Annotated in this window: 31 protein-coding genes and 6 pseudogenes; 21 read left to right on the top strand and 16 right to left on the bottom strand. The window is 42.1% G+C overall.

The genetic code is table 11. The features are described 5' to 3' along the window. Window positions 1-124: 124 nt before the first annotated feature. Window positions 125-1,282, bottom strand: a complete 1,158-nt coding sequence (locus DVY93_RS08765; protein WP_230710345.1) for a hypothetical protein — start codon at window positions 1,280-1,282, stop codon at window positions 125-127. Window positions 1,283-1,694: 412 nt separating this feature from the next. On the opposite strand from DVY93_RS08765, the gene DVY93_RS08760 reads away from it, so the two are divergent. From DVY93_RS08760 to DVY93_RS08735, 6 genes are all read left to right on the top strand, one after another. Next, window positions 1,695-2,606 (top strand): YagK/YfjJ domain-containing protein, encoded by a 912-nt coding sequence (locus DVY93_RS08760; RefSeq protein ID WP_230710343.1) that lies wholly within the window; start codon window positions 1,695-1,697, stop codon window positions 2,604-2,606. Window positions 2,607-2,766: 160 nt separating this feature from the next. Further along, the gene (locus DVY93_RS08755; protein WP_230710341.1) at window positions 2,767-3,054 is read left to right on the top strand and encodes a hypothetical protein; all 288 of its coding nucleotides are present in this window, start codon (window positions 2,767-2,769) and stop codon (window positions 3,052-3,054) included. Between the two features lie 68 nt (window positions 3,055-3,122). Next, the gene (locus DVY93_RS08750) at window positions 3,123-4,118 is read left to right on the top strand and encodes a DUF932 domain-containing protein (protein ID WP_230710339.1); all 996 of its coding nucleotides are present in this window, start codon (window positions 3,123-3,125) and stop codon (window positions 4,116-4,118) included. Window positions 4,119-4,248: 130 nt separating this feature from the next. Then, window positions 4,249-5,376, top strand: coding sequence for a YqaJ viral recombinase family nuclease (locus DVY93_RS08745; protein ID WP_230710336.1), 1,128 nt, complete (start codon window positions 4,249-4,251; stop codon window positions 5,374-5,376). A 109-nt stretch (window positions 5,377-5,485) separates the two neighbouring features. After that, the gene (locus DVY93_RS08740; protein WP_230710334.1) at window positions 5,486-6,397 is read left to right on the top strand and encodes a recombination directionality factor; all 912 of its coding nucleotides are present in this window, start codon (window positions 5,486-5,488) and stop codon (window positions 6,395-6,397) included. Window positions 6,398-6,565: 168 nt separating this feature from the next. Next, window positions 6,566-6,826: a helix-turn-helix transcriptional regulator gene (locus DVY93_RS08735; RefSeq protein ID WP_330165964.1), complete on the top strand. Its 261-nt coding sequence runs from the start codon at window positions 6,566-6,568 to the stop codon at window positions 6,824-6,826. Between the two features lie 109 nt (window positions 6,827-6,935). Here the strand turns inward: DVY93_RS08735 and DVY93_RS08730 are convergent, their stop codons facing one another. Beyond that, window positions 6,936-7,166, bottom strand: a complete 231-nt coding sequence (locus DVY93_RS08730; RefSeq protein ID WP_192993557.1) for a hypothetical protein — start codon at window positions 7,164-7,166, stop codon at window positions 6,936-6,938. A gap of 142 nt (window positions 7,167-7,308) precedes the next feature. Here DVY93_RS08730 and DVY93_RS08725 point away from each other — a divergent pair, with 142 nt between their 5' ends. The 3 genes and pseudogenes from DVY93_RS08725 to DVY93_RS08715 all read left to right on the top strand — a co-directional run bounded on the left by DVY93_RS08725 (window position 7,309) and on the right by DVY93_RS08715 (window position 12,155). Beyond that, entirely contained in the window at window positions 7,309-8,274 is a 966-nt protein-coding gene (locus DVY93_RS08725; RefSeq protein WP_192993555.1) for an AAA family ATPase, read from the top strand. 11 nt (window positions 8,275-8,285) lie between these two features. Then, complete coding sequence (locus DVY93_RS08720) at window positions 8,286-10,805, top strand: S8 family peptidase (protein ID WP_230710333.1); 2,520 nt, start codon at window positions 8,286-8,288, stop codon at window positions 10,803-10,805. A gap of 67 nt (window positions 10,806-10,872) precedes the next feature. Further along, window positions 10,873-12,155 (top strand): annotated as a pseudogene (locus tag DVY93_RS08715) (IS256 family transposase). Between the two features lie 134 nt (window positions 12,156-12,289). Here DVY93_RS08715 and DVY93_RS08710 read toward each other — a convergent pair. From DVY93_RS08710 to DVY93_RS08675, 8 genes are all read right to left on the bottom strand, one after another. Continuing rightward, window positions 12,290-13,144, bottom strand: coding sequence for a patatin-like phospholipase family protein (locus DVY93_RS08710; protein WP_198328257.1), 855 nt, complete (start codon window positions 13,142-13,144; stop codon window positions 12,290-12,292). A gap of 134 nt (window positions 13,145-13,278) precedes the next feature. Further along, a complete protein-coding gene (locus DVY93_RS08705) occupies window positions 13,279-14,088 on the bottom strand; it encodes a M48 family metallopeptidase (RefSeq protein ID WP_230710332.1) in 810 nt (269 codons plus the stop codon). 6 nt (window positions 14,089-14,094) lie between these two features. Next, window positions 14,095-17,451: a type I restriction endonuclease subunit R gene (locus tag DVY93_RS08700; protein WP_230710331.1), complete on the bottom strand. Its 3,357-nt coding sequence runs from the start codon at window positions 17,449-17,451 to the stop codon at window positions 14,095-14,097. Between the two features lie 195 nt (window positions 17,452-17,646). After that, on the bottom strand, window positions 17,647-18,060 hold the full coding sequence (locus tag DVY93_RS08695; protein ID WP_230710330.1) for a hypothetical protein: 414 nt from the start codon (window positions 18,058-18,060) through the stop codon (window positions 17,647-17,649). 71 nt (window positions 18,061-18,131) lie between these two features. Further along, entirely contained in the window at window positions 18,132-18,440 is a 309-nt protein-coding gene (locus DVY93_RS08690; RefSeq protein ID WP_201551384.1) for a hypothetical protein, read from the bottom strand. Window positions 18,441-18,520: 80 nt separating this feature from the next. Beyond that, complete coding sequence (locus DVY93_RS08685; RefSeq protein ID WP_230710328.1) at window positions 18,521-19,762, bottom strand: restriction endonuclease subunit S; 1,242 nt, start codon at window positions 19,760-19,762, stop codon at window positions 18,521-18,523. Then, complete coding sequence (locus DVY93_RS08680) at window positions 19,752-21,284, bottom strand: type I restriction-modification system subunit M (protein ID WP_230710326.1); 1,533 nt, start codon at window positions 21,282-21,284, stop codon at window positions 19,752-19,754. The genes DVY93_RS08685 and DVY93_RS08680 overlap by 11 nt, the downstream gene beginning before the upstream one ends. A 295-nt stretch (window positions 21,285-21,579) precedes the next feature. After that, complete coding sequence (locus DVY93_RS08675) at window positions 21,580-22,929, bottom strand: MBL fold metallo-hydrolase (protein WP_230710324.1); 1,350 nt, start codon at window positions 22,927-22,929, stop codon at window positions 21,580-21,582. 415 nt (window positions 22,930-23,344) lie between these two features. Here DVY93_RS08675 and DVY93_RS08670 point away from each other — a divergent pair, with 415 nt between their 5' ends. Continuing rightward, entirely contained in the window at window positions 23,345-24,409 is a 1,065-nt protein-coding gene (locus DVY93_RS08670; protein ID WP_230710322.1) for a disulfide isomerase DsbC N-terminal domain-containing protein, read from the top strand. A gap of 38 nt (window positions 24,410-24,447) precedes the next feature. Here DVY93_RS08670 and DVY93_RS08665 read toward each other — a convergent pair. The 4 genes and pseudogenes from DVY93_RS08665 to DVY93_RS08650 all read right to left on the bottom strand — a co-directional run. Next, window positions 24,448-25,008, bottom strand: a pseudogene (locus DVY93_RS08665) (IS5 family transposase); the annotation flags it as partial. A gap of 71 nt (window positions 25,009-25,079) precedes the next feature. Continuing rightward, window positions 25,080-25,253: pseudogene (locus tag DVY93_RS08660) on the bottom strand (IS1595 family transposase); the annotation flags it as partial. 202 nt (window positions 25,254-25,455) lie between these two features. Beyond that, window positions 25,456-26,199, bottom strand: a complete 744-nt coding sequence (locus DVY93_RS08655) for a TorF family putative porin (RefSeq protein ID WP_071001644.1) — start codon at window positions 26,197-26,199, stop codon at window positions 25,456-25,458. 348 nt (window positions 26,200-26,547) lie between these two features. Continuing rightward, window positions 26,548-26,775, bottom strand: a pseudogene (locus DVY93_RS08650) (threonine synthase); the annotation flags it as partial. Between the two features lie 173 nt (window positions 26,776-26,948). Between DVY93_RS08650 and DVY93_RS12530 the strand changes: the two are divergent. Then, a pseudogene (locus DVY93_RS12530) lies at window positions 26,949-27,095 on the top strand (DUF3817 domain-containing protein); the annotation flags it as partial. A gap of 64 nt (window positions 27,096-27,159) precedes the next feature. On the opposite strand, the gene DVY93_RS08640 reads toward DVY93_RS12530, so the two are convergent. Continuing rightward, entirely contained in the window at window positions 27,160-27,918 is a 759-nt protein-coding gene (locus tag DVY93_RS08640; protein WP_093071332.1) for an IS5 family transposase, read from the bottom strand. A 277-nt stretch (window positions 27,919-28,195) separates the two neighbouring features. On the opposite strand from DVY93_RS08640, the gene DVY93_RS08635 reads away from it, so the two are divergent. The 10 genes and pseudogenes from DVY93_RS08635 to DVY93_RS08590 all read left to right on the top strand — a co-directional run bounded on the left by DVY93_RS08635 (window position 28,196) and on the right by DVY93_RS08590 (window position 39,311). Then, complete coding sequence (locus DVY93_RS08635) at window positions 28,196-28,735, top strand: protein-disulfide reductase DsbD domain-containing protein (protein WP_230710321.1); 540 nt, start codon at window positions 28,196-28,198, stop codon at window positions 28,733-28,735. A 50-nt stretch (window positions 28,736-28,785) separates the two neighbouring features. Next, window positions 28,786-31,005, top strand: coding sequence for a protein-disulfide reductase DsbD (dsbD, locus tag DVY93_RS08630; protein WP_230710319.1), 2,220 nt, complete (start codon window positions 28,786-28,788; stop codon window positions 31,003-31,005). A 343-nt stretch (window positions 31,006-31,348) separates the two neighbouring features. After that, a complete protein-coding gene (locus DVY93_RS08625) occupies window positions 31,349-31,789 on the top strand; it encodes a transposase family protein (RefSeq protein ID WP_133105064.1) in 441 nt (146 codons plus the stop codon). 8 nt (window positions 31,790-31,797) lie between these two features. Further along, a pseudogene (locus DVY93_RS08620) lies at window positions 31,798-32,181 on the top strand (transposase family protein); the annotation flags it as partial. Between the two features lie 315 nt (window positions 32,182-32,496). Then, window positions 32,497-33,444, top strand: a complete 948-nt coding sequence (locus DVY93_RS08615; protein ID WP_093071421.1) for a c-type cytochrome — start codon at window positions 32,497-32,499, stop codon at window positions 33,442-33,444. A gap of 1,137 nt (window positions 33,445-34,581) precedes the next feature. Then, complete coding sequence (locus tag DVY93_RS08610; protein WP_230710317.1) at window positions 34,582-35,589, top strand: DUF1852 domain-containing protein; 1,008 nt, start codon at window positions 34,582-34,584, stop codon at window positions 35,587-35,589. Window positions 35,590-35,645: 56 nt separating this feature from the next. Further along, entirely contained in the window at window positions 35,646-36,674 is a 1,029-nt protein-coding gene (locus tag DVY93_RS08605) for a methionine synthase (RefSeq protein WP_198334413.1), read from the top strand. A gap of 87 nt (window positions 36,675-36,761) precedes the next feature. Beyond that, window positions 36,762-37,262, top strand: a complete 501-nt coding sequence (locus tag DVY93_RS08600; RefSeq protein ID WP_230710315.1) for a flavin reductase — start codon at window positions 36,762-36,764, stop codon at window positions 37,260-37,262. A 77-nt stretch (window positions 37,263-37,339) separates the two neighbouring features. Further along, window positions 37,340-38,173, top strand: a complete 834-nt coding sequence (locus DVY93_RS08595; RefSeq protein WP_230710313.1) for a sulfite exporter TauE/SafE family protein — start codon at window positions 37,340-37,342, stop codon at window positions 38,171-38,173. 433 nt (window positions 38,174-38,606) lie between these two features. Next, the gene (locus tag DVY93_RS08590) at window positions 38,607-39,311 is read left to right on the top strand and encodes a hypothetical protein (RefSeq protein ID WP_230710312.1); all 705 of its coding nucleotides are present in this window, start codon (window positions 38,607-38,609) and stop codon (window positions 39,309-39,311) included. Between the two features lie 157 nt (window positions 39,312-39,468). Here the strand turns inward: DVY93_RS08590 and DVY93_RS08585 are convergent, their stop codons facing one another. Further along, window positions 39,469-40,818 carry an MBL fold metallo-hydrolase gene (locus DVY93_RS08585; protein WP_230710310.1) on the bottom strand — a complete coding sequence of 450 codons (1,350 nt, stop codon included), beginning with the start codon at window positions 40,816-40,818 and terminating at the stop codon, window positions 39,469-39,471. Between the last annotated feature and the right edge of the window lie 51 nt (window positions 40,819-40,869).

Below are 40,869 nucleotides of genomic sequence, written 5' to 3'. Positions count from 1 at the left end.
ATTGCATAGCACGATTGGATATGTGTCACCCTTTGAGTTTGAAAAGCGGTATTATGATAATTTAACCCTGTCAGGCATCGCTGCCTGACTCAAGTAAATCACTCTCCGATAAAGTCGGGGCGGTTCAGACCTTTCTCTCAGTATGTTCGCTTGGCAAGCTTGAGGGCTTCTCTAGAGTTATCTTATCGAAAGCCTTATATTGATTAGGGAAAGATGGGGCTAGCTTAATTTCTTGATTTCGTATCTGACTATGCGCGAATTCAACTAAGTCATTCAACACTTCACTCTGTGTCTTACCACAAGCCTTAGCAAGATGCTTTAGGTTTTTCTTGTTGTCATTGGTGAGATCTATACCATATTGCTTCTTAATTTTATCGCGATCACGCTTTTGTTGCGCATTCCAAGCATCATACATATTTTTTATGAATAAAGCCCTATTAGCGGCCCTGTATTCATCGATCATAAAATCATTACATGTCCAGTAATCTAATGAGGCCAATATATGATGAAGCCGAGAATCTGTATCTGTTTCTGGAAACAAAATTCTATCGCCATAAATTAAAGCCTGTCTATATCCATTCTTATTAATATTTTTTGAGCAATACTTGTTCGATTTATTACTATTCTTTCTCTGTTCTTTATTCATTAATAAGTTATCAATATCATATATATTTTGCATATATTTATACACGTAGTTTATTTTAGAGCTGTGACTATTATCACGATTAGTCAGCCATTTAATATTTTTCTCGCTAACCTTATTATGAATATAAACTTGTTTTAAATGAGTTAAAGATAGCTTTTTTGATGTAATTATCCATTCCTCATCATCACTATCACCTTCGTAAACGAGGCCCTTTCTAATAAAGATGTTTTTATTGAAAATAATATTATGAATAATAACTGAAATATCAGCTTCAGTAAGAATAGGATCGCTTATAAGATCTAATCCCTTTAAAACCATAATTAACCACAATGCAGCTCTGTCATTTTCATAGAACCACTTTACATAAGCGAAAGATATATTGTTTATAGCACTTGTTTCAAATATTGCATCTATATCTTTACGGCTAGTCGAATACCGCCTTTTTAGTATATTTGATAGCAGATCCCTACATAGTGAATCATTTTTCCGTACTTCTTCTGTACGTAGTTGCCCCCTAGAGTATAGATTTAATAAACACCAGTAAGTGTTATACACACTCAAAGCTTTCACCTTTTGTTCAATATATTTTTCATTTTTCTTCGATAGCTCTATACCATTAACAGATCCGTTTTTCATTATACATCCTTATATAATAATTAAAATTGAATTATCACCTATTGATTTATGCATCATAAAATCATCATTTTTTCGTCATTAAAACGTCGGTATAAATATAGAATACTACATGTAGTATATAGGATTGAACTATAAAATCCTTATAAATTAACGTCAATGACGATCAGCTAACTCCATCTTCACCCTCTTCCCTGAAATGTGGGTATTTGATGCATTGCGATTTTCATTTACTCAAGCACAGCTGGTATAAATCTGCTTTCCAGATACCACTAAAAGATTGGTAAGATAATATAAGTTATATTATGTACTACTTAACTAAAGCGGATGCTATCCGCACTTAGTAGTAAAAAAATATACAACCCTATGAATATATGTAGCACCCATTCAACTTTATATTCATAGGAAGACAATCATGATCTATTCAACCGTTAATCACTCACAACTCATCTCTAACGTCGACAAACTGGTTAGAGATGTACTATTTGGTACCATCAATTTTCAACAAATCAAAAGCCAATTAAATGAGTTCTATTACTCCTTCATGATTAGCCTTAATCCTGAAGACAGATACTCAAAACCACTCCAGGCATTTATAGAAAGCACCAGTATGATTATTGGTGACGCTTACGCTTATAACGTATTTTGGGATAATGAAAAGACACTGCAGTTTATTCGGTTACTGTCAGGTTATGAGAAGGCGATAAAAAAAGACTACAGCGCGTGGCGTTATCAGAGTAATAAAAACTGCAGAAACTTAGAACCTAATATCAGAACCCTTATATCAGATCATTCAAGATTGTTGTTTGTGAGAGTGGATTTAAAATACATACCAGAGATCAGTCATCACATTACCATTCGTGATTTTGACTTTCATATGAGAAAATTAAGAGACGCCATTCATAATGGCGATACTTGTTTTAAGCATTTACTTAGCCATGCTTGGTCATTAGAACAAGGTGAAGACAATGGTGGCTTTCATTGTCATCTGCTGCTGATCTTTGATGGTGCAGAACATTACAAGGACAGTTATTTGGCTGATCAAGTGGGACAAAAATGGCAAGATATTACTGAGGGCGTTGGCTATTGCTTTATCTTAAATACTAGAGAGTATAAAGAAGGTCTTGCACGCCGCGGCATACTTGGTATCGGCATGATTCATCGTGATAACTTACAGGAAGTCGAGAATGCGGTTAATGCTGCCTTGTATTTAACCCGTCCTGATAAGCGTGATAAAAGTTATCAACGTCTTAAAGTGTCTGTGCCTAATATGAATACCTTTGGGCAAAGGATATCTCCTAGTAAGGTTAACGATCCATACAACTAAAACGCGTGGGAATCTCTCATAGCAAAATAATTTCAGATATATAGCATCCATATGAGATGAGCACCGATGTCATCGTTGCCGCATCAATCTACCCCAAAACGTGTCATCGAGGTCTGCTTTATAGCAGGCCTTTTTTATGCGCCATTATCACGGAGATCCTATGAAACCTATTTGTCCTAATTGTCACTCTTCTCATGTCATCGAAAACATAGACACCAGTACACAAGGAATAACAGAGCACCTGTGTTCACCAAAGCTATTAGTCAGTCTTGGGATGAGCGTCTGCAAGTATTACAAGATTAATCCGATGATCGGGATGGTTGCAGGTGGCGCTATTGCCACCGTGATCAATCTGGCACAACAAAGACTGATGCAGCCGCCATTACTCAGAGCGGCTATCCTGCCACGTTATTTATGCCGTACCTGTCAGCATACCTTTAGTATCTGACGTCCTCATTTATTTACTCAATCAATTATCAAATCGTTTAAACAATCAATCTTAAAAGGAGTATTAACATGGCACATTTAATTGAAAGCATGGCGTACGTTGGCGAAACCCCATGGCACGGTCTTGGCAACGAGCTATCTCCCAAGCAGCCTATTGAAGTCTGGGCACGTGAGGCAGGTATGGACTGGCGTATTGAATCCTCAGACGTCAGCTACATGGCAACCAATGATAAAGGTCAAAACCTGATCATGCCTTTTGACAGCAATAAAGTGTTGTACCGCTCTGATAACTTAGAGCCGTTATCGGTAGTGAGTCAGCGCTATCAAGAAGTACAACCCAGTGAGATCTTAGAGTTTTATCGGGATCTGACTGAACAAGCAGACTTTGAGCTTGAAACGGCAGGGGTTTTAAAAGGTGGCCGTAAGTTCTGGGCCCTTGCTCGTACCGGCCAATCCGCAACATTACGTGGTGGTGATGTCAGTCATGGCTATTTGCTGCTAGCAACCGCTTGTGATGGTACGCTTGCCACCACAGCGCAGTTCACCAATATCCGTGTGGTGTGTAATAACACCTTAGCAATCAGTCTGGCTGATGGTAGTGGCGGCGTGGTCAAAGTACCGCACAGTACCACCTTTGATGCCGATAAAGTCAAACAGCAATTAGGCGTATCGGTCAGCCAGTGGGATGACTTTAACTATGAGATGAAACAGCTTACCAATAGACGAGTGACGCAAGCAGAAGCGGCTAATTACTTAAACCGCGTGTTTAACGATGTCAAAGACGATGGCCTGATTCTGTTTAATACGGCTAAGAAGGAGAAAGAAGCGGTGCCTAATGCTCGCGCTATGAATCAGGTGATGACGATGTTTAACGGTCAGGGTCGCGGTGCGGACTTAGCATCTGCCAAAGATACCGCTTATGGCCTGCTGTCTGCTATGACAGAGTTTGTAGATCATGAACGCCGTGCCATGTCGAGGGATCATCGTCTTGATTCAGCTTGGTTTGGTGCAGGGGCTAAGCTTAAAGATAAGAGCTTGGATGAAGCGCTGCGCTTAATTGCCTAGTCGCCTAATCGCATAGACACTGTAGTTACCCAATGAATTAACCACGCCTTTGTGCGTGGTTTTTTTATGCCGTCACTCAAACAAAGTACCGCATTACTTATTAATAATAAATCTAACGAAGGAGATCATCATGAACATGATCGCATTAAACAATACAACGACTCAGCCAAGAGTTAAACGTGCTACCGTTAAGGGTAAAGTTCCACTAAAAGCCCAACATAATAGCGAAGAGTTGCCAAAGTCCAAGCTAGAGAGCAAACCGGTTAAGCCGTCTGCTCATCAATCAACCACGGCTAAGCGTTTGGTTAATACCAAAGACCTAAGCCGTGAAGAGTGGCTAGCTGTTCGCAAACAAGGTATCGGCAGCTCTGACGCTGCTGCCGCTTGTGGCATTCATCCTTACCTTTCTATGCTTGAGCTATGGATGATTAAGACGGGACGCATGAGCTCAAATATCAATGAGAGCTTAGAGGGCTACTCACCACTGTACTGGGGCAATACGCTAGAGCCGATGGTGGCTAAATACTATCAAGAGCATACAGGCAATAAGGTACGCCGCGTAAACGCCATCTTGCAGCATCCTGATCCTGACAAGCACTTTATGCTGGCTAATTTAGATTACTCGGTGGTTGGCAGTGATGAAGTACAAATACTTGAGTGTAAAACGGCTGGTGAGCATGGCGCTAAGCTGTGGAAGCATGGCGTACCCTTATATGTCACTTGCCAAGTACAGCATCAGCTAGCGGTCACAGGCAAAACGGCGGCGCACATCTGCGTACTACTCTGTGGACATGAGGCTAAGATTTATAAAGTTGAGCGTGACGAGCGCTTGATTGAGTCTATCATGGAGCATGAGCGTCTGTTCTGGCAATACGTGCAGACCGACACGCCACCAACCCCTGATCATAGTGAGTCGGCAGCGCGTGCACTAAAACAGCTTTATCCCAAACCTGAGCCTAACAGCAAAATTGACTTTAAAAATGATGGTGGCGCTAACAAGCTATTTGAGCAATTGCTGAGCTACCGTGATTACATGCAAGAGTTAGAGCAGCGTCATGATCAGGTCAAGCATCAGCTACAAAGCCTGATCAAAGACCATGAGGTGGCGATCTTTGATAAAGGGGCTATCTCGTGGAAACGATCCAAGGACAGCGTAAGCTTAGATACCAAGGCGGTGATCAAAGCCCATCCTGAGCTACTCATTCAGTTCAGTAAAACCCGTCAGGGTAGTCGTCGTTTTGTTGTCTTAAACGATTAACCTGCTATCTATTCTAATCAACACACACAAACCAAATCTAGCGCATAAGAGCCCATCTATCAAAGATGGGCTTTTTTATGGCTAACTAAAACATATAAGGAATATCACCATGATTAAAGGTCTCACCATAACCCCACCAGTTTTAGGTCGTATCAGCATCGGACGTATCATCGTAAAAGATGGCAAGCGTCTACCTGCTAAAGACGATCAATTCACTATCACCAGCCAAGTGCAAAATAAAGACGGATGGATCAATCATCCACTAGACGAAAAACTACGTGCAAATAATGACGGTAAACTCAGACAAATACCGGTACGCATGTTGTTTAACGATCCTGACCTAAACCTTCGTGCTGAGTACACGCTGTTTGATCGACAAACTGGACGCCCGCTATGCGTGGGTGACGGTGAACATTGTCAGCGTCGTACCAATAATGGTGTCGAGCAGCTTCCTTGTCCATCCCCTGATCGCTGCCCCTTAGCGCAAGGCGGTGCTTGTAAACCCTATGGCAGGCTATACGTCAATCTCTCTGAGGACGATGAGCTGGGCACATTCATCTTTCGCACCACTGGCTTTAATAGTATTAGAACGCTTGCCGCACGCTTAAGCTACTTTGCCGCAGTATCTGGCAATAAGCTGTCTTGCTTGCCGTTGCAACTCACCTTGCGAGGTAAAAGCACCACGCAAAGTTATCGCACACCGATTTACTTTGTGGATTTAACGCTGCGTGATGGGGTAACGCTCAAAGATGCGGTACAACATGCTGGAGTGATTGATGCAGAGCTGTGTGAACACGGCTTTGATCAAGCGGCGTTAGAGGCAGCTGCCAAACAAGGTTATGTGAACTCCTGCTTTGAGGTTGATAGTGATGGCATGCTTGATGTGGCTGAAGAGTTTTATCCCATGGAGACAGAGGATGTGAGTAGTACTCAGCAAGGGAGTTATCAGAATGGATTAGCCACTCAGAACGTGAGCAGCATTGAGCAAGGACTACGGCAAAGCGTAACAGCAGTTAGCTAACTCTGTGAAAATAAGCAGTTGATATAAGAAGGAGCGGATTCATTCTGCTTCTTTTTTTATTGGGTTAACTAAGGCGAACGGTCGGACTGTATAGGATGCCGTAAAAAAATATAGGACTCCCTAACTGTATGAGAGAGAAAGCTCTCATTCACTTACTAGGAGAAAACAATGGATAATTTAAACGCAAACACTCAACCAAACACATCAATGCCAAGCATGCCACAAATACCTCGTATGATTTCGATACAGCAAGTCGAAGACTGTATAGGACTTAGTAGTTCCACAATTTATGATATGCTTAATAAGAGATCTAAACGTTATGACCCTACTTTTCCTGTTCAAGTAAAGATGACCAAAGGACGCGTAGCATGGGTTGAAAGTGAAGTCGCTCAGTGGATCGAGAGGAAGATGGCTGCGCGGTTTCACTGATCAATGATGAAAAACAAGCCGCACTAAGCGGCTTGTTTTTTTGCTATCTTTAGCTACACTTAGCTGCTTTTAGCTAGGTTTAGCTATTCTTAGCTGTTTTTAGCTATCCTTAGCTATTTGCAAGAGTCCAAGACCAACCCTCAGAAACGACTAATCCATCACGGCGCATTTTCTGCAATAGATTACGCACCTTGTTCTTACGCTGTTTATCATCCAGTACTTGCGGTAATTTATTAGCCAGCATTTTATCAAAATCAGCTAGTCTACCTCGTTCAAACGTCTTGAGGTATTCTATAATCAAGCTTTGATAATGCATGTCATCTAAGCCGCGCATTTGCATATACTCCGCCTGCTGCTCAGTATGCTTAGCAACATCAGCGGCAATAATATAGCTATTTTTGCGCCCTTCAATCAGTGAGTTTTTTACGTACCGATTTGATATAATTATATATCAAACTAACTAGTATCATCGAGAGTCCAAAATGGCAACCGCTGAACAGATTAAGAACCTGATTAGGGCTCACTATCAAAACGATACTGGCCGATTCCAGTCAGTTTCATTGCAAATTGCTGCAAATGAAGCGCGCTCTGGTCATCATAAACTTGCTAAAGAGTTAAAATCTATCATCGATAAAGGGTCACCTACACAGAAAAACTTTGATAAAAGTAGTATGAGTGCTTCAAATGGTAATGAATTAGATGGTAGCCTTCAGCTCAAATTTGCTTCGGTTCGGAAAAATGAAATTGTTTTATCACCTTCTGTACAAGAGCACTTAGATAAAGTCATCAATGAACATAAAAATGCTGCTAGCCTTAGAGAATTCGGGCTTACTCCACGCAGGAAATTGTTATTCCACGGCCTCCCAGGAACTGGAAAAACAATATCAGCTTCAATGTTGGCTACAGAACTGAATATGCCATTTTACGCGATATTACTTGATGGACTCATGAGTAAGTATATGGGCGAAACAGCTGCTAAATTAAGAGCTATTTTTAATTTTATTTCTAACAACAAAGCTGTCTACCTTTTCGATGAGTTTGACTCCATAGGGTCTTCTAGAGGTCAGGGGAATGATGTTGGTGAGATCAAAAGAATACTAAATTCTTTTTTAGTCTTTTTCGAAGAAGAGCAGTCTAATAGTATAGTAATTGCAGCTACTAATCATGTTGAATCTTTAGACAAAGCTCTATTTCGTCGTTTTGATGATATTATTGAATTTGACTTACCTAACGAAGATGAAATAAAGCGTTTAATTCAAAATAAGTTCCTTTTGTTTAAGTTTAAAGTAAATAAGTGGTCTGCTATCTATGACGCTGCAAAAGGGTTAAGTTACGCTGAGATTGTAAAGGCTTGCGATGATGCTGCTAAACAAGCTGTCTTAAACAATAATAATATTGTTGATGAGAGCTTCTTACTCCAGTCCCTAAACAGTAAAACGAAACTCTAAAGAGTAACCTAATGAATAACAACAAGCCTCACCTGTTCTATAATAACATCGAAAAACATAATTATTTCGCTAGTTCTGGTGGAGGTTCGCCTTATCTTACTCCAAAAGACAGATCAGAGCATGGAAAGAAATTAATACTTCAATACGATGAAGCTTTGAATATATTAAATGAAAAACAAAATATTTCTAGTGATAGTCAGGATAAAGTCAACCCATTGACTAGCGAAAAAGGTATCTTCCTTAGCATTGTAAGTGATAATGGAACAGAGCTTGATGTTGAAAAATTTGATAATAAGTCATTCAAACTAAAGACATTAAAGCTAGAAGAGGATCAGCAAGTCTTAACTTTTTATACAAGCAACGAAAAAAAAGATGTATTTCGCAGTAGAATTGAGCAGTTTATTAATGATGATACTAGGGGTGGAAAACCTAAAAATCGTCCGATGTTGAATAATATATTCTTAATAAGACCTTCTACGTTAGAGGACTTATGGACAGACGATATATCGTTGCTACCAAAAGATTCAGAAAGCATTATAAAGTGTGAAGCATGGGTAACATTCGATGATGAAGAAGCGAGAAATAATTTTTTAAAGAAAATTGACGAAAAATTATATTCTTATATAAGTAAATCGTATATAACATTGCCAACAGTTACCATATTTAAAATTAGTGCTAATAGGAATCAAATTGAGGGTTTAATAGCTGAAAACCCTGATATCGTAGAACTACGGATATCATCAGAAAACCCTAGCGTATTCATTGATATGGACATACCATCTCAGCATGAATTTACTGATGACTTTAACCAACGTATACAGCTAGAACCGAGTGAAAACGATATTTTTGTCAGCATTCTAGACACTGGTGTTAACTATAATAACCCTTTACTTAATAAGGTGTGTGAAGCACGTTATAGTACTTCTTGGGATACAAACTGGGATCACTATACTGATAATGTACTTTTTCCAACAAACGTTTATCACGGTTCTTTTCAAGCTGGGGTAGCTGCGTTTGGCTCTGATATTCTAGATTATTTAGTAAATAGTCAGATGATTAAGGCGACTCATAAAATTGAATCAGGTCGAATTTTACCACCACGAGGAACGAACCCCGAAGAACTATACGGAGCAATTACATTAGGCACTATTAGTAACCTTATAATCGATCGGCCTGAAAGTCAAAGAGTATATAGCTTAGCAGTAACTAATAAAGATTATAAGTGTGAAGGCTACCCCACATCATGGTCTGCAACTATAGATAATTTTTGCTATGAAAACTCACAAACGAGTTCTGATATTTTCATAATCTCAGCTGGAAATGCTGATAACTTTCAAAAAGATTATTGGTCAAATGCAAGGTTAACTAAAGTCCAAGATCCTGCTCAAGCTTGGAATGCTATTACAGTAGGTAGCTGTACTAAGCTTTATGATGTTACCAATATTCCCAATCCAGTGATCTGCTCAAAATTTAAAGATATTAACCCAACAACATCCAGTTCTCATAATTGGGAATGGGTCGATGCTCCTTTTAAGCCAGAAATACTTTGTGAGGGAGGCAATAGATTAATTCGTGACGATGGTGTTATAGACTTTCATGAAGATTTATCAGTTCTCACTGCTTCAGGTAAAACTCAAAATAACGTTTTTAGTTCACATGCTGATACCAGTGCCGCTACCGCTGAAGCCTCCTATATGGCTGCAAAAATTATGTCAGCGTACCCCGAAGCTACCTCTGAAACTATTAGAGGGTTAATGATTCATTCAGCTGAATGGTCAGAATCTATTTTTGATGAGTTAGAACAATTAGCTAGGCAACATCCACAGAATAATATGCTCAAAGAGTATCAAAAAAATATACTGAGGGTATGTGGATATGGGATTCCTGACTTAGAAAAAGCTGTTAATAGCAAAAATAATAGACTAAGCCTGATTATTGAGTCTTCAATAAAACCTTTTGATGAAACTGATAGTTTCAAACTCAATGAGTTTAACCTTCATGAATTACCATGGCCTGAACAAGTTCTTAAAGAGCTACCCTTAGACTCGACAGTCAAAATGACTATTACCTTATCCTACTTTATTGAACCTAACCCTAGGGTTTCAAGTATTAAAAGTAAGTATGTTTACAGGTCACATGGACTCTCTTTTAATCTTTGTAAATCAGGTCAGAATAAAGAAGATTTTATAGACAGTATGAACAGAAGCAATAAACGTGGTGAAGAATATACTAGTCACGATACACAACATAAATGGTTCTTTGGTAGTAGTCTACAAAAATCTGGCTCAATACATAAAGACTATTGGGAAGGAACAGCAGCAGAGCTTTCTGAGTTATCTAGAATAATAGTCAAACCTGTTACAGGTTGGTGGAAGCTTAATAAAGATAAAGAAAGATGTTCGAGAACGGTTAACTATTCATTATTAGTTACTCTGGAGGTTGAAGATAACGAAGTAGATATTTATTCTGAGGTTAAAAACAAAATAGAACTTCTTACTAAGAATCTAGTATCAATTGATATAGAACACTAGCCCTCTTATTCGAGAGTTTCCCAAACTTTGTGTAACTGCTTATAATCCACTAACCGGAGAATAAGCAATGACTAACCAAACTGACATTAAGAAACTAGCCGAACAAATGGCTTGTAGCATGAAAAGCTTTGATGACATCAAAGACTTTCAGAAGCAGCTCATGCAATCGTTTATCGATACCGCCCTAGAAGCTGAGATGGAAGACCATCTTGGCTACCCCAAGCATGAAAAAGCAGATAAGCCTAACAAGCGCAATGGGCACACTAAAAAGACAGTCCGCAGTGACACAGGCGATCTTGAGATATCCACCCCAAGAGACCGTCATGGTGACTTTGAACCTGCGTTAGTGCGTAAGCATCAAAGTCGTATCTCAGGCCTTGATGATAAAATCATATTTCACTACAGGCATAGCCTTACGTCTTGCGCTTCGGGCAAGTGTCTCCCAGACACTTGCTGATCCTCGCTCATACGCCAAAGGTCAAACCACCACCGAGATTGTAGAGAGCATTAAAGAGCTCTACGATGTCGACATCTCAAGCTCTCTTGTCTCAAGAGTCACCGATAATATCTTAGACGACATCACCGCTTGGCAGAACCGGCCGCTGAGCAGTGTTTATCCTATTGTCTATTTGGACTGCATTGTCGTTTAAGGTACGTCAACACAAGCAGATCATCAACAAGGCTATCTATCTGGCTTTAGGCGTGGGACTTGATGGTAAAAAAGAGCTGCTTGGCATGTGGCTATCAGAGAATGAAGGCGCTAAATTCTGGCTTGGCGTTCTCACTGAGCTACAAAACCGCGGGGTGCAAGATATCCTCATTGCCTGTGTTGATGGCTTAAAGGGCTTCCCTGATGCCATCAATACCGTTTATCCCAAAGCCAAGGTTCAGCTGTGTATCGTGCATATGGTGCGCTATTCGATGAAGTTTGTACCTTGGACAGATAAGAAGGCAATAGCGGCTGATTTAAAAGCCATCTACGGCGCTGATACGCTTGAGATAGCAGAGGCCAACCTTGAGCACTTTGATGAGACTTGGGGCACAGAGTACCCACATGTCATCAAGTCTTGGCGTAATAACTGGGAGGGCTTAACGGTGTTCTTTGGTTATCCTAAAGACATCAGAAGAGTGATCTATACCACCAATGCGATAGAGTCGCTAAACAGCGTGATTCGGACAGCGGTGAATAAGCGTAAGGTGTTCCCGTCTGATCAGGCAGCATTCAAAGTGGTGTACTTAGCAACCCAGCAGGCATCCAAAAAGTGGTCGATGCCAATCCGTAACTGGACGTCTGCTCTGAATCGCTTTATGATTATGTTTGATGATCGTATAAGCAGGCATTTAATCTAAATGGCAGTTACACAGAATCTGGGATGGTCTCGCAAATATCTCAACCATAAGATACTTATCCAATAGAATTAAGCTGCACTATTTAACAGTTAATGTCTAATTTTAAGCATTCTGATTTATTAACGGAATTATCATTAAAGTTTATGCCAATCTTCAATCGCTTTGTACCCAGTTTCTAGTCCTACATCATAGCTATAACGAATTTTAGCTTTATCTTTAGATAATCGACCCGCCATATTTTTCAAGTCGGGTGGGCAAACTTCTAAAAACTTCTGTGGTGATGCAGAATGTAAAAATTGCACCGCATCATTATAACGTTGGGTTCGTGTTAATAAGCTTTGGGCAAAACCATATCGTTGCTTAGAAAAATATTTAGCCAACAGCTGATCGCCCTTGCGACCTGCTTTATAGTAATTGTGAGGACGAGTACGGATCACCATTAGCTTAGCAACACGATCTTGTTGAGCGGCCCAATGCACAGGCAAAGCATCAGCTACACCACCATCGAAATAAGGTTCGCCAAATATCTCGACCGCTTGACGAGTCAGCACTGGTATAGAACTTGATGCTCTTAATCCATCCAAAATATTGTCTTTACAGGCTTTAATATAGTTAGCTTCACCTGAAATAGCGTGTGTTAGCACCATGTAAAACTCAGCATGACTGGCAAATAATTGTGCCTGATTTAGTGGATGCTCTTGTTCCACCACGTCCCACATCCACTTTAGATCCAGTAAGTCCCCACCTTTAAGGAAACGACCATAATGGATAAATTCAGGTCGAAGTGAATGATCTAAGTAAATCTGCAGGGTGCGACCTTGTTGCGCAGCTAAATAGTTAGCAACGTTCGTTGAGCCTGAGGACACCCCCACACAAAGATCAAAAGGATTAAATTGTTGTTGTAAAAATGCGTCTAAGACACCACTGGTAAATGCGCCACGCATTCCACCACCTTCAACTACAAGTGCTTGTCGATGTTGTTTAAGCATTGAAAACCTCGAATTCTTGTAAATACTACCTTTTTAACTTAACCATTACATAGAGTAATTAAGTGAAGCGCCTCGAGTATATCGGAGGCTGATACTTTTCCAAAGAACCATCTTAAACTACCTAGCTCCAAATTTTACTCATTCAAGTAAAGCTCAGCCATTCCATCAAGCCTCGCCTTCACCTCTTTCCAATGCGGCATTACTTGCGTTAATAGGCGCCAAAAGTTCTCGCTATGATTATGCTCAGCTATATGACACAGCTCATGCAATATCACGTAATCAATGCATTCTTTTGGTGCTTTGACTAAGTGCGGATTGAGGATTAAATTACCTTTATTTGAGCAGCTTCCCCATTGTTTTTTCATTACTATTAACTTCAATGAAGGATTATTTTTTACCCATGAGGCCTTATGTATCAAGGCCTCAAGCCTCTCTCTAGAGACCGACGTAAATTTATCTTTATACCATTTATCAATCAAGCTTTTCACGAGAATCGCTCGTTTTTCAGCGTCTAATTCAGAATCATTTTGAGACAATTCTACATGTAACTTACCGCGACTGAGCTTCACCGTACTGTTTATTTTATCGTTAGTTTTTGCATCGGTTATCACTTTTAACACATAACGACGACCCAGATAAAACTGGGTCTCACCACTGATATAACGTTTAGACAATACGTGATCTTGTTGCTTTGCAAATTCTTGTAGGCTTTGCCATATCCAGCGAGCACGCTTCATCATGGCGTCATGTATTATCTCGTCACTGGCATCAACAGGCGCTGTGGCGACTACACGCTGATCAGGATGTACCTTGATGACCACTTTGCGAGGTTTGCTCTTTTCGTTAATAAGCGTATCGCTTCTAGACTTATTTTTTGTGTCTTTACGCACGACTTCATAATGGATCTTATCTTCACCATAATAAAAGTTGCCAGTCTCAGTCATTGCCTACTACCCTCTTGCTGCTCGTGGGCTACTTGTCTCTCTCGACAGTCCAAGTCGGGTAATCTTTAGCACCTCTTCAATGAGCTGTTGCGCTTTATCAATACCCCAGTCAGCAAACAGCATTGGCAATAATCGTCTATTAATCGCATTTTCAATTTCACTGGCATTGATGGAATATTCCGCCACATTGGTTTTGACTACTTCATCAATTTCAAAGGCGTAAGCAACCAGCTTGTCATTATCTAGCTCTTTATCCGCTAAGAAGTCAGCATCAAATAAATGCTTAAACAAACCAAAATAAGCCTGAGCATGTTTATTTAATTTGCCATTATCATCGATAAAGTCATTCGGCACATCAGCAACATCACGGTCTTTTACCGCTTGCTCAAAGTCAGCAAACATCATGTATTGTTTTACAGGTGCATCGAACATTGCCTTAGCTTCTTCAATGGCTTTTTTTAGGAGCTTAGAGAAGTACTCTTGCGCATATGGATCATCAGCCAAATCTTGCTCAATCATCTTAGTGACACGACCTGTAATTTTATCGGTTTGGTTGCGTGCTTCATCATCACTTAATTCTTCAGGCTTAACATCCTTACCTAAATTGCCGACCAAGTAAGCCCCTTTTGCCTCACGAACTTCAAGTCCTGCGATATGCTTATCGAGTAAGCTGCGAATATCCGCTTCATACTCATCATAATCGATGGTCTCATCAGCGTCTTCGCGCACTTGCTTACGTAGGTTAATAAAGGCTTTTAGATCGGCTTTGTAGCGATCGCGCTTGCTATCAAATGATTTGTCTTCAAAGAAAGATGCTGATTGCAGCGCAATCTTCATGGCGTTAGAAAATGCGGTCAAAGCAGCATAAAAGTCATCACGTTCTTTAAGCTTGGTATCGACTACTCTGCCATCGATATCCTGCATCTTAGGTGCTAGCACTTGCCTTAGCGCTTGCCCATCCTGTTTGTTTTTTACCGATGAGAAGATAGCCCACAGCTCGCTATGTAGTCTTGGCAGCTGCTTGTACTCAGTATCCATGGCGTTATACAGACCTTTGAGGTCTTCGATATCAAAGCCACCTTGCGTACGTTCCGCTAAGTCTTGATATTTCTCAATGGTGATATCCAGCTCTTTTAGGATGCCACGATAATCAATCAGATAACCAAAACGTTTCTTCTCATGCAAGCGGTTCACCCGTGCAATGGCTTGAATGAGGTTATGCTGCTTTAAAGGCTTATCAATATATAAAACGGTGTTCTTTGGCTCATCAAAGCCCGTTAATAGCTTATCAACGACGATCATAATGTCAGGACCATCGTCCTGACTAAAGGCTTCTATGATGGCTTTGGTATACGCTTTTTCATCACCGCCGAAGTCTGCGGCGACATTATCTTGCCACCATCTTTGTACGATGTCTTTTGATTCGCCATCGACAGTGTCATGCCCTTCACGAGTATCAGGTGGTGACATGGCAACCACTGAGGTCACTTTACCAATCTTATCCAATGCCATTTTATAGCGGATAGCCGAGGCTTTAGAGTCACAAGCCAACTGACCTTTTAGATGCTGCTGTTTAAAGTTTTGGAAGTGATCAGATATATCATGAGCGATCAGCTCGATACGTCCCTCAACCTGATAGATTTGACCTTTTTGGGAGAACTTACGCTTGAGGTCGGTTTTTTGATCATCGGTGAGCTTTTGAGTAATACGGTCAAACCAAGCATCGATGGCTTGGTCATTGGTATTCAGCTCAGGGATACGCTCTTCATATAAGAGTGGCGTGACGGTCTTATCTTTGACTGCTTGCTGCATGGTATAAGAGTGAATGATGCTACCGAATTTGTTTTCAGTCTTATCATCTTTTAGTAATGGCGTACCCGTAAAGGCAATAAAAGCAGCGTTTGGCAGGGCTTGCGTCATGCGAATATTGTTTTCACCACTTTGGCTACGGTGACCTTCATCGACCATGACGATGATGTTTGGGCTGTCGTTATAGCATTCATCATACTTAACGGCTGAGCCAAACTTATTAATAATGGAGAAGATGACGCGCTCATTACCATGGCCTATTTGCTCAGCCAGACGACGACCAGAAGTTGCCATGGCGTCACGACTATCGCGTTTACTGGTGATGACACCACCCGACTTAAAGGTATTGCTCAATTGGGTTTCAAGATCGACACGATCCGTGACGACAATAATGCGACACTTCGCGAGCTCCTCTAACCAAATCAAAGCTTTAGAGAAAAACACCATCGTAAAAGATTTACCACTGCCTGTAGTGTGCCAAATCACTCCACCTTCGCGACTGCCCTTTTCATCGAAACTGCTAATACGTTTAATCAGCGCTTTGATACCAAAGACTTGCTGATAACGAGCGACAATTTTACCGGCCTTTTTATCAAATAAGGTAAACAGGCGTGTCATCTCAAGCAAACGCTCAGGCTGTAATAAGCTGATAATTAAGCGGTCTTGATCGGTAACGACTAGATCACCAGCATTAATCAGTGACAGGTATTCTTTTTTAGCTGCGGCAGGACGATGATCAAATAGGCGACTAAGCTGCTCATCACTGAGCTTTTGGTTCTTTAGACGATTAAACTCAGCCTCTTGTATGTCTTCTTCGACCCATTTTGCCCAAAACTTCTCAGGCGTTTTACACGTACCGTATAAGCCGTCATTACCATTTACCGCTAGCAATAACTGGCTATAAGCAAATAAATGCGGGATTTGTTTTTGACCTTGGTTACGGATGTGCTGGGAGACGGCTTGCGCATTGGTCGATTGCCCTACCTTACTTGTGTCAGGACGTTTTGCTTCGATAACCACTAAAGGCAGACCGTTCACAAAGCAGACTATATCAGGAATGACGTTACCTGTACCTTCGGCATTCTGTACCACCATCTCTTCGGTAAAGTGAAAGCTGTTGTTATCTATATTGTCCCAATCTATCAGACTAATGGTTTGCGAAGTCTTTTTGCCGTCGATAAACTCAGTCACGGTCATGCCGTATAGCATATCGTTATAGAGCTTTTCATTGGCGAGCTGTAAGCCTAGATTCATGGCGGGATTTAGCTCATGCATGATCTTATCAATGGCACTGTCGGATAAATGATGCGATGTGCCTTCAAACATAAAGGTTTGCTTGGCTAAGAACGCACGCATGATGGGCAATAACACCACTTGGTTGGTGGCTTTATTAGCATTCACCTGATTAGCGAGCAGCTTATTGCTACGCATGGCATTGCATTGGTTAGGTGGAATAAACTCATAGCCGAGTGTAGTAAGTAAGGTTAAGGCAGGAATTTTTGAGCTGAATTCTTCGGCGAAGTTGAGGCTTTTATTAAAATTAGGGTTGATCATATCTGCCAACTTTATACATAGCGTTTGTTTGGTTGCTTGTTTGGTTTTATCGATTGTAGCCCAAACACCATAAAAGATGTCATAAAAAAGGCAAAGAAAAACCGCCAAGGTTGCGCGTTACCCAAAGGGCACTAAGCGTGGCGGTTATGTTGGGTATAGATTAGTTGATTACTGAAAATGTGTCAATAAACCTCTTTATAAATATTTTCGCAAATGGGTAAAGTTAATAGCTTCTATGCCATGCCCTGCTGCAAACCCATATAAATCAAGATCGGCGGTTAATAAGACACATTTATCTAAATGGCAAATATCAAATAACGCAGCATCCGATAATCCTAGCTTAATAAAGGCAGGGCTAAGTATGATTTGCTTAGCGGATAAATACTTTTCATCGACTGTAACAACAAACTGACTCAGATAACCAAATAGTACTTGCCGCTTTTTTCCTGTGAACCAATCGAGCAAATTCGCAGTTTCTGTCAAGACTTGGGCCGTAGTAATAATAGATTTAAAACCCAGTAAAGTCTTATCCAATATCTTAGCATCAGCTGTCGTGTATGCTCGTGTACGACTAAACTTTTCAACTTCCCCATCGCCAAGCTGAGCCACCAAATACATCGTTAACAGATTGGCATCAAGCAAAACTCGTTTCGACTTGTCAATATAATAATGCGTCACTGTTAACCTACATCACGTATTAACATACCTTTAAAAGCCCCATCTTCGGCACCGATACGAAACGTTTTATATTCGCGTAAGGTTTCTTTTTCTATATTACTTGGCGCAAACGCACTTATTGCTGAAAAACGATTCGGTGTGGTTTCCGTCGTTTTTACTCGATGAGAGTCATAGCCTAAAGTAATTCGCCATTCATTGTCAGACTCTTCAAATACGACTTCTTCTAGTCCTAGATTTTTGATGTTCTCGCCTTCAAACAAATCTACCGCAAATTGTCTAGCAAGTTTTACAGCTTCGGTGACTTCAATCATGTTATCCGCTCCTATTAACGTTTCATTTATTCTAAACTATTTAGATGCGCTAGGGTGGCTGAAACGTACTCTACCTAATATCAGCTTTCCCCATCAACCACCACCCGTTTCTTACCCGTCAACAACACCTGCATCAGCGCCTTTTTTTCTTGCTGCAAATCAGCCAATTGCTGCTCAAGCAACTCAATTTCTTTATCAGCATTGGTTAATACGGTGGCAATTTTTCTTTGTTCAAAGATGGTTGGTAGCTTTATTTTGCCTTTTTTAATATCTTTAGTACTCATATTAGCCTGTACACCTGAAGCTGATACTGCTACTGAGTATTTCCTCCAATCTGTACTATTCGATAAACACCTTAAAAAATGTCTATCAAGTGAAGGTTTTAACCTTATTAGACCCACCCTTTGGTTCAAATAGAACGACTTTTCTGCTGTAACTATCGTCATTCTTCCAATAAGGTTTTTATCAGGAGTTACATCAGTCATAGCTATTAATAAATCATCTTTATTAACTAAGAACTTATCTAAACTACTATCACTTTGCCAAAAATTTTGTTTGTGAGTTCGTTCATTGAATTTACCATCTAAGCCAATATTACCCATTGTAATTATTGGAATACCCTCAAGTTTATATTGAGACGCACTGAAAGCATAACCATTTGTAAAGCTTTCCATATGATGCTCTAAGCTCACCTGTTCCCACTCACCCTCAAACCTTTTCCCCGACTCATCAAGCAAACGCTTTTTACCCGTCAGCAATTGCTGCATCAACGCTTTTTTCTGCTGGGTACTATTATCAATCAAACGCTCAGTGGTGCTAATCGCTTTATCCCAAGTAGATAGGATTTTAGCGATTTTTTGTTGTTCTGGGAGAGGTGGAGTAAGAATTTTGAGTGGTCTTAAAACCTGCAAATTAATATTTTTTTGAGCATTCTGTGTTGCTTGTCCATCCAGCTCTTTCTGGCACGTCTCTAAATAGAAGTACAGCCAAACAACATCCGCATTTTCTTTAGGCTGAATAGCCACTAAACTATCAGGGCAGGCAACATCAAATGAAGTTATTGCAACATCACCAATATTTGCTGCAATAGTAATAAGAATCGTATTTTTTGGAAATAAACGACTAACTTTCAACCCTTCTTCGTTTAATGTCTGACTGTAAGATTTTAAGTATGTTTTTGCGCCTGCAATATCACCAGTCTGAACAAATGGAATTTCACCACCATAATATTTTGGGTCATTTCTTGGTCGTGCCGAGAACTTTCCTCTTTCAACAGATGCTAAATCTTCTAGGATTTTGACTTCCCAACCATTAGGCACCATAACCCAACTCCTTTAAATATCCTGACATCTCATCCTCTAACAGATTTAACTCGGCTTTAAGCGCCAAACGCTCAGCACGAACCGCATCCAAATCAATATCCGCCTCCTCTTCAAAGGTATCGACATAGCGTGGAATATTTAGGTTAAAGTCATTTTCTTTAATTTCATCAAAGCTCGCTAGATACGCATATTTATCAACGCTTTCCCGCACCTTATACGTCTCAATAATCCTAGCAATATTGTCTTCAGTCAGCTGGTTTTGGTTTTTACCTGATTTGTACTCATTACTTGCATCGATAAACAGGACTTTGTCGTCAGACTTATTCTTTTTAAAGATGAGAATTGCGGCTGGAATACCGGTTCCAAAGAATAGCTTTTCAGGTAAGCCAATCACCGTATCAAGTAAGTTCTCTTCGATAAGTTGCTGACGGATTTTGCCTTCAGACGACGCACGGAACAGCACGCCATGCGGTACGACCACACCCATTCTGCCAGTGCTTGGCTTAAGCGTTTCGATCATATGACTGATAAAGGCATAGTCACCCTTGGTCTTGGGCGGTACACCGCGATGGAAGCGACCATAAGGATCGCTGCTGGCATCTTCATGACCCCATTTATCCAGTGAGAACGGTGGGTTGGCAGTGACCACATCGAACTGCAATAACTGACCGTCTTTATCGAGGAGCAGCGGATTACGAATGGTATCGCCCCACTCGATACGGTGGTTGTCCTCACCGTGTAGGAACATATTCATCTTTGCCAATGCCCATGTCGAGCCAATGGCTTCTTGACCGTATAGCGCATACTTCTTAGAATTTGAGTTTTTGCGTACCATCGCCCCGCACTTGATGAGTAGCGACCCTGAACCACACGCCGGATCACAGATTTCATCACCTTCGACAGGCTCAAGGATAGTCGCTAGCAAATTGGATACTTCGGGCGGCGTATAGAACTCACCCGCCGTCGCCCCACTACTGGCGGCAAAATGCTTGATTAAAAACTCGTAGGCATTACCAATCACGTCTAAACTGCCAACGCGCTCAACGCTTAGGTTAAGAATATCTTTGCCAAAGTCTTCTAATAAATGCCGCAGTAATTCGTTCTTTTGCTTTTCTTGACCCAATTTATCGGTGTTAAAGCTGATATCTTGGAAGACGTTTTTGAGCTTAGTACCGTTAGCCTCCTCAATCGCATGAAGCGCTTCATCGATACGTTGACCGTTGCCTGGCTGATGACGCTGCTCGTATAGATCCCAAAAGCTTGCGCCCTCAGGTAAGACAAAACGCTGCTTGGACATCATGGCATGGATCAGTTCTGGATTGTCACCAAACTGCTCAACCAGCTTGTTGTACTCATCGCGGTAAACGTCTGACAGATACTTGAGAAACAGCATGGTCAAAATAAAGTCTTTATAGGTATCAGCGCTGATGACGCCACGGAAGGTGTCACAGGCGTTCCATACGGCTTTGTTGATATCGTCTTGATTGATTTGGTTAATATGACTAGCAGTACTGTCGGGCATTGGTTATTCCTTAACGCGCTGGAAAATTGCTAATTGTTATAGTAAACAAGGATAGTTCGATTAACTCGTTTTTCTTGGAAGTATAGCGCACATTACTGTTTCGAATAAGGTGTAATGTATTGCCGTTAGTTGGTCTAAGAATATACCAAGTCGACTCTAAATAAAAAAATAGCGCCCAAAATAGGCGCTATGTTCTATAACTCTGAATAATGATTTTTAGCAATGATATATATAGATAAAGTCTGCAGGCAAAATAGCTCCTTGCTCTCATACAGCTCGAATAACGTCTATCATCTTAATTGTGGGCGGCTTGCCATGCCCCCATTGAACCTAAGTAGATATCAATATGCTCAAAACCACGACTGGAAAGCCACCCTGCCGCTATCGTCGCTCGTGCACCACTAGCGCACATCAACGTATAGTGGCGACTCTGATCAAGCTCATGCCAACGCTCGTTGAGATGTCCGACATAGATGTGCTGTGACCCTTCAATTGCATTGGCATTCCTCTCATCGATATCGCGTACATCGAGCAGTGTCCAATTTTGAGCATTATTAAGACGGTCTTCAACCTCAGACGTATTGATCATAGGGGTTTGTTGCATCTGCTCACCTTTAGCAGCAGCAGGAACGACGCCGACATAGCCACCCACCACATTGTCGAGGGCAATTCGTACCAGATGCTCCATCGCAGTAGCAAGCTGCTCTTCATCAGACGCAATCAATGCCAAACTTTGTCCTTCTTCAATAAACCACCCAGCAAACGCAGGAAGCATATTTACGGGTAGACTCATAGACCCATGCAGGTGACCTGAGGCATAAGCCATTGGTTCACGAATATCGATAAGATGATCGGCACCGCAGCTATTAAGTTGAGCAAGCGAAAGATTACGCGGGCGCATAACGACTGGTGGGGCTTCACCACCTTCCATATTCAGTCGCTCCATTAGCCTAAAGTAAGGTGGTTGGTAATGGTTTTCGCTCACTTTAAAATCAATAAAGTCATCACGGTCTGTAATTTGTAAACGTGGATTGTTCAATCTTTCGTGGCCGACGGTAGAGAACTCACGCTCTGCCATCCCTGAGCCACAGACTGACCCAGCACCGTGAGCAGGATAAATAATGGCTTGATCGCCAAGCGCTAGAATATCTTGTAGTGAATCATAAAGCAGGCCTGCCACTTCTTCGCGGCGATCAGGATAGAAGTCAGTACGCCCAACATCTCCCACAAATAGCGCGTCGCCAGTAAAGACACCAACCGCTTTTTCTGGGTAGGCGGTATCAAATAGAGCATAAGCAAGGTGGTCATCAGTATGGCCGGGCGTTTCTAATACGCGAATTTCAAGTTGACCAATAGTAAAGCAATCACCATTACGCGCCGTCTTAGCATAGACAATTGGTCGCTCTGGATTGGGGCCATGTAATACAGTGGCTCCTGTCATTTCTGCCAAAATTGGTGCACCAGAGACCAAGTCTTCATTACGATGAGTCTCAAAAATATGAGTGATCCGAAGTCCTGCTGCGCGTGCCTTTTCTACATATATCGCACAGTCACGACGCGGGTCTATCACCGCAGCTTGACCACCAGAACCCACTAAATAAGAGAGGTGTGAAAGACCAGGTGTTTTAATCTTTTCCAAAAGCATCATTGTATCCTTATTATTATAATTTAAATCAGACGGCTACTTTCTATAGCGAGCTATCATTAATTAGCTCAATAGCAAAGAGCTATGTGAACTTTTTAAAAGTACCATATTATTTTAATGGTTATCAATATACAATAACATATATTAACCTAGTAAACTCGTAAGTGCTTATATTAGATTAGCAAGTACCATTTCATTATGATTCTCATCTGTCCCAAATTGCTTGTCTCTTAAAGGTAGGTAGTAGTTTTGCAAAAGCAAGTTATTGTCACTCTATCCATCCACCCTTTATGCTACAGTCTGAAAATCTTTATCAATATACTCTTTGGAATAATATTACATTGGCTAAAATCATATTTGTATATGTAATATTTAATTGGATCATGTTTTTATCAAACCAAATAGGATGGTCTTCGTGAAACTACCTTTGATTAAATTTGCCAGCTTAATCGGTATTGTATCTTTAACAACCACTGCCTGTGCTCAGCCTAATGAAGGGGCCACTAGCAACCGGACAACAAGTCAAAGTATAGAAAATGTAGAAGTGTCTGACACGATGACTCAGTCCTTGGACAGTTATTTGCGCCAAGTGCTCACGCAAGCAGGTATCAAAACGCAGATTACTTCTATTGCGCCCTCAAACTTGCCCAATATGTATCAGGTCAATTTGGCAGGACAAGCGCCATTACATATCACTGAAGACGGTAAATATGTTATTCAAGGCGAGCTGCAAAATAACCCAAGCAAGCAGGTAGTGACCAAAACATTGCCACGCAGTAATAAAGAGCAAATAGGTCAACCAGTCAGTACAGCCATCAAATCAGCAATGCTTGCCAACATGAGTGCGCTCAAAAATATGAGTACCAAAACACCACTTTTTTATACTGCTGTACCAGGTGTAATTTGGGGTGCTACTTTAGAGGGCGTACCATTTTTGCTCTCAGATGATGCGCAGTACATCACCGATGGTGAGATATCTGTGATAGAAAATGGTCAGTTCGTGGGTCTGGATACAGAATTTGAGCAACGAAAAAATCAGTCAGTATTGGCGTCTTTGGACGATAAACAGCTGATTCGTTACCCCGCCACCAGTACCGAGAAAGCGGTGATATATGTGGCTGACGACGTCAACTGCCCGTATTGCCGCCGATTGCATCAGCAGATGCCCATGCTCAATGCAAAAGGCGTGACAATCAACGTGATTGGTTATCCGATATATGAGCAGTCACCCGCACAAATGCGAGGTATTTGGTGTCAAACTGATGCAAACAGTCGTCGGCAAGCGTTTGATAAAGCCATGTTGCAAGGTGAGATGACGCCCGCCTCTGCCAGTTGTGAGGTCGATCACGTGACGCCAAATCGTGACAAAGCGGCAGGCCTCGCTGTAATAGCGACACCTGCTATTTATCGTGAAGATGGCGTGCTGTATCAAGCAAGTTTCGAGAGTCCTGAGTTTCTAGAGTTTTTAGGCGTAGAGTAATTAACTATAGTCGATTTATTTTAAAATCGAGACAGTGCGACTGATATGACTGACTGAGCACAGTGCTTGAAGATACACTCTCTACTATCGTAGCCCCTGTCTGCAATCACCGCTTTAGTCTGGTTATTAATCGTGCTATCTCTCAACGTCTTTGCCATCTTAGCGTCATGTACTTGCTCACCTGTCAGCTCAACATGTATAGGGTTACCACAAGCATCGACCACTAAGTGCAGTTTGCTGCTATTACCTGCAACACTTTTACCAATGGCCTCATCAAGATGACTGGCTGCACCTGAACTATGCTGATGAGCTTTGACCACGCTACCGTCTATGAATAACCATTCACTATCATAGTTTGCTGTGACTATCTTCATGAGCTTTTGCCATTTACCGGTTTTACGCCAGTAACGGTATTGATGATATATGCGAGACCAATGACCAAAATAAGAAGGTAAGTCTCGCCATGGACAGCCTACTCGTATGCGGTACAACATGCCTTCAACGGTACGTCTTAGATTGGGCTTGTTATATACGTTAATTTGTCGCAATATAATAAATAGCTTGTGCCAATGTTCATCGTTGAGCTTGGTGCGAGTCATAAGTGATGCCTTATTTCTTTGTTGTGGTAAACATTAGAGTAAGGCGTTGCTTATTTTTTTCAATGTTTTCTCAATTCTATACAGCCCCTATTCTCGTAAATAAGCAGTCTTAGCCTATGAAAGTAATAACTGGCTGTGGTTTTATTAACACCAATTAGGCTTGCTGCTGTTCTCGCGGTAGAACCGGCAACAAATAACTCGATGAGTCTGCTTTGTTTATACCAACTTAGTTTACTCTTTCTCATAGTGCTATCCTAAATAATTTTACTCATCTAGGACAGCCCCTTCTTTTTAATCTATTCAAACAATCTTTATTCGATATAAATATTAAGCATTTAACATGCCAAGACGTATTTAGAACCAATTCTCCATAAAAAAATCCTGCCTTGAAGTAAGACAGGATTTTTTTATCGCAAGGCTAATTTTCTAGCCTATGCTATTTACAACTTAGAATGCTTTAGTAATTGTAAATACAGCACCAGTCTCTACACCACGTTTGTACGGGTTGGTGTCGGCGTCAATATTTGTGCCGACAGCAGCAAGCTCAGCTGACAGGTCTTCAACAGAAGCAAAGCTGTAAGTCACACCAACTTTCCAGTCGATGTAGTTATCATCGCCACTAGCGTTATCACTGAAATCATAATCGTCAGCAGTGGTATAACCTAAGCTTGCTACACCACCGAAAGATGCGCTCAATGGCATGCTATAAGTCAGGTTTAAATACCATGCATCAGTATCTAAGCCAAAAAAATCATTAGTGAAATTCACGCTTGCAAGCAAACTGTCACCAACAGTGATGGTGTCTGCAAAACCTAGACGTGCATACAGCTCAAGCCAATTCAAATCAGAAGCACTTGGATAGCCGTAGTACCATAAACCGACATCTAAAACTGGTTTAGACGCCAAAGAGCCAAGTTCAGTGCTATAACCTACATATGGATCGAGCTCTAATGAGCTACCAAAGCCGACATTCGAGCCCCAGACACCTGCGTATAAGCCAGAGCTATGGGTTAATCCATAACCAACTTGAACGGCAGGGTCGCTTTCAGTTTGTGTCATACCACGATAGCGGTAATCTGAAGTCATTGCTGCAGTACCAGAGAATGATACATCGCTTTCAGCTGCCATAGTCAAGCCACTTGCACAAGTGAGTAAAGATGCAGCCACTAATGTAGAAAGTTTAAAGTTCATGTTGGTATTCCCCCAAGCTGTTTATTACAAATGTTCAAATCGAAATGATTTGACTCTGAACTTGTTATTGAAATAGCAAAGGGCGTGCCAACTTTATTAAGTTACTGTTTTATCTTATTTCTTTGCAATAAAACTGCAATAACTTACAAAACCAACTTTGAAGCATTATTGTATTGCACAAATATTGGGCGATTTATTGATTTTGCACCAAAACAAATCAAACTGTATCAAATTGTTTGTAAATAGGAATTATTCTTATACAGTTTATATTCTGCACGATGCAATAAAAAAAACCAACCGCAGTTGGTTGGCTTTTTAAGTATTTTCTTCTGAGCAAAGCATGAAAAATTATTTTTCCATATTTGATAGGATTGATGTTCTGACATCATCCAATGTGGCATTGATGGTGAGCATCACGGCATCGGCACATTGTTTGATCGCAGTGTCAGGATCTTTTAGACCATTACCCGTCACTGTGCAAACGATCACCGAACCTTCAGCGATTTTACCTGCTTTAATATCACGGATTGCACCGCCGATTGAAGCCGCCGATGCAGGCTCAACGAATACGCCTTTTACTTCTAATACTCTTGGATTAGGTTTGGTCATTTTTTATCCTTTTAGCTGTCTAGTTAACCCACTTTAAAAATGATACAGTGCTACTGGGATGAATTTTGTGCAGCCTCTGTGTAAGCAGCACGCAAAGAAAATTTATACCAGTAGCGCGTTTAAATCCATAACATTTTTACATTCAGCTGACTATAGGCTATCTAGAAGGCACCTCTTTCTTATTATTGCTCTTCATCGCCATGCCACTAAAATATATGATGGACATTCCAGAAGGTGTGAAATACATCGGTATGGCACACGGTATGTTGTTTATTACCTATATCATACCCCACTCTCAACTTCGAAAGTGATTGAAAAAAGAAGAGCACCTCACTAGGGTGTGTATAGAACTCAAATGAGTGGCAACCAGATAAAGACACAAGCGAGCATTACCGCCGCTGCATAGCTATCTTTGAGCTTATCATATCGCGTGGCAATGCCCCTAAAATGTTTCAATCTAGCAAAAGCGTTTTCTACCAAATGACGGCAACGATACAAATACCAATCTAGTGTGTCGTTACAGCTTTTAGAGTTCGACTTAACGGGTATGACTGACTCAGCACAGTGCTTGAAGATACACTCTCTAATATCACTACTATCGTAGCCCCTGTCTGCAATCACCGCTTTAGTCTGGTTATTAATCGTGCTATCTATCAACGTCTTTGCCATCTTAGCGTCATGCACTTGCCCACCTGTCAGCTCAATATGTATAGGGTTACCACAAGCATCGACCACTAAGTGCAGTTTGCTGCTATTACCTGCAACACTTTTACCAATGGCCTCATCAAGATGACTGGCTGCACCTGAACTATGCTGATGAGCTTTGACCACGCTACCGTCTATAAATAACCATTCACTATCATAGTTTGCTGTGACTATCTTCATGAGCTTTTGCCATTTACCGGTTTTACGCCAGTAACGGTATTGATGATATATGCGAGACCAATGACCAAAATAAGAAGGTAAGTCTCGCCATGGACAGCCTACTCGTATGCGGTACAACATGCCTTCAACGGTACGTCTTAGATTGGGCTTGTTATATACGTTAATTTGTCGCAATATAATAAATAGCTTGTGCCAATGTTCATCGTTGAGCTTGGTGCGAGTCATAAGTGATGCCTTATTTCTTTGTTGTGGTAAACATTAGAGTAAGGCGTTGCTTATTTTTTTCAATGGTTCCTCAATTCTATACAGCCCCTAGTGACACAAGTTATGATTTTTGTTAACCACTCTTTATTGCATGCGTTTTGCTATAGACTGTCTCGGTATATGTATTAATATTATAATTATTTTTAATCTATGTTGCGCGGTATAAGCGGCTTGCTGCTTTGAGCATGATTTAATCTGCATTATCAAGTTTGACATCAGTTATTAAGAGGTATCATCTATGGGTATATCGACATCTACGACAAAATACGAGTCAGCGTGTATGCGTACGGCGGCCATCATTCTTGCTAGTAGCTCACTGATAGCAGGGGGAACCATAAGCGCTCAGGCAGCCAGCCTTAGCGGTTTGTTTAACAGTAGCAATAACGGGTCGTCAAAGTTTTTATCAGTTGAGCAAGCGTTTAGCGTGGATAGCAGCAGCAAGGCCACCAAAAAAGGCACGCAGCTGTCGATTACGTTTGATATCACCCCTGAGCATTATGTTTATAAAAACCAGCTGAAACTGCGCTTCCCTAAAGGCATCAATGCCACGCCATTTACCTTTAACCAAAAGCCTGTGACCATTGATGATCCGACCTTTGGCAAGGTGCCTGTATTTACTCAAAAAAGTGTCACCGCTACCACTACCTTAACCACTGCCAATGGCAAGGGCGCAAAAAACGTCCCTGTGGTTATTCATTGGCAGGGCTGTGCTGAGGCAGGACTATGCTATCCACCAGAAAAGATGGCGACCAAAGTTGATATCGCAGTGCCACGCTAAGCCGTTGCTGACATTTTGTTCGATTCTGAGTAATAAATAGGTAGCCTTTCATGCCCACACATATAGCAACACCGCCGCCGACCACGACTACCCGTGAGACCATCGCTCCTAAACAAGCCAAGCATGCGCCCTATCACAGTGTAAAAAACCGCCCCTATCTATCGGCACTTGTGCTAAGTGCCAGCGCTCTGCTGGTAGGGCTAAGCGCGCCGATGCCCGCGCACGCAGCAGGCTTGGGCGATTTGTTTGGTGGTAGTAGTGACAGTCGTGCACAAAAAAAGTTTTTATCCGTTGATGAAGCCTTTGATGTCAGCAGTAGCAGCAGCCCTGCCAAAGCTGGCACGCGCTTGTCGATCAATTTTGATATCACCCCTGAGCACTATGTGTATCAAAATCAGCTCAAGCTGACACTGCCTGATGGAGTAAAGGCCGCGCCGTTTACCTTTAATCAGCAGCCCGTTTCTATCGACGATCCGACCTTTGGCCGCGTGCCAGTGTTTGATCAGGCCAATGTAGTGGCGAGCACCATGCTGAGTACGACAGATGGCAAGCCTCTAGACAATGCTGCGATTACGATTGGCTGGCAGGGCTGCGCCAAAGCAGGATTATGCTATCCACCAGAGAAGATAAAAACCACAGTCAGTATCGCCGCTGTACCCTCCCAGAGCCGCGCCAATAATGCATCAGCGACTGGCCAAGACGCGACAGCTAAAAGTACCACGGCCAATGCTGACGCTCATACCGTAGATACTGATGCTCAAGATGAGGCGGTCATCAGTGAGCCGCTAACCACATCATCGGCTGCTGCGTCGCCAGAGAGTGCCAGCGGCCTTGCTGGTGAGCAGATGGATGATGAAGTCGTCGACTATGATTTGATAGACGATGTGTCATTGGAAGGTGAGATTGCCGGTGCAGCTGCGCCCATAGCAGACACGCAGCAGTCTTCTGATCGAGCCTCAAGTAGTAGTGAGACTGCCGCTATCGGCGCGATGGATAGCGACCCTTTTGGCCTAGCGTCTCATCCATGGTTGGCATTGGCTTTGCTGTTTTTAGCAGGCTTGGGCTTGGCATTGACGCCTTGCGTCCTGCCCATGCTACCCATTGTGTCCAATATCGTCGCCCGTGAAGACAATCCCACGGTCAAACGCGGTGTGCTTTTGACAGGCAGCTACGCCATTGGGGTAGCCACCGCTTATGGGATTTTAGGTGCGGTTATTGCGGTGTTTGGTGAGTCTTTGGGCATCATCGGTTGGCTACAAAACCCGATTATCTTAATCAGCTTTGCCATTGTGTTTGTACTTTTGGCGTTATATATGCTGGGTGTTTTTAGTATTCGTTTACCCAATGCCATCAGTAGTAAGATGCAGCGCTTGAGTCAAGCAGGAGATAGCAAGCTTGGTAGTGCGGGCGGCAGCCTAATCGCTGGTTTTTTATCTGCGCTGGTGGTGTCGCCTTGTGTCTCAGCGCCGTTATTTGGCGCGCTGCTGGCGGTGTCTACCATTGGCAGTCCGCTGCTTGGGTTTGTCGCTTTATTTATGCTGGGTTTTGGTCTGTCCGCGCCGCTGATCCTAATCGGTGCCACTCAAGGCAAAATCATGCCAAAAGCTGGCGCGTGGATGAACTGGGTCAAGCAAGGTTTTGCGTTGCTGCTTTTTGCTGTGGCGCTGCTGCTGATTGAGCGCGTCTTTATCTCGCCTGTCATGCTGGTCGTATGGGCACTTTGGTTTATGGTGCTGGCGACATGGGCATGGAGCTGGCTTGGTAAAGGTCGTATCTTAACCCAGGCGCTGGGCTTAATCGCTGGGATTTGGGCGGCTTGTTTGATGGTGGGTGCCGCTTTGGGTAACGATGACAGTCTGCATCCGCTGGCCTCTTTAAGCGCCGCGCCTATGATGATGACATCTGCAAACGGCGTATCAGGTGCGAGCAATAGCGCCAATGACGCGCACATCACCACCCTTGCTGAGCTAGATGCTATTTTGGCTGACAATCCGAAAGTCATTGTCGATGTGACGGCAGAGTGGTGTGTTGAGTGCCGTATTATAGAAAAAAACCTATTTCACAATCGTCCTGCTCAGATGCAAGACTGGCTGCTGGTCAGACTCGATATCACAGAGACGACAGAGGACTCAAAAGCCATTTTAGCGCGTTATCAGTTGTTTGGGCCGCCAGCTTTACTCTATTATCAAGACGGGCAGTTGGTCAATCAGCAAGTAGGGGAAATCGGGCGTTCGGCATTTGAGCAGACTTTAGAGGCGCTCAATCGCTAATTATCTACATGGATGAATAATAGCTGAAAGGGTGAATATCTCACCTTCAAACTCCCGCCTGACATAACAGCTAATGCTGTATATTTTGCCAATCAAAAGCCAAGCGCCTACTATGTTAGGCGCTTGGCTTTTTTGATAAGGTGTCTTGGGATTGGCAGGATGACCGACTAACTATTTGCTTTTATAGGTATTAAATGTCCTTGTCTGTTTATCTTGTTTGTTTATACAGGCATGGTGCTTGATATAATGGTAACTCTCTATTGTCTCTCGCTAGTCAAAAGACCTCTTGCAAAAGTAGCAAAGGGAATTAAAATAAGAAGACACTCATAACTTTTTAGGAACCATGCCAAACATAGATAAGCTACTCAAACAAAGTGACGCTGGTTTTAAACGCTACACTGGCATTCATAAAGCCACCTTTTATGACATGCTTGAGGCCATGCAAAAGCATGAAGCATCTAAGACCAAATCAGGTAGACCAAGTGTGCTCAGTCTTAAGGAGCAGATACTACTAGCCCTGACTTATTGGCGTGAATACCGCACGCTTTATCATATCAGTATGGACTTTGGTATTCATGAGTCTTCTGCTAGCCGTATCATTCGTAAAGTAGAAGACACACTGATTGACTCTGGCAAGTTTGAATTGCCTAAAAAGCTGCCTAGTCGTGTCGATGAGGACATCAATTGGTCAGTCGTCATCGTCGATGCCACCGAAACCCCAATTGAGCGTCCAAAAAAAACCAAAGCGACTACTACAGCGGCAAGAAAAAACAACACACCCTAAAAGCGCAGGTTATCGTCCATTGGCAAACAGGGTTGATACTCGATGTGCAAACCTGTAAAGGGTCAATCCACGATTTTAAGCTGTATAAAGATACTTGTCCTGATTGGTTGCCTGAGAATACTAACTATCTAGCAGACAGTGGTTATCAGGGTATAGCAAATCTACATAACCAAACTTTCACACCATTTAAGAAACCTCGTGGTGGTCAGTTATTGGAGATATGCAAACAGGCCAATCACTATCTGGCAAAGTTCCGTATTGTGGTTGAGCACAAAATAGGCTTAATCAAGTTGTTTAAAATCGTGGCTCATAAATATCGCAACCGTCGTCAGCGCTACGATCTTAGAATGAAGCTGTTTGCTGGTATCATTAATTCCGAGCTTAACCTATGACTTTTGCAAGAGGTCTATTATTCATCATGTATAGCATGTAGTCTTGATATAGTCGTTGCGCTCGTTTTACTATACATAGAGTTAATGCAGCTTATCCTAGAATAATTGTATCGATTAATGATGCGCCCTAAAATTTAACGCAACGTTTATATATCAAAGTTGTTTATATTTGATAGAATTATATTTCTGAGAAGTTACGAACTGTCTAATTGACTGATCTACTGCCTTAGCTCAGCCAAATTACTGCCATTATTTTTCACAATTTAACATATGAATATAAAATCGGATATTATATTTTATAATAAGGATATTCCAATGAAGACATCATTTAAAATTAATTATTCTTCCTATTTGGTTGCTACCATTTTAAGTATTAGTGCAATGGGCATAACAGCATGTAGTGAAACAGAGATCAAAGCGGTTGACAGAGTAGAAGAAGCTGAGGCCTTAGCACGAGTTAAATCACTTGAGTCACAAGCTGCAGCAATTAAGGAAGATATGGCCTCAAATCCAAGCGCTAAATTGACTATCAGTATGCCTGACGAGTCTACTATTCCAGATGACGAGTTTGGCGCAGCTGTGCGTCGCGGCTTGCAAATTGCTAATCATACTTATAAAGAGTTGCCTGACAATGTTGGCAACCAATTGAATTGTACGAGCTGTCATTTAGGTAATGGCTCAGAAGCTTACGCTGCTCCTTGGAATGGTATGCCAGGTATCTATCCTATTTACCGTAGTCGTGGTGGTCGTGTCAACTCAATTCAAGAGCGTATTAACGGATGTTTTGAACGCTCAATGAACGGCAAAGCGCTTGATCTAGGTTCAGATGATATGAATGCAATGGTGTCTTATATGAGCTGGCTATCACAGGACTTGCCATACGGTGTCTCACCCGAAGGTCGCGGCTTTGTAGAAATAGATAAAAATTTGGAGCCTAACACAGATAATGGCAAAAAACTATTCGCTGAAAAATGTAGTGTTTGCCATGGTGAAAATGGCGAAGGTCAGTATAATGATGATGGTTCTTACGTTTATCCAGCAGTAGCTGGAGAAAAGTCTTTTAACGATGGCGCAGGTATGGCACGAACATACACAGCAGCTGCTTTTATCAAAGGTAAAATGCCTTTTGGACAAGGTAACTCTCTTAGCGACCAGGAAGCAGTCGATATTGCTAGTTACTTTACTCACTTACCACGTCCTATAAAAGCTAATAAAGATAAAGACTGGCCTAATGGAGATGCGCCTAAAGACGTACGTCGATAATAGAATTAGAGTTAAAATACTTTCCCAAAAGAATTAGGATTTTTTATTATTTTCATACATTGGTGTATTTACCTCAACCATACTGTTAGAACAAAGACTCAGAGTAATAGGTGACTACATTAGTTTTCTAAAAATAATTAAACTCTCCTAATTCGATTGAAACCTGTGCGATTTTTAAGATTCAATACGTTTTTCTAGGAACAGTTTTTTAATGGTAATATGCACTTGAAATTAAATTTTCAAATAGAAATATCTTGTTACAAATATTGGAAAGGAAAATCCCATTATCTGTCTCGCATCTAATACTTAAAAGATGTTGGTCTATCAGTTGGTCTATATCTTTAATATATAAATAAAAAACTTTTAAAATCAATAACTTATACCACAAGTTTGACTTCCTCCTTCACCGCCAATCTTATAAAATCCTCTTGAATACCAGCTTTCCTATCTTGTCCTACTCTCTCCTAAACATCCCTTAAAACCTTTATACATAATGCGTCTAGCGTTTTTTTATGTCTGCTGTTTTCCCAAGCTATCCGAACATGACCCACCTATCCCGTGGCTTGTGTTGGTCTGCGATTTTTTTAGACCTCAAAATATGAACTGCTCTAAGAATCTCGTCGGTAGGTTTACTTGAGCCCGTCATTTTGAACCAGAAACGCGAGTGGCTCTATTTTTAGAACCGTAAAAATCAGCTGGCAAGAACTCTTTGACATTTACGCCTGACAAATAAATCTGGCCTTGCCTTTTTTATGGGTGAGGCCTTTTTTATGGGTAAAGGTATCAAGGTGATTCAAAAGGAAATTTTCGTAGTCCAATTGGGAAGTTTCTGAGTTAGCTTTCACGCCTCATTCTTTGGTGAAAAAATGTTTTACGTGTGGTTGACTGACCAAACTCTTCTCTCCTGCTCCTTCCGTTTTCCCTATTCCTTTATAGACCCAACTTTCCACGTAATCATTCGTCAACATCTCTGCCCTCTCATTCTCTTCCCCATCATTAAGCAGAAAGATGAATTTTATTCATTTTTTATTTAATTTACATCGTTTTTATTCATGTATTAGTTCAGGCATAATTCACCTCATACACAAATTTGGTTTTATCTCAAATAACAAGATCAGTTTAGGATGGCAGATTATCATGAGTAAAGAATTTACCTGTTCAATTAAGCGCATTCGTTTTGATGAAAATTATCATCCTGCAGACAGCACGCGTCTGACCACTAACTTTGCGAATTTGGCGCGCGGCGAGCATCGCCAAGAGAATTTACGTAAAACATTAAGAATGATAAACAACCGTTTTAACGCTTTGGCGCATTGGGATAACCCAACAGCAGACCGTTATTCTGTTGAAGTTGACATCATTTCTGCAGACATGGATATCGAAGGTAATGGCCATGCATTTCCTGTCATCGAAACGATGAAAACAACGATTGTTGATCATAAAGACAACACCCGTATTGACGGTATGATCGGCAACAGTTTCTCCTCTTATGTGCGCGATTACGACTTTAGCGTCGTACTGCTCGAGCATTTCGAGAAAAATCCAGCATCTGCGCCACCAGAAGATTTTGGTGACTTACATGGCAAATTATTTCAATATTTATTGAACTCAGAGGCATATAAAGCCAATTTTCATAAAAAGCCAGTGATTTGCCTCAGCGTGTCAACCAGTAAAACCTATTACCGTACGGCCAATCAGCATCCTGTATTAGGGGTCGAATATAAGCAAGATGACTACTCGTTAACCGATGCGTATTTTCACAAAATGGGCTTAACCGTTCGCTACTTCATGCCTGCAGATAGTGCTGCGCCATTAGCGTTTTATTTCGCCGGTGATTTGTTGAGTGATTACACCGATTTTGAGCTAATCAGTGCGATAAGCACAATGGAGACATTCCAAAAAATCTACCGGCCTGAAATTTACAATGCCAACTCAAGCGCAGGTGACGTGTATCAACCAAGCTTGACCTACCAAGATTATTCACTGACTCAAATTGTGTATGACCGTGAAGAGCGCAGCCAAATGGCAGTAAAGCAAGGCAAGTTTACAGAAGAGCAATTCATCAAACCTTACCAAGACATTTTAGAGCAGTGGGCTGCCAGCTATTGTGTGGAAAAAGGTGCGCTTAAAAAACATGCTGCCTAACTGTCCGATATATATAAAACTAAAATATAAAAACAAAATGTGAAAAATGGATCAATATGAAACTATTATTACCGACATCTACCGCTGGCAGCTTACCAAAACCATCTTGGCTAGCAGAACCTGAGAAAATCTGGTCACCTTGGGCACTAGAGGGCGCGCACTTGATTGAAGCCAAACAAGATGCGCTACGTTTGACCCTGCAAGAACAAATGCATGCAGGCATTGATATTGTCAGTGATGGCGAGCAGACCCGTCAGCATTTTGTGACCACTTTCATCGAACATTTAGATGGCGTTGATTTTGAGAAGCGCAAGACCGTACGCATTCGTAATCGCTATGAGGCCAGTGTGCCCTCAGTCGTGGGTAGTGTCAGCCGTCAAAAACCTGTATTTGTTGACGATGCTAAGTTTTTACGTCAACAAACCGATCAACCTATCAAATGGGCACTGCCAGGTCCGATGACGATGATTGATACCTTGTATGATGGTCATTATAAAAGCCGTGAAAAATTGGCTTGGGAGTTTGCCAAAATTCTGAATCAAGAAGCCAGAGAGCTAGAAGCGGCTGGCGTGGATATCATCCAATTTGATGAACCGGCATTTAATGTGTTCTTTGATGACGTCAACGACTGGGGTATTGCCACGCTAGAGCGGGCAATCGAAGGACTAAAATGTGAGACGGCGGTGCATATCTGCTACGGCTATGGCATCAAAGCCAATAACGATTGGAAAAAAACACTGGGTTCAGAGTGGCGTCAATACGAGCAAGCCTTTCCTAAATTGCAGCAGTCGAATATTGATATTGTCTCTTTAGAGTGTCAAAACTCCCATGTACCCATGGATTTGATTGAGCTGATTCGCGGTAAAAAAGTGATGATTGGCGCCATTGATGTGGCAACCAATGCCATTGAGACCCCCGAAGAAGTGGCAAATACGCTACGCAAAGCACTGCAATTTGTCGATGCTGACAAGCTCTATCCTTCGACCAACTGCGGTATGGCACCGTTGTCTCGCGACGTGGCACGAGGCAAGCTGGCAGCATTAAGCGCTGGCGCAGCCATCGCTCGTCAAGAGCTGACCGTTTAGTTTTATTCATAAGCCCTAGCTGGTTTGAGCTGATAAGTGACCTCAGTTATCAATGCACTTAAAGATTTAAAATTTAGGAGTTAAGCCATGATTGAAGCCACCGGTTTTAGAGATGCCATGTCTTTGTTAACAACCGCGGTCAATATTGTTACCACAAAAGGCCGCACTGGTGCACACGGATTTACCGCCTCTGCGGTGTGTAGCGTCACCGACACACCGCCAACCTTGCTGGTTTGCATGAATCAGACGTCCCGCTCACATGCCCATTTTATTGAGAATAGAACGTTAAGCGTTAATGTGTTGGGCGCACAGCACGAGCCAATATCCAACGCTTTTGCCTCTAAGTTGAGTTCGCAAGAGCGATTTGAATATGGCTCTTGGAGTACGTTAATCACAGGCGCTCCCGTCTTAGAAGATGCGTTGGTCAGCTTTGATTGTGAGATTGAGGACATTCAGCAAGTGGGCTCGCACAGCATCTTTATGTGCCGGGTGGTCGCCATCAGCCAAAGTGAGCAAGCAGAAAGTTTGGTGTATTTTAATCGTGCCTACTCTCGAGTTGGTCAAGTGGACCAAGTAGAAATCGCTTAAGTTAGCTTTTAAACTGACTTATTATCACTTAACTAAAACAACCATCGCACTAACTCTAAATAAGAAGCAAATATCCCGTGGAACTAATCATTTTTTTAATTATAGGCGCGCTAGCAGGATTTGCTGCGGGGCTATTTGGTGTGGGCGGTGGCACAATTATCGTGCCATTATTATTTATCGTCTTTACGCAAATGGGTTACAGTCCTGACAACATCATGCACTTAGCATTAGGTACGTCATTGGCGACCATCATTATCACCTCTATCAGCTCGTTAATGGCACATAATAAGAAAGGCGCCGTCATGTGGCCTGTTTTTAAAAATCTGGCACCAGGCTTAGCGGTTGGCTGCTTTTTAGGGGCAGGCATAGCAGGACAGATATCTGGGCTGTACCTCCAACTTATTGTTGGGGTGTTTTTGCTTTGGGTCGCCTACAAGATGTTTTTCGGTGGCAAAAAACAGCTCACAAGTCATGCTACCAATGCGAGTAGTGCCAATGATGCTAATACAGAACTGCCTTCAAAACCTAAGCAATTGGCAGCAGGTGGGGTTATCGGGATTGCCTCTGCCATTTTCGGTATCGGTGGCGGCAGCTTAACCGTACCTTATCTCACTCGTTATGGTGTGGTCATGCAAAAAGCCGTTGGTACGTCAGCTGCGTGTGGCTTACCTATCGCCATTGCCGGTGCATTAGGGTTTATGTTCTTTGGGATGCAGCAGCAAGTCAATGTGCCCAATACCATTGGCTTTGTGCACATTTATGCCTTTTTAGGAATTAGCATTATGAGCTTTTTTACCGCTAAGCTCGGTGCAAAAGTCGCCCATATACTATCGCCAGCGCTTTTAAAGAAATGCTTTGCAATATTACTAACTGTCGTGGGGTGTTACTTTATTTTTAAGGGAGTGCTTTGAGTACATTCTTCCTACTCTAGCATCACTTTGGATTGCGTTGCGATAATGTCTAAGTGGCTGGTAACGTCTTCTTCAGTTGATACTTATTATCTCCTGCTGCCTGAATGATTTTTATAAAAATGAGACAAAAGAAATGAGACAAAGACTATAAAAGCAACATAGTCGAGATAAAATTTTTATCAAAATCGGCGCTGATCGATCCATGAAAGGTGTCACAAACATTCCGTATGGTTTTATTAACACTGTCCTAGTTGATCATTTTATGCGCAGTGCTGGCAGAGATTATTTATTTCTTATCGCGCTGGAAAATTGCTGGTTGTTATAGTGCTGTAATAACAGCAAGGTCTAAGACGGTTGGCAGATGTCTTTGCTTAAAAATTGGATTATAGTAGATATTGATAATATTTATTTAAACAAATTGAGGGATTAAACCATGAAAACACTAGGATTGTGTGTGCTCACAGGGCTGGGATTAAGCGCTTGTGCTGGCGGTATGAATGGTGGGGCACTAGGTAATACCAATCAAAACAATATCGTTACGCAGTATCCTATTGAGACTGCTATGCTCAATATTTATACCAAACAACGGAGCGAAAAATTGGTGGCCGTTATAGGCAATCAAAGCGTCTCAGCAGACATCCAAGTTACGCCTAAAGGCAGCATGCGCTTCAACAATAAACCCGTACAAGGGGCCGAAGTAAACACGATCAATAAAGTAAACAACCAAATCACTGATCAGTCCGTCGCTATCAACTACTTTTCCTTGAACCCATTGGTGTTTCATGGATTTACTGACAGTACGGGCAAGTACTCACTATCGAACCAGACGAGCACTATACCTAAGATGGCTACCATTGGTGACTCAAGTACCTTAATGACCGAAAATGTCTACGCGGACAACAGCATGCGCAAAAAAATAGGCACTTACCACCAAGACTGGTCTCTGACTCGAGATACCAATAACACGGCGTGGTTCTGTATAGAGACGTCAAGCAACTTGCTCCTCAGCTATGATCCTGCAGGTACTTCCTCAGAATGCTACAAGATCAATGCCAGAGGCGACATTCTAGCGAGCAAGGTGACTATCAGTCAGCCTGCTAGTCATGGTACTAAACCGGTGACGTTTACTAGTCAGTAGTGGTTATCTTTGTTCCATAAAAAGTCACATAAAAACAAAATAAGAAAGATGGCGCCCTTAATTGGGGCCATCTTTTCTTTTAGAGAATAAATCACCTAGATAAGCCATATACACTCTCTGTTTGACGGCTTATCTCGTGAATAAAAACAAAAACCCATCAGTCAGGCGCGGCTTGCCATGCTCCCATTGACCCTAGGTAGATATCAATGTTTTCAAAACCACGACTAGCAAGCCATCCTGCCGCTGTTGTCGCTCGAGCACCACTGGCACACATTACTGTATAGTGGCGACTCGGATCGAGTTCTTGCCAACGTTCATTTAGATGCCCAACATAGATGTGCTGTGATCCTTCAATCGCAGTGGCATTTCGTTCATCAATATCGCGAACATCAAGCAGTGTCCAGCATTCAGCGTTATTAAGACGATCCTCAACCTCAGCCGTGCCGATCATAGGAGTTTGTTGCATCTTTTCACCCTGTGCAGCAGCCGGTACCACGCCCACATAGCCACCCACTACATTGTCAAGGGCGATTCGTACCAGATGCTCCATGGCAGTAGCAAGCTGTTCTTCATCAGAGGCAATCAGTGCGATGCTTTGTCCTTCTTGCACAAACCAGCCAGCAAACGCAGGGAGCATATTTACAGGTAAGCTCATAGATCCAGGCAGGTGCCCTGAAGCATAAGCCATCGGCTCACGAATATCGATAAAATGATCAGCATCACAGCTGTTTAGTTGATCAAGCGAAAGGTTACGCGGGCGCATCACGGTTGGCGCCGCATCACCACCTTCCATATTGAGGCGCTCCATCAGTCGAAAATAGGGCGGCTGATAATGATTTTCGCCAACCTTAAACTCAATAAAAGCATCCCGGTCGGTAATCTGTAAACGCGGGTTATTCATTCTTTCGTGGCCGACGGTAGAGAACTCGCGCTCTGCCATGCCTGACCCGCAGACGGACCCGGCACCGTGCGCTGGGTAAATAATGGCTTGATCACCTAACGCTAGGATATCTTGTAGTGAGTCATAAAGCAGACCTGCAACTTCTTTGCGGCGATCAGGATAAAAATCAGTACGGCCAACATCACCAACAAACAGGGCATCACCAGTAAAAACGCCCACCGCCTTCTCTGGATAGGCGGTATCAAACAAAGCGTAAGCAAGGTGGTCATCAGTGTGGCCGGGCGTTTCTAGTACACGGATTTCAAGTTGACCGAGAGTAAAGCAATCACCGTCACGTGCGGTCTGCGCATAGGCAATCGGTTTCTCTGGATTGGGACCATGCAGTACCGATGCGCCCGTCAACGCTGCTAAGATCGGCGCGCCAGAAACCAAATCTTCATTACGATGCGTCTCGAAGATATGAGTGATCTGAAGTCCTGCTGCTCGTGCCTTCTCTACATATATCGCACAATCACGACGTGGGTCGATCACCGCGGCCTGCCCGCCTGATCCCACTAGATAAGATAAATGTGAAAGACCAGGTGTTTTAATCTTTTCTAATAGCATAGCCTTGTCCTTATTATTAAATCAACTAAACGCCTGCTCTTGACAGATAAA

Source organism: Psychrobacter sp. CCUG 69069, from assembly GCF_021023115.1.
Lineage (GTDB): Bacteria > Pseudomonadota > Gammaproteobacteria > Pseudomonadales > Moraxellaceae > Psychrobacter > Psychrobacter namhaensis.
This window is presented reverse-complemented; position numbering and strand designations above follow the sequence as displayed.

What these genes read in the sequence shown, in the direction of transcription:
- DVY93_RS08765 (WP_230710345.1), bottom strand. Translation starts at nt 1,282, where the DNA reads ATGAAAAACGGATCTGTTAATGGTATAGAGCTATCGAAGAAAAATGAA.
- DVY93_RS08760 (WP_230710343.1), top strand. Translation starts at nt 1,695, where the DNA reads ATGATCTATTCAACCGTTAATCACTCACAACTCATCTCTAACGTCGAC.
- DVY93_RS08755 (WP_230710341.1), top strand. Translation starts at nt 2,767, where the DNA reads ATGAAACCTATTTGTCCTAATTGTCACTCTTCTCATGTCATCGAAAAC.
- DVY93_RS08750 (WP_230710339.1), top strand. Translation starts at nt 3,123, where the DNA reads ATGGCACATTTAATTGAAAGCATGGCGTACGTTGGCGAAACCCCATGG.
- DVY93_RS08745 (WP_230710336.1), top strand. Translation starts at nt 4,249, where the DNA reads ATGAACATGATCGCATTAAACAATACAACGACTCAGCCAAGAGTTAAA.
- DVY93_RS08740 (WP_230710334.1), top strand. Translation starts at nt 5,486, where the DNA reads ATGATTAAAGGTCTCACCATAACCCCACCAGTTTTAGGTCGTATCAGC.
- DVY93_RS08735 (WP_330165964.1), top strand. Translation starts at nt 6,566, where the DNA reads ATGGATAATTTAAACGCAAACACTCAACCAAACACATCAATGCCAAGC.
- DVY93_RS08730 (WP_192993557.1), bottom strand. Translation starts at nt 7,166, where the DNA reads ATGCAAATGCGCGGCTTAGATGACATGCATTATCAAAGCTTGATTATA.
- DVY93_RS08725 (WP_192993555.1), top strand. Translation starts at nt 7,309, where the DNA reads ATGGCAACCGCTGAACAGATTAAGAACCTGATTAGGGCTCACTATCAA.
- DVY93_RS08720 (WP_230710333.1), top strand. Translation starts at nt 8,286, where the DNA reads ATGAATAACAACAAGCCTCACCTGTTCTATAATAACATCGAAAAACAT.
- DVY93_RS08710 (WP_198328257.1), bottom strand. Translation starts at nt 13,144, where the DNA reads ATGCTTAAACAACATCGACAAGCACTTGTAGTTGAAGGTGGTGGAATG.
- DVY93_RS08705 (WP_230710332.1), bottom strand. Translation starts at nt 14,088, where the DNA reads ATGACTGAGACTGGCAACTTTTATTATGGTGAAGATAAGATCCATTAT.
- DVY93_RS08700 (WP_230710331.1), bottom strand. Translation starts at nt 17,451, where the DNA reads ATGATCAACCCTAATTTTAATAAAAGCCTCAACTTCGCCGAAGAATTC.
- DVY93_RS08690 (WP_201551384.1), bottom strand. Translation starts at nt 18,440, where the DNA reads ATGATTGAAGTCACCGAAGCTGTAAAACTTGCTAGACAATTTGCGGTA.
- DVY93_RS08685 (WP_230710328.1), bottom strand. Translation starts at nt 19,762, where the DNA reads ATGGTGCCTAATGGTTGGGAAGTCAAAATCCTAGAAGATTTAGCATCT.
- DVY93_RS08680 (WP_230710326.1), bottom strand. Translation starts at nt 21,284, where the DNA reads ATGCCCGACAGTACTGCTAGTCATATTAACCAAATCAATCAAGACGAT.
- DVY93_RS08675 (WP_230710324.1), bottom strand. Translation starts at nt 22,929, where the DNA reads ATGCTTTTGGAAAAGATTAAAACACCTGGTCTTTCACACCTCTCTTAT.
- DVY93_RS08655 (WP_071001644.1), bottom strand. Translation starts at nt 26,199, where the DNA reads ATGAACTTTAAACTTTCTACATTAGTGGCTGCATCTTTACTCACTTGT.
- DVY93_RS08640 (WP_093071332.1), bottom strand. Translation starts at nt 27,918, where the DNA reads ATGACTCGCACCAAGCTCAACGATGAACATTGGCACAAGCTATTTATT.
- DVY93_RS08635 (WP_230710321.1), top strand. Translation starts at nt 28,196, where the DNA reads ATGGGTATATCGACATCTACGACAAAATACGAGTCAGCGTGTATGCGT.
- dsbD (WP_230710319.1), top strand. Translation starts at nt 28,786, where the DNA reads ATGCCCACACATATAGCAACACCGCCGCCGACCACGACTACCCGTGAG.
- DVY93_RS08625 (WP_133105064.1), top strand. Translation starts at nt 31,349, where the DNA reads ATGCCAAACATAGATAAGCTACTCAAACAAAGTGACGCTGGTTTTAAA.
- DVY93_RS08615 (WP_093071421.1), top strand. Translation starts at nt 32,497, where the DNA reads ATGAAGACATCATTTAAAATTAATTATTCTTCCTATTTGGTTGCTACC.
- DVY93_RS08610 (WP_230710317.1), top strand. Translation starts at nt 34,582, where the DNA reads ATGAGTAAAGAATTTACCTGTTCAATTAAGCGCATTCGTTTTGATGAA.
- DVY93_RS08605 (WP_198334413.1), top strand. Translation starts at nt 35,646, where the DNA reads ATGAAACTATTATTACCGACATCTACCGCTGGCAGCTTACCAAAACCA.
- DVY93_RS08600 (WP_230710315.1), top strand. Translation starts at nt 36,762, where the DNA reads ATGATTGAAGCCACCGGTTTTAGAGATGCCATGTCTTTGTTAACAACC.
- DVY93_RS08590 (WP_230710312.1), top strand. Translation starts at nt 38,607, where the DNA reads ATGAAAACACTAGGATTGTGTGTGCTCACAGGGCTGGGATTAAGCGCT.
- DVY93_RS08585 (WP_230710310.1), bottom strand. Translation starts at nt 40,818, where the DNA reads ATGCTATTAGAAAAGATTAAAACACCTGGTCTTTCACATTTATCTTAT.